57 protein-coding genes and 1 pseudogene (1 of these 58 only partly in view) are annotated in these 57183 nt (G+C 67.8%); 43 read left to right on the forward strand and 15 right to left on the reverse strand.

The window, feature by feature from the left end; translation table 11 throughout:
- Positions 1-116 precede the first annotated feature (116 nt).
- Positions 117-497, reverse strand: coding sequence for an MmcQ/YjbR family DNA-binding protein (locus H7J93_RS04245; protein WP_267305052.1), 381 nt, complete (start codon positions 495-497; stop codon positions 117-119).
- A gap of 52 nt (positions 498-549) precedes the next feature.
- Here H7J93_RS04245 and H7J93_RS04250 point away from each other — a divergent pair, with 52 nt between their 5' ends.
- Genes H7J93_RS04250 through H7J93_RS04265 form a run of 4 tightly spaced genes read left to right on the forward strand, consistent with a single transcriptional unit; the run spans position 550 to position 8495 of the window.
- A complete protein-coding gene (locus H7J93_RS04250) occupies positions 550-3867 on the forward strand; it encodes a transglutaminase family protein (protein ID WP_267305053.1) in 3318 nt (1105 codons plus the stop codon).
- A complete protein-coding gene (locus H7J93_RS04255; RefSeq protein ID WP_267305302.1) occupies positions 3867-6530 on the forward strand; it encodes a circularly permuted type 2 ATP-grasp protein in 2664 nt (887 codons plus the stop codon). The genes H7J93_RS04250 and H7J93_RS04255 overlap by 1 nt, the downstream gene beginning before the upstream one ends.
- Entirely contained in the window at positions 6527-7459 is a 933-nt protein-coding gene (locus tag H7J93_RS04260; protein ID WP_267305054.1) for a transglutaminase family protein, read from the forward strand. The genes H7J93_RS04255 and H7J93_RS04260 overlap by 4 nt, the downstream gene beginning before the upstream one ends.
- Complete coding sequence (locus H7J93_RS04265) at positions 7452-8495, forward strand: zinc-binding metallopeptidase family protein (protein ID WP_267305055.1); 1044 nt, start codon at positions 7452-7454, stop codon at positions 8493-8495. The genes H7J93_RS04260 and H7J93_RS04265 overlap by 8 nt, the downstream gene beginning before the upstream one ends.
- Positions 8496-8505: 10 nt before the next feature.
- On the opposite strand, the gene H7J93_RS04270 is transcribed toward H7J93_RS04265, so the two are convergent.
- Genes H7J93_RS04270 through H7J93_RS04285 form a run of 4 tightly spaced genes read right to left on the reverse strand, consistent with a single transcriptional unit; the run spans position 8506 to position 11154 of the window.
- Positions 8506-9285, reverse strand: coding sequence for an SDR family NAD(P)-dependent oxidoreductase (locus H7J93_RS04270; protein WP_267305056.1), 780 nt, complete (start codon positions 9283-9285; stop codon positions 8506-8508).
- On the reverse strand, positions 9282-9761 hold the full coding sequence (locus tag H7J93_RS04275; RefSeq protein ID WP_267305057.1) for a nuclear transport factor 2 family protein: 480 nt from the start codon (positions 9759-9761) through the stop codon (positions 9282-9284). Before H7J93_RS04275 ends, H7J93_RS04270 begins: the two co-directional genes overlap by 4 nt.
- 15 nt (positions 9762-9776) lie before the next feature.
- On the reverse strand, positions 9777-10568 hold the full coding sequence (locus H7J93_RS04280) for an SDR family NAD(P)-dependent oxidoreductase (protein WP_267305058.1): 792 nt from the start codon (positions 10566-10568) through the stop codon (positions 9777-9779).
- Between the two features lie 4 nt (positions 10569-10572).
- Positions 10573-11154, reverse strand: coding sequence for a hypothetical protein (locus H7J93_RS04285; RefSeq protein ID WP_267305059.1), 582 nt, complete (start codon positions 11152-11154; stop codon positions 10573-10575).
- Positions 11155-11177: 23 nt separating this feature from the next.
- Between H7J93_RS04285 and H7J93_RS04290 the strand changes: the two genes are divergently transcribed.
- From H7J93_RS04290 to H7J93_RS04305, 4 genes are all read left to right on the forward strand, one after another.
- Positions 11178-12014: a DUF3097 domain-containing protein gene (locus tag H7J93_RS04290; protein ID WP_267305060.1), complete on the forward strand. Its 837-nt coding sequence runs from the start codon at positions 11178-11180 to the stop codon at positions 12012-12014.
- Positions 12015-12034: 20 nt separating this feature from the next.
- Positions 12035-13363: a replication-associated recombination protein A gene (locus H7J93_RS04295; protein WP_267305061.1), complete on the forward strand. Its 1329-nt coding sequence runs from the start codon at positions 12035-12037 to the stop codon at positions 13361-13363.
- Positions 13364-13505: 142 nt separating this feature from the next.
- Entirely contained in the window at positions 13506-13868 is a 363-nt protein-coding gene (locus H7J93_RS04300; protein ID WP_267305062.1) for an ArsR/SmtB family transcription factor, read from the forward strand.
- Positions 13865-14338, forward strand: a complete 474-nt coding sequence (locus H7J93_RS04305) for an SRPBCC family protein (RefSeq protein WP_267305063.1) — start codon at positions 13865-13867, stop codon at positions 14336-14338. Before H7J93_RS04300 ends, H7J93_RS04305 begins: the two co-directional genes overlap by 4 nt.
- Positions 14339-14395: 57 nt before the next feature.
- Here the strand turns inward: H7J93_RS04305 and H7J93_RS04310 are convergent, their stop codons facing one another.
- Entirely contained in the window at positions 14396-14704 is a 309-nt protein-coding gene (locus H7J93_RS04310) for a GlsB/YeaQ/YmgE family stress response membrane protein (protein ID WP_267305064.1), read from the reverse strand.
- A 123-nt stretch (positions 14705-14827) separates the two neighbouring features.
- Here H7J93_RS04310 and H7J93_RS04315 point away from each other — a divergent pair, with 123 nt between their 5' ends.
- The 5 genes from H7J93_RS04315 to H7J93_RS04335 all read left to right on the forward strand — a co-directional run bounded on the left by H7J93_RS04315 (position 14828) and on the right by H7J93_RS04335 (position 20630).
- On the forward strand, positions 14828-15217 hold the full coding sequence (locus H7J93_RS04315; protein WP_267305303.1) for a secondary thiamine-phosphate synthase enzyme YjbQ: 390 nt from the start codon (positions 14828-14830) through the stop codon (positions 15215-15217).
- A 123-nt stretch (positions 15218-15340) separates the two neighbouring features.
- Complete coding sequence (gene alaS, locus H7J93_RS04320) at positions 15341-18031, forward strand: alanine--tRNA ligase (protein WP_267305065.1); 2691 nt, start codon at positions 15341-15343, stop codon at positions 18029-18031.
- A 4-nt stretch (positions 18032-18035) separates the two neighbouring features.
- Positions 18036-18572 (forward strand): Holliday junction resolvase RuvX, encoded by a 537-nt coding sequence (gene ruvX, locus H7J93_RS04325; RefSeq protein WP_267305066.1) that lies wholly within the window; start codon positions 18036-18038, stop codon positions 18570-18572.
- Entirely contained in the window at positions 18565-19836 is a 1272-nt protein-coding gene (locus H7J93_RS04330; RefSeq protein ID WP_267305067.1) for an endolytic transglycosylase MltG, read from the forward strand. Before ruvX ends, H7J93_RS04330 begins: the two co-directional genes overlap by 8 nt.
- Positions 19837-19838: 2 nt before the next feature.
- A complete protein-coding gene (locus H7J93_RS04335) occupies positions 19839-20630 on the forward strand; it encodes a shikimate dehydrogenase (protein ID WP_267305068.1) in 792 nt (263 codons plus the stop codon).
- Here the strand turns inward: H7J93_RS04335 and H7J93_RS04340 are convergent.
- Positions 20575-21477, reverse strand: coding sequence for an EamA family transporter (locus tag H7J93_RS04340; protein ID WP_267305069.1), 903 nt, complete (start codon positions 21475-21477; stop codon positions 20575-20577). The genes H7J93_RS04335 and H7J93_RS04340 overlap by 56 nt on opposite strands.
- A 68-nt stretch (positions 21478-21545) precedes the next feature.
- On the opposite strand from H7J93_RS04340, the gene H7J93_RS04345 reads away from it, so the two are divergent.
- The 8 genes and pseudogenes from H7J93_RS04345 (at position 21546) to aroQ (ending at position 26968) form a co-directional block, all read left to right on the forward strand.
- Positions 21546-21977, forward strand: coding sequence for a prepilin peptidase (locus tag H7J93_RS04345; RefSeq protein WP_267305070.1), 432 nt, complete (start codon positions 21546-21548; stop codon positions 21975-21977).
- Between the two features lie 44 nt (positions 21978-22021).
- Positions 22022-22456, forward strand: coding sequence for a nuclear transport factor 2 family protein (locus H7J93_RS04350; RefSeq protein WP_267305071.1), 435 nt, complete (start codon positions 22022-22024; stop codon positions 22454-22456).
- Complete coding sequence (locus H7J93_RS04355; protein WP_267305072.1) at positions 22401-22892, forward strand: DUF3237 domain-containing protein; 492 nt, start codon at positions 22401-22403, stop codon at positions 22890-22892. The genes H7J93_RS04350 and H7J93_RS04355 overlap by 56 nt, the downstream gene beginning before the upstream one ends.
- Positions 22893-22923: 31 nt before the next feature.
- Positions 22924-23556 (forward strand): TetR/AcrR family transcriptional regulator, encoded by a 633-nt coding sequence (locus tag H7J93_RS04360; protein ID WP_267305073.1) that lies wholly within the window; start codon positions 22924-22926, stop codon positions 23554-23556.
- Between the two features lie 47 nt (positions 23557-23603).
- Complete coding sequence (gene aroC, locus H7J93_RS04365) at positions 23604-24815, forward strand: chorismate synthase (RefSeq protein ID WP_267305074.1); 1212 nt, start codon at positions 23604-23606, stop codon at positions 24813-24815.
- Positions 24815-25321: pseudogene (locus tag H7J93_RS04370) on the forward strand (shikimate kinase); the annotation flags it as partial. The gene aroC and the pseudogene H7J93_RS04370, both read left to right, overlap by 1 nt.
- 130 nt (positions 25322-25451) lie before the next feature.
- On the forward strand, positions 25452-26534 hold the full coding sequence (aroB, locus tag H7J93_RS04375; RefSeq protein WP_267305075.1) for a 3-dehydroquinate synthase: 1083 nt from the start codon (positions 25452-25454) through the stop codon (positions 26532-26534).
- A 2-nt stretch (positions 26535-26536) separates the two neighbouring features.
- Complete coding sequence (gene aroQ / locus H7J93_RS04380; protein ID WP_267305076.1) at positions 26537-26968, forward strand: type II 3-dehydroquinate dehydratase; 432 nt, start codon at positions 26537-26539, stop codon at positions 26966-26968.
- Here the strand turns inward: aroQ and H7J93_RS04385 are convergent.
- Both H7J93_RS04385 and H7J93_RS04390 read right to left on the reverse strand, forming a co-directional pair.
- Complete coding sequence (locus H7J93_RS04385) at positions 26904-27839, reverse strand: hypothetical protein (protein WP_267305077.1); 936 nt, start codon at positions 27837-27839, stop codon at positions 26904-26906. The two genes, aroQ and H7J93_RS04385, sit on opposite strands and share 65 nt — an antisense overlap.
- 42 nt (positions 27840-27881) lie before the next feature.
- Positions 27882-28433, reverse strand: a complete 552-nt coding sequence (locus H7J93_RS04390) for a B-4DMT family transporter (protein ID WP_267305078.1) — start codon at positions 28431-28433, stop codon at positions 27882-27884.
- A gap of 33 nt (positions 28434-28466) precedes the next feature.
- On the opposite strand from H7J93_RS04390, the gene H7J93_RS04395 reads away from it, so the two are divergent.
- From H7J93_RS04395 to H7J93_RS04410, 4 genes are read left to right on the forward strand one after another with little or no spacing between them, the layout of a single operon-like run.
- A complete protein-coding gene (locus tag H7J93_RS04395; protein WP_267305079.1) occupies positions 28467-29561 on the forward strand; it encodes a M24 family metallopeptidase in 1095 nt (364 codons plus the stop codon).
- Between the two features lie 18 nt (positions 29562-29579).
- Positions 29580-30143 carry an elongation factor P gene (efp, locus tag H7J93_RS04400; protein WP_267305080.1) on the forward strand — a complete coding sequence of 188 codons (564 nt, stop codon included), beginning with the start codon at positions 29580-29582 and terminating at the stop codon, positions 30141-30143.
- Complete coding sequence (nusB, locus tag H7J93_RS04405; protein WP_267305081.1) at positions 30136-30645, forward strand: transcription antitermination factor NusB; 510 nt, start codon at positions 30136-30138, stop codon at positions 30643-30645. The genes efp and nusB overlap by 8 nt, the downstream gene beginning before the upstream one ends.
- A complete protein-coding gene (locus H7J93_RS04410; RefSeq protein ID WP_267305082.1) occupies positions 30645-31199 on the forward strand; it encodes a hypothetical protein in 555 nt (184 codons plus the stop codon). The genes nusB and H7J93_RS04410 overlap by 1 nt, the downstream gene beginning before the upstream one ends.
- A 1-nt stretch (position 31200) precedes the next feature.
- Here H7J93_RS04410 and H7J93_RS04415 read toward each other — a convergent pair whose 3' ends face one another.
- Together H7J93_RS04415 and H7J93_RS04420 are read right to left on the reverse strand one after the other, a co-directional pair.
- A complete protein-coding gene (locus H7J93_RS04415; protein WP_267305083.1) occupies positions 31201-32418 on the reverse strand; it encodes an FAD-dependent monooxygenase in 1218 nt (405 codons plus the stop codon).
- Positions 32419-32434: 16 nt separating this feature from the next.
- A complete protein-coding gene (locus H7J93_RS04420) occupies positions 32435-33640 on the reverse strand; it encodes a serine hydrolase domain-containing protein (protein ID WP_267305084.1) in 1206 nt (401 codons plus the stop codon).
- Between the two features lie 134 nt (positions 33641-33774).
- Between H7J93_RS04420 and pyrR the strand changes: the two genes are divergently transcribed.
- From pyrR to pyrF, 7 genes are read left to right on the forward strand one after another with little or no spacing between them, the layout of a single operon-like run.
- Positions 33775-34347: a bifunctional pyr operon transcriptional regulator/uracil phosphoribosyltransferase PyrR gene (gene pyrR / locus H7J93_RS04425; RefSeq protein ID WP_267305085.1), complete on the forward strand. Its 573-nt coding sequence runs from the start codon at positions 33775-33777 to the stop codon at positions 34345-34347.
- The gene (locus H7J93_RS04430; protein WP_267305086.1) at positions 34344-35291 is read left to right on the forward strand and encodes an aspartate carbamoyltransferase catalytic subunit; all 948 of its coding nucleotides are present in this window, start codon (positions 34344-34346) and stop codon (positions 35289-35291) included. The genes pyrR and H7J93_RS04430 overlap by 4 nt, the downstream gene beginning before the upstream one ends.
- Complete coding sequence (locus H7J93_RS04435; protein WP_267305087.1) at positions 35288-36580, forward strand: dihydroorotase; 1293 nt, start codon at positions 35288-35290, stop codon at positions 36578-36580. Before H7J93_RS04430 ends, H7J93_RS04435 begins: the two co-directional genes overlap by 4 nt.
- The gene (locus tag H7J93_RS04440) at positions 36577-37074 is read left to right on the forward strand and encodes a PH-like domain-containing protein (protein ID WP_267305088.1); all 498 of its coding nucleotides are present in this window, start codon (positions 36577-36579) and stop codon (positions 37072-37074) included. Before H7J93_RS04435 ends, H7J93_RS04440 begins: the two co-directional genes overlap by 4 nt.
- Entirely contained in the window at positions 37071-38189 is a 1119-nt protein-coding gene (gene carA / locus H7J93_RS04445; protein WP_267305089.1) for a glutamine-hydrolyzing carbamoyl-phosphate synthase small subunit, read from the forward strand. The genes H7J93_RS04440 and carA overlap by 4 nt, the downstream gene beginning before the upstream one ends.
- On the forward strand, positions 38189-41527 hold the full coding sequence (gene carB, locus H7J93_RS04450) for a carbamoyl-phosphate synthase large subunit (RefSeq protein WP_267305090.1): 3339 nt from the start codon (positions 38189-38191) through the stop codon (positions 41525-41527). Before carA ends, carB begins: the two co-directional genes overlap by 1 nt.
- On the forward strand, positions 41524-42336 hold the full coding sequence (gene pyrF / locus H7J93_RS04455; RefSeq protein ID WP_267305091.1) for an orotidine-5'-phosphate decarboxylase: 813 nt from the start codon (positions 41524-41526) through the stop codon (positions 42334-42336). The genes carB and pyrF overlap by 4 nt, the downstream gene beginning before the upstream one ends.
- Before the next feature lie 3 nt (positions 42337-42339).
- Here the strand turns inward: pyrF and H7J93_RS04460 are convergent, their stop codons facing one another.
- A complete protein-coding gene (locus tag H7J93_RS04460) occupies positions 42340-43404 on the reverse strand; it encodes a DUF2330 domain-containing protein (protein ID WP_267305092.1) in 1065 nt (354 codons plus the stop codon).
- A 567-nt stretch (positions 43405-43971) separates the two neighbouring features.
- Between H7J93_RS04460 and mihF the strand changes: the two genes are divergently transcribed.
- The 5 genes from mihF (at position 43972) to metK (ending at position 47895) form a co-directional block, all read left to right on the forward strand.
- Positions 43972-44286, forward strand: coding sequence for an integration host factor, actinobacterial type (mihF, locus tag H7J93_RS04465; RefSeq protein WP_014213586.1), 315 nt, complete (start codon positions 43972-43974; stop codon positions 44284-44286).
- A 15-nt stretch (positions 44287-44301) separates the two neighbouring features.
- The gene (gene gmk, locus H7J93_RS04470; RefSeq protein ID WP_267305093.1) at positions 44302-44877 is read left to right on the forward strand and encodes a guanylate kinase; all 576 of its coding nucleotides are present in this window, start codon (positions 44302-44304) and stop codon (positions 44875-44877) included.
- Positions 44878-44960: 83 nt separating this feature from the next.
- On the forward strand, positions 44961-45275 hold the full coding sequence (gene rpoZ, locus H7J93_RS04475; RefSeq protein ID WP_267305094.1) for a DNA-directed RNA polymerase subunit omega: 315 nt from the start codon (positions 44961-44963) through the stop codon (positions 45273-45275).
- Between the two features lie 44 nt (positions 45276-45319).
- Complete coding sequence (gene coaBC, locus H7J93_RS04480; RefSeq protein ID WP_267305095.1) at positions 45320-46573, forward strand: bifunctional phosphopantothenoylcysteine decarboxylase/phosphopantothenate--cysteine ligase CoaBC; 1254 nt, start codon at positions 45320-45322, stop codon at positions 46571-46573.
- Between the two features lie 113 nt (positions 46574-46686).
- A complete protein-coding gene (gene metK / locus H7J93_RS04485; protein ID WP_267305096.1) occupies positions 46687-47895 on the forward strand; it encodes a methionine adenosyltransferase in 1209 nt (402 codons plus the stop codon).
- Between the two features lie 60 nt (positions 47896-47955).
- Here the strand turns inward: metK and H7J93_RS04490 are convergent, their stop codons facing one another.
- The 3 genes from H7J93_RS04490 to H7J93_RS04500 form a co-directional block, all read right to left on the reverse strand.
- On the reverse strand, positions 47956-49437 hold the full coding sequence (locus H7J93_RS04490; protein WP_267305097.1) for a flavin-containing monooxygenase: 1482 nt from the start codon (positions 49435-49437) through the stop codon (positions 47956-47958).
- A gap of 130 nt (positions 49438-49567) precedes the next feature.
- A complete protein-coding gene (locus H7J93_RS04495; RefSeq protein WP_267305098.1) occupies positions 49568-49972 on the reverse strand; it encodes an ester cyclase in 405 nt (134 codons plus the stop codon).
- Positions 49969-50919: an alpha/beta hydrolase gene (locus H7J93_RS04500; RefSeq protein ID WP_267305099.1), complete on the reverse strand. Its 951-nt coding sequence runs from the start codon at positions 50917-50919 to the stop codon at positions 49969-49971. The genes H7J93_RS04495 and H7J93_RS04500 overlap by 4 nt, the downstream gene beginning before the upstream one ends.
- Between H7J93_RS04500 and H7J93_RS04505 the strand changes: the two genes are divergently transcribed.
- The 6 genes in view from H7J93_RS04505 to H7J93_RS04530 are tightly spaced (at most 54 nt apart) and all read left to right on the forward strand, a layout consistent with a single transcriptional unit that may run on beyond the window.
- On the forward strand, positions 50918-51646 hold the full coding sequence (locus H7J93_RS04505) for a lysoplasmalogenase (protein ID WP_267305100.1): 729 nt from the start codon (positions 50918-50920) through the stop codon (positions 51644-51646). The genes H7J93_RS04500 and H7J93_RS04505 overlap by 2 nt on opposite strands.
- A gap of 54 nt (positions 51647-51700) precedes the next feature.
- Positions 51701-53647 carry a primosomal protein N' gene (locus H7J93_RS04510; RefSeq protein WP_267305304.1) on the forward strand — a complete coding sequence of 649 codons (1947 nt, stop codon included), beginning with the start codon at positions 51701-51703 and terminating at the stop codon, positions 53645-53647.
- A gap of 37 nt (positions 53648-53684) precedes the next feature.
- Positions 53685-55505, forward strand: a complete 1821-nt coding sequence (locus H7J93_RS04515) for a DUF2207 domain-containing protein (protein WP_267305101.1) — start codon at positions 53685-53687, stop codon at positions 55503-55505.
- Entirely contained in the window at positions 55499-56035 is a 537-nt protein-coding gene (locus H7J93_RS04520) for a LemA family protein (protein ID WP_267305102.1), read from the forward strand. The genes H7J93_RS04515 and H7J93_RS04520 overlap by 7 nt, the downstream gene beginning before the upstream one ends.
- A gap of 19 nt (positions 56036-56054) precedes the next feature.
- Positions 56055-56984 carry a methionyl-tRNA formyltransferase gene (fmt, locus tag H7J93_RS04525; protein ID WP_267305103.1) on the forward strand — a complete coding sequence of 310 codons (930 nt, stop codon included), beginning with the start codon at positions 56055-56057 and terminating at the stop codon, positions 56982-56984.
- A protein-coding gene (locus H7J93_RS04530) for an RsmB/NOP family class I SAM-dependent RNA methyltransferase (RefSeq protein WP_267305104.1) crosses the window boundary here: on the forward strand, positions 56981-57183 show its start. 1189 nt of this gene lie beyond the right edge of the window; only the first 203 of its 1392 coding nucleotides appear in the window; it begins with the start codon at positions 56981-56983; the stop codon falls past the right edge of the window. The genes fmt and H7J93_RS04530 overlap by 4 nt, the downstream gene beginning before the upstream one ends.

Below are 57183 nucleotides of genomic sequence, written 5' to 3' on the forward strand. Positions count from 1 at the left end.
CGGAGCGTGTCAGGAGAGGTCCACGTGCCACAACACACGGACCCCAAACAGGAATCAGTTACAGATCCCTTCCTGACACCTCCGGAGGCATTTGAGAAGGACCAACTCGATCTATATCAGCGCTCCTCGGCGAGGTAGGCCTTCACGAGGGTCTTCGGTGCCTGCGCGAGCCAGGCTTCGGTGATGAGCTCGGTGAGTTCGGGCACCGAGATCTCGGCCAGCCGGACGAGCAATATGGGATAGCCGTCGAAGTGCGGTGTGGTGAAGTACACATCGGGGGCGTCGGCAATGAGCGCAAACTTCACTCCTTCGTCCGGGACATGTGCCGCGAGGATGTCGCCGTCGGGTGCCTCATCGCCCAGCGCGGCATGGTCGGCCTTGCGTAACGGCCGCTCCCAGGCCATGAGTTTCTTGCGGACCCGCCATGACCTCGGTGCCGTCTCTGACGCCTCAGGTAACTTGACGGCGATGCGCTCGACGTCCGCCCAGGTGGCCACGGACTCGATTGTGCGCCATGCATACCCGGCCACCGTGTGATGGGATCGTGCGATGGGCATCAAGGTGGCGCTGGAGCACCGCACCAGCTACACATTCGACCGACTGGTGCAGCTGCACCCCCACGTCGTTCGGCTTCGCCCTGCCCCGCATTCCCGGACCCCGATCGAGGCCTACTCGTTCGCCGTCGAACCGGCTGACCACTTCATCAACTGGCAGCAGGACGCCTTCGGCAACTTCCTCGCCCGGCTGGTTTTCCCGAACCGGGCACGGAGCCTGACGATCACCGTCGGCCTGATCGCCGACATGAAGGTGATCAACCCGTTCGACTTCTTCATCGAGGAGTACGCCGAGAAGTTCGGCTTCACCTACCCGAAGTCGCTCGCCGAAGACCTCAAGCCTTACCTGCGCCCGGTCGACGAGAACGGCGAGGGCAGCGGGCCCGGTGACCTCGTCAAGGCGTGGGTGGCCAACTTCTCCGTCCCGCCGGAGACCCGCACCATCGACTTCCTCGTCGCCCTCAACCGCGCCATCAACGCCGACGTGGGCTACAGCCTGCGAATGGAACCCGGCGTGCAGACGCCCGACTACACCCTGCGCACCGGAATCGGCTCGTGCCGCGACTCGGCCTGGTTGCTGGTGTCGATCCTGCGCCAGCTGGGGCTGGCCGCCCGCTTCGTGTCCGGCTACCTCGTCCAGCTCACCTCCGACGTCGAGGCGCTCGACGGACCCTCTGGCCCGGCCGCCGACTTCACCGACCTGCACGCATGGACCGAGGTGTACATCCCCGGCGCGGGCTGGATCGGCCTCGATCCGACGTCGGGCCTGTTCGCCGGTGAGGGCCACATCCCGCTGTCGGCGACCCCGCATCCGGAGTCCGCGGCACCCATCACCGGCGCCACCGAGCCGTGTGAGACGACGCTGGACTTCACCAACACCGTCACCCGGATCCACGAGGATCCCCGGGTCACGCTGCCCTACACCGAGGCCGCCTGGGGTGCCATCTGTGACCTGGGTGCCCGCATCGACGCACGGTTGGCCGCTGGCGATGTGCGCCTGACGATGGGCGGCGAGCCCACGTTCGTCTCGATCGACAACCAGGTCGACCCCGAGTGGACCACCGACGCCGACGGGCCGCACAAACGCCAACTGGCATCCGCGCTCGCGGCCCGCTTGAAGAAGGCGTGGGCGCCGCAGGGCGTGATTCACCGCAACCAGGGCAAGTGGTATCCGGGGGAACCGTTGCCGCGCTGGCAGATCGGACTGTTCTGGCGCACCGACGGCGGGCCGTTGTGGCGCGACGACTCAATGTTGGCCGACCCGTGGCCGTCGACGCCGGAGACCATCGAGGTCGCGCCCGACGCGGGACTGCAGTTCCTCGGCGCCCTCGCCGACGACCTCGGCCTGCCTGCGTCGCAGGTTCGACCCGCCTACGAGGATGCGTTGAGCCGCCTGGCCGAAGCGACCCGTCTGCCGCAGGGCGAACCCGTCAGCGCGGCAGACGATTTGGAGACCGACACCCCCGACGCGCGTGCTGCATTGATGGCGCGGTTGGACGAGTCCGTCACCGAACCCGCCGCGTATGTGTTGCCGTTGCACCGCACCGACGACGGGTCGGGATGGGCGAGCGCCGACTGGCGACTGCGGCGCGGACGGATTGTCCTGCTGGAGGGCGACTCCCCGGCCGGGCTGCGGCTGCCGCTGAAATCGATCAGCTGGCAACCGCCGGAGCCGACGCACGGGGCCGATCCGTTGACCCACCGCGGGACGCTGCCCGACGAACCCGGCGCCGACGATGCGGAGGTCGTGGAGGCCGACGCTATGCCGACCACCGCGGTCGTGGCCGAGATCCGCGACGGGCTGCTCTACATCTACCTGCCGCCGACCGAGGACGCCGAGCACTTCGTCGACCTGATTCACCGAGTGGAGGCCGCGGCGGCCAAGATTTCCTGCCCGGTGGTCCTCGAAGGCTACGGACCGCCGCCCGATCCACGGATCACGTCGATGACCGTCACCCCCGACCCCGGGGTCATCGAGGTCAACGTCGCGCCCACGGGAAGCTTCGCCGAACAGCGGAAGCAGCTGGAAACCCTTTACAGCGAGGCCCGGCTCGCCCGGCTGTCGACCGAATCCTTCGACGTCGACGGCACTCACGGCGGCACCGGCGGCGGTAACCACATCACCCTCGGCGGCATCACCCCCGCGGATTCGCCGCTGCTGCGCCGTCCCGACCTGCTGGTGTCGATGCTGACGTACTGGCAGCGCCACCCGGCGCTGTCCTACCTGTTCTCGGGGCGGTTCATCGGCACGACGTCGCAGGCACCCCGGGTCGACGAGGGCCGCGCCGAGGCGCTGTACGAGCTCGAGATCGCGTTCGCCGAGATCGCGCGGCTGTCGGCGGGCGAGGGCGGGCCTCGCCCGTGGATCGTCGACCGGGCGTTGCGGCACCTGCTGACCGACATCACCGGAAACACCCACCGGGCCGAATTCTGCATCGACAAGCTGTACAGCCCCGATGGTCCCCGCGGCCGGCTGGGACTGCTGGAGCTGCGCGGGTTCGAGATGCCGCCGCACTACCAGATGGCGATGGTGCAGTCACTGCTGGTGCGGTCGCTGGTCGCATGGTTCTGGGACGAGCCGCTGCGGGCGCCGCTCATCCGCCACGGTGCGAACTTGCACGGTCGATATCTGTTGCCGCACTTCCTGATTCACGATATCGCCGACGTCGCCGCCGATCTGCGGGCGCACGGCATCGATTTCGAGACCAGCTGGCTGGACCCGTTCACCGAGTTCCGGTTCCCACGCATCGGTACAGCGGTGTTCGACGGTGTCGAGATCGAGCTACGCGGGGCGATCGAACCGTGGAATGTGTTGGGGGAGGAGTCGACCGCGGGCGGGACGGCGCGCTATGTCGACTCGTCGGTCGAGCGCATCCAGGTCCGGCTCATCGGCGCCGACCGGCAGCGCTACATCGTCACCGCCAACGGCTATCCCGTGCCCTTGTTGGCCACCGACAATCCCGACGTTCAGGTGGGCGGGGTGAGATACCGGGCGTGGCAGCCCCCGAGCGCGTTGCATCCCACCATCACCGTCGACGGCCCGCTGCGCTTCGAGTTGGTCGACATCGCTTCGGGCATGTCGCGCGGCGGCTGTACGTACCACGTCTCACATCCCGGTGGGCGGTCCTACGACACCCCACCCGTCAACGCCGTAGAGGCCGAATCGCGACGCGGCCGCCGTTTCGAGACCACCGGTTTCACCCCGGGCAAGGTAGACATGTCCGATATCCGGGAGAAGCAGGCGCGGCAATCCACTGACGTGGGCGCGCCGGGGATCTTGGATCTGCGCCGGGTGCGTACCGTTCTGCAGTGATGGTCCTACCCGCAGCGAGTCCTCAGGACATCGACAACCTGCTGTCCCGGTATCGCACCGCGCGAGCCCAGCAGGCGCTGTTCGACGTCCGCGGTGGGGCAGGTACGGGCTACGACGAATTCGTCGACGCCGCAGGCAATATCCGGCCGGCCTGGCAGGAGCTGGCCGAGTGTGTCGGCGAGCGCGGCCGCGGCGGCCTGGACCACCTGCGGTCGACGGTGCGCAGCCTGGTCGACAACGACGGCATCACCTACGTCCAGGTCGACCGCCACGGTGACGCCGTCACCAACGGCAGCGGGGCCGCGGAGCCCGGCCCGTGGCACCTCGATGCGCTGCCGCTGGTGATCTCCTCGGCTGACTGGGACATCCTGGAAGCCGGTCTGCTGCAACGCTCCCGGCTGCTCGACGCGATACTGACCGACCTCTACGGCCCGCGGATGTCGGTGACCAGCGGCGTGCTGCCCGCGCCGCTACTCTTCGCCCATCCCGGCTACATCCGCGCTGCGCGCGGTATCGAGGTGCCCGGCCGGCACCAGCTTTTCATGCACGGCTGCGACATCAGCCGCACCCGCGACGGCAGCTTCCAGGTCAACGCCGACTGGACCCAGGCGCCGTCAGGGGCGGGTTATGCGCTCGCCGACCGCCGGGTGGTGGCGCACGCCATCCCCGACCTGTACGAACGCATCGGTCCCCGGCCGGCATCGCCATGGGCACAGGCGCTTCGGCTCGCGCTGATCGACGCCGCGCCCGAGTCCGCGGAGGAACCGGTCGTGGTGGTTCTCAGCCCCGGTATCCACTCGGAGACGGCCTTCGACCAGGCCTACATCGCCAGCGTGCTGGGCTTCCCGCTGGTGGAGAGCGCCGACCTGGTGGTGCGTGACGGCAAGCTGTGGATGCGGTCGATGGGCACGCTCAAGCGCGTCGACGTCGTGCTGCGCAGGGTGGACGCCGATTACGCGGATCCTCTTGACCTGCGGGCGGATTCGCGCCTCGGCGTCGTCGGGCTCGTCGAGGCGCTACGGCGCGGCGCGGTGACGGTGGTGAACACGCTGGGCAGCGGAATTCTGGAAAGCCCTGGGGTGCTTCGCTTTCTGCCCGAACTCGCCGAGCGGCTGCTGGGGGAGACGCCGCTGCTGCGCACCGCGCCGATGTACTGGGGCGGCATCAACACCGAACGGTCGCATCTGTTGAGTAACCTGGGGTCGCTGCTGATCCGTCCGGTCACGGGCGGCGACACCATCGTCGGGCCGGCGTTGACCTCTGCGCAACGCAAGGAACTCGGCGTCCGTATCGAAGCGACGCCATGGCAGTGGGTCGGCCAGGAGTTGCCGGAGTTCTCGTCGGCGCCCAGCGACTATTACCCGGGCGGGCTGTCGGCGGCCAATGTGGGTATGCGGTTGTTCACCGTGTCGCAGCGAAGCGGTTACGCACCGATGATCGGCGGGCTGGGCTATCTCGTCGCGGCCGGAAGTGCCGGATTCCGGCTGAATAGTGTTGCCGCGAAGGATATCTGGGTACGCACGCCGACGAGGGTGACCGCCGAGCGCATCCCCACCGCGCCGCCGATGGAGCTGCCCGCCATCACATCGAGCCCCACCGGAGCGGTCAGCTCTCCGCGTGTGCTGTCGGATCTGTTCTGGATGGGCCGCTACGCCGAGCGCGCGGAGAGCATGGCCAGGCTGCTCACCGTGACTCGCGAGCGCCATCACGAGTTCCGTTACCGCAGAGAGTTGGCGGGCAGCGAATGTGTGCCGGTGCTGCTCACCGCGCTCGGCTCGATCACCGGAACCGGATCGGGCGACGGTGATCACGACGATCTGGTGGCCACCGCGCCGACCACGCTGTGGTCGCTGACCGCCGATCGGCACCGCTCGGGCTCGCTCGCCCAGTCCGTCGAACGTCTCAGCCTCGCCGCCCGCGCCGTGCGCGACCAGATGTCCAACGACACCTGGATGGTGCTCGCGGCGGTCGAGCGCGCGCTGCTGCACCCCGAGGACCAGCCTTCTGTCCGGTCGACTGACGAGCCGCCGCAGTCCAAGGCCGAGGGTGACGCCTACCTGTCGTCCACAAGTAACCTCACGCTGGCGGGCATGCTCGCGCTGTCGGGGGTGGCCGCCGAGTCCATGGTCCACGACGTCGGCTGGACGATGATGGACATCGGCAAACGCATCGAACGTGGGTTGGGGTTGACGGCGTTGCTGCGTGCGACCCTCACCACCGTCCGCAGTCCCGGCGCCGAGCAAACCATCACGGAGTCCACGCTGGTGGTGTGTGAGTCGTCGGTCATCTACCGCCGGCGCAATCCCGGCACGGTTAGTGTTGCTGCCGTGGCCGACCTGGTTCTGTTCGACGCGGAGAACCCGCGGTCGCTGGCCTACCAGCTCGAGCGGCTCCGCACCGGGCTGAAGGCGCTGCCGGGGTCGTCGGGCTCGTCACGGCCCGAACGGCTGGTCGACGAGATCATCACCCGACTGCGCCGCGTCGAACCTGCCGACCTCGAGGAGACCACGCCGGAAGGCCACCGTGCCGAGCTCAGCGCGTTGCTCGACGATGTTCACTCCGAGCTGCGCGAGCTGTCCGTGGTCATCACCGCGACGCATCTGTCGCTGCCGGGCGGCATGCAGCCGCTGTGGGGACCCGACGAGCGCCGAGTGATGCCGTGACGGCCTTCCCCGACGGGCCGACGCCCTCGGTATCGAGCCGGTGCTACCAGGTGGCGCACCGCACGGTCTACCACTACTCGGATGTCGTGACCAGCAGTTACGGCCGCGGTTTCCTCACCCCGCGCGATTCCGCGCGTCAGCGCTGCCTGTCCCACGAGTTGATCATCGAACCGGAGGCTGCCGACAGCTCGACCAGCCGCGACGTCTACGGCAACATCAGCTCGTATTTCCATGTCACCGAGCGCCACCGGACCCTGTCGATCACCAGCAGGTCGGTGGTCGAAGTCGACCCGCCACCCGCGGACCTCTACGAGGGCGGCTCGGCGCGGGCACCGTGGGAGATCGCCAGGCCGGTCGGCACCGACGGCGCCCTGGCCACAGAGTTCACCCTGGATCTGCGACCGCCCGAGATCACCGACGAGGTACGTGAGTACGCCGCACCGAGCTTCGTTCCGGAGCGCCCACTGATCGAGGTGCTGCGCGATCTGTCGTCGCGCATCTTCAACGACTTCACCTACCGGTCCGGCTCTACGACGGTGTCTACTCAGGTGAGCGAGGTTTTGGCCGCGCGAGAGGGGGTATGTCAGGACTTCGCGCGGCTGGCGATCGCCTGCCTGCGTGCCAATGGGTTGGCTGCCAGCTACGTGTCCGGGTACTTGGCGACCGACCCGCCGCCCGGAAAGGAACGAATGGTGGGCATCGACGCCACCCACGCGTGGGCATCGGTATGGACGCCGCAGAACCAGTGGCTCGGTTTCGATCCCACCAACGACCAGATGGTCGACGAACGCTACATCACCGTCGGATTCGGCCGCGACTACGCCGATGTGCCGCCGCTGCGCGGCATCATCTACACCGACTCCGAGAGCAGTGTGATCGATGTCGCGGTCGACGTCGCACCGTATGAGGGTGGCGTTTTAAATGCGTGACTTCACCTGCCCGAACTGCGGTCAGCGGTTGGCGTTCGAGAACTCGCTTTGCCTGTCGTGCGGAAGTTCGTTGGGGTTCTCGCTAGAAGATATGGCGCTGTTGGTCATCGCACCCGACGACGAAAGCGACCATGCGGGTGCGGTGCCGTCCAGCGATTACCAGCTGTGCGCGAATCTATACGCCGCCCAGTGCAACTGGCTGGTCAAACGATCCCCGACGCGCCAGCTGTGCACGTCGTGCGCACTGACGCGGACGCGGCCCAACGACGCCGACACCAAGGCCATGGCGGCGTTCGCCGAAGCCGAGAAGGCCAAGCGCCGACTCATCGCCCAGCTGCACGAAATGAAGCTGCCCATCATCGGTCGTGACGAGGACCCTCAGTTCGGTCTCGCATTCGACCTGCTGTCCAGCGAGAACGAGAAGGTGTTCACCGGCCACGAGAACGGCGTGATCACACTCGATCTCGCCGAGGGCGACGACGTGCACCGCGAGCAGCTGCGGGTGTCGATGGAGGAGCCTTATCGCACGCTGCTCGGTCATTTCCGGCACGAGATCGGGCATTACTACTACTACCGGCTGGTCGACCCGTCACCGGACTACAAGGCCCGGTTCCACGAGCTGTACGGCGACGCCGACGCCGACTACCAGGCCGCGCTGGACCGGCACTACAGCGAGGGGCCTCCGACCGAATGGCAGAAGGACTACGTCTCCTCCTACGCCACGATGCACCCCGCCGAGGACTGGGCCGAGACGTTCGCGCATTACCTTCACATCCGCGACACCTTGGACACCGCCGCGGCGTTCGGTCTGGCTCCGGCCAGCGCCACGTTCGAGCGGCGGGTGTTGGGCCCCAGCGGATTCGACACGACCATCGATATCTGGCTTCCGCTGACCTGGGCGCTGAACATGATCAACCGGTCGATGGGCAAGGACGATCTCTACCCGTTCGTGCTGCCGGCGAAGGTGCTGGACAAGATGCGCCTGGTGCACACGATCATCGACGAGATCGTCTCGGACCCCGCGAAAGCCAGGTGAGCAGCGCAGGCTAGTCGGCGTCGAGGTCGGGCGCCCACGGCGTGCCGTTGATGTGCCCTCCACCGTCGACGAACAGCGTGTTGCCGGTCAGGTACCGCGACCCGTCGCCCGCCAGGAACACCGCCACCGGCGCGATGTCTTCGTAGGGATCGCCCATGCGGCCCATCGGATTGGCCGCATCAGCCATCGCTTCCAGCTCGGGGTAGTCGCCGATGGCGCGGAAGAACGCCTGGCTCTTGGCCGCCGGGCAGATCGCGTTGACGGTGACTCCTGATGGCGCCCACTCGCGTGCCGCGGTACGGGTGAGCGCGCGCAACGCTTCCTTGGCCGCGTTGTACTCCAGCGTGCCCATGTGGGCGTTGACGCCGTTGAGGCTGCACATGTTGATGACGCGACCCCAGCCCTTGTCCTTCATGTGCGGGAAGGCGGCCCGCATCGCCCAGTACGGACCGTAGTAGCCGACGGCGATGCCCTGCGCCAGTTGTTCATCGGTCTTCGACTCGACCCTGCCGATCGCCCCGCCGCCCCATGCGTTGTTGACCACGATGTCGATCGACCCATACGTCGACACCGCCGTCTGCACCGCCGACTCGACCTGTGCGCGATCGGAGACGTCCACGCGGACAAACGTGCCGCCGACCGCATCGGCGACGGATTGGCCTGCCGCCGTGTCGATCTCCGCGATCACCACCTGTGCGCCCTCGTCGGCGAAGCGCCGCGCGATGCCCTCGCCGATGCCGGCCCCCGCCCCGGTCACCAACGCCACCTTGCCGTCCAGTTGGCCGCTCATGCGCCGGCCACCCCTGACGCCAACAGCGCGCGCGCCTCGGGCTTGCCATCCAGAGTGCGCGTGGTGCGCTCGACGATCTGCCAGCGGTCGTCGATGTACTTCAGCCGAAAGTGGTTGGCGCCTGCACGCGCGACGACGAACCCGTCGCCGCGGTGCACCAACAGGATCGATTCGCACACCGCCACGGCGTCCGACCCGTTCACGGTCACCACGGCCGGGCCGAGAAAGTGGCTGGCGCCCCGGCCGATCAGACCCTGGTGGGCGTCGGAACGCACCATCGCGGCCACGTCGTCGCGGCTGCGCATGGGCCAGCCCTCGACGTCGTAGCTGCCGTCGGTCGCCCACAGTTGCGCGGCGGCGTCCGCCTCGCCCGCGTCGACAAGAGGGCCGTAGGACGCGATGATCCGCTCGATCGCGCGCTCAGCCTCTATGCGCTCCAGGCGGCGCTCCAGCTCGGTTAGTCGCTCGTCGGTCATCGGAAGTCCTTTTGGCTAGCGGGATCCCATCAACTTCTCCATGAACTTGTGCGTGCCGAGCACCACCTTGGCGCGGTCGGGATCGTTGCGCCGCGCGACGTCGTCGCCGTTGCCGCCCGCGATGTGGACGGGGCCGTGGGGGAGCCGTTCGAGACCCTCGCGCGCGACGTCCTCAGGCTGGGCGACCCGCATACCCGGCACGTCGAAGTTCAGGCCGACGCGCTCCATCGCGGGGGTGCGGGTCACGCCCAGCACGAGCTCGAGCACGTCGACGTCGTAGTCACGCAGTTCGAGCCACAGGCTTTCGGCGAAGATGCGGCCGAATGCCTTGACGCCGCCGTACACCGTGTGCCGCATCGAGCCGAGGTAGCCCGCCATCGAGCCGACCATCAGGATGCCGCCGCGTCGGCGCTCGCGCATCGGCCTGCCGAAGTGCTGTACGAGCGCCAGCATCGTGTTGATGTTCAGGTCGATCACCCTGCCGAACTCGCTCAACTCACCGTCGAGGAAGTGCTCGCTGCAGGTGTTGGCGCCTGCGTTGTAGATCAACAGGCCGACCTCGAGGTCTGCTGTGGCGTCGGCAATCTGATCCACGGCATCGCCAGACACCAGATCCAGTGCGAGAGTACGGACTTCGACACCGAGCGCGCGGCACGAGTCCGCGGTATCGGTCAGCGGTCCCGGCTTGCGGGCGATCAGCACGAGGTTGATCCGGGCGGTGGCCAACTGCCGCGCGAACTCCGCGCCGACACCCTCCGACCCGCCGGCCACCACTGCCCACGGCCCGTATTTGGATAGATCCGTCACCGTTTCATCCTCGCTCAGACTTTCGTAGGAACGCCCGCCCGCGTGGGGACAGGCGGTAGCCGACGTCAAGGCTGATCGTCAGCCCGAGGGACTTGAGCTGTCGAACTCGCCTCTTGAACCGCGGCACATCCAGTCCGATGCGCTCCGCCAGATCCGGTGCGCGCACCGCCTCGTTGGCACCGATCATCGTCAGGTACTGCCTCGTCCACGGTTCGGTGGCGTCATCCCACCGGTTCAGTCGCGCGGCGATCGCGTCCACGTCGGCGGCCGACAGGCGGTCATCGGCGGCGAGTTCGGGACGTTCGTCGGGGCCCAGGTAGGACACCGCGATCGCATACGTGTGCCGCGCCGGTCTGCGGTCGAGATCCTTCTGCGCGGTTGCGGCGTCCGGATAGCCGGCGGCGCTTGCCTGCGCGGCGGTGACTCGGTGATCGCCGGGGTACTCGGTGACGTCGTCGATGCGGATGGTGCCCGCCGAGGTGCGTTGCGTGCCGCCCGCCTTGGCCCTCGGCGCGTCCCACCGGCGAAGCACGAGTGTGATGCTGCCGTTAGCGATTCCCTCGGCCGTGTCGCGGTTCAGCAGCACGGTGCTGACCCTACGATCACCCGGTGGCTGACCGCTATGGCTCCGATGTTCTCGCATCCAATCCGCATCGCAAGGCTCCGCGTTCCGTCGAAGTGCCTGCAGAGATCGGGATGGTCATCGAGGACGCCCAAACAGGCTTCGTCGGCGCCGTCGTGCGCATCGAATACGGCCGGATGGAACTCGAGGACCGCCACGGCCGCAGGAAGCCGTTCCCCGTCGGCCCCGGCTACCTCATCGACGGCCGGCCGGTCAACCTGACCCCGCCGAAACGGGCCGCGCCGATAGCGTCGCGCACCGCGTCCGGTTCGGTGGCGGTGCCCGGCGCCCGCGCGAAGGTCGCGTTACCGAGCCGCATCTACGTCGAGGGCCGTCACGACGCCGAACTCGTCGAACAGGTCTGGGGCGACGACCTGCGCATCGAGGGCGTCGTCGTCGAATACCTCGGCGGCGTCGACGATCTCACCGCGATCGTCGAGGAGTTCGGCCCGGAGCCCGGTCGGCGGCTGGGCGTGCTCGTCGACCATCTGGTCGCCGGTTCGAAGGAGGCGCGCATCGCCGAAGCGGTGCGCCGGGGGCCCGGCGGCGAGCACACGCTGGTGGTCGGTCATCCGTTCATCGACATCTGGCAGGCGGTCAAACCCGGCCGGATCGGGCTGCAGGCCTGGCCCGTCATCCCCAAGGGCATGGACTGGAAGAAGGGCGTGTGCCGCAAGCTGGGGTGGCCGCACACCGAGCAGGCCGACATCGCCAGAGCGTGGCAGCGGATCAGGAGCCGGGTGCGCGACTGGAACGACCTCGAGCCGGCGCTGATCGGGCGGGTCGAGGAACTGATCGACTTCGTGACGGCGCCGGCGTCATAGCGCCGTGGTAAAGAGGGTGCGTGGCCGACGGTCTGTTTGACGTCCCCGGCGACGAACTGTCGTCGGGGGTGGCACCCGTCGGCGCGTCGACCCCGCTGGCCGTACGGATGCGGCCCGCCACCCTCGACGAGGTCGTCGGACAGGACCACTTGCTGCAGCCTGGTTCGCCGATGCGCCGCATGGTCGAGGGTTCCGGCGCGGCGTCGGTCATCCTGTACGGCCCGCCCGGGACCGGCAAGACGACGCTGGCGTCGCTGATCTCGCAGGCGACGGGCCGCCGGTTCGAGGCGCTGTCGGCGCTGTCGGCCGGCGTGAAAGAGGTCCGCGCCGTCATCGACGTAGCCAGGCGCGCGGCCGCCCACGGCGAGCAGACCGTGTTGTTCATCGACGAGGTGCACCGGTTCTCCAAGACGCAACAGGACGCCCTGCTGTCCGCCGTCGAGAACCGCGTGGTGCTCCTGGTGGCGGCCACTACCGAGAACCCGTCGTTCTCGGTCGTCGCACCCCTGCTGTCGCGATCGCTGATCCTGCAGTTGCAGCCGCTGGACGCCGACGCCGTGCGCACTGTGGTGCGTAGGGCGATCGACGACGAGCGCGGGCTCGGCGGCAAGGTCAAGGTCACCGAGGACGCGATCGAGCTGCTTGTGCAGCTGTCAGCAGGCGACGCCCGGCGGGCGTTGACGGCACTCGAGGTCGCGGCCGAGGCGGGGGAGGACGTGACCGTCGAGGTCATCGAGCAGTCGCTGGACAAGGCCGCCGTGCGCTACGACCGCGACGGCGATCAGCACTACGACGTGATCAGTGCGTTCATCAAGTCGGTCCGCGGCTCCGACGTCGACGCCGCACTGCACTACCTGTCCCGGATGCTGGTCGCGGGGGAGGACCCGCGTTTCGTCGCCAGGCGGCTGATGATCCTGGCCAGCGAGGACATCGGCATGGCGGATCCGTCGGCGCTGCAGACGGCCGTCGCCGCGGCGCAGACCGTGCAACTGATCGGTATGCCCGAAGCGCAGCTCACGCTCGCCCATGCCACGGTGCATTTGGCGACGGCACCGAAGTCGAATGCGGTCACCACGGCGCTGGGGTCCGCGATGGCCGATATCAGGGCAGGCAAGGCGGGGTTGGTGCCCGCCCATCTGCGCGACGGCCACTACTCGGGCGCCGAGAAGCTGGGCAATGCGATCGGCTACAAGTACGCGCACGATCACCCCGATGGTGTTGTGCCCCAGCAGTATCCGCCCGACGAGCTCGTCGGCGTCGACTACTATCACCCGACCACGCACGGCGCGGAACGTGAGATCGCGACCCGATTGGACAAGCTGCGCGCGATCATTCGCCGGAAACGCTGACGACGCTATCCACGATCTGCAGGCCGCTACTCCCACTTTCGCTGCAATTCGTCGAAAGCGATGTGATCCACCCCTTGACACCCCTGGCCAACCCTCCTACGGTTGTAATCAACCAGAGTATTGATCAAATAAAAGGTTGATAATGGGGAGTGGTGACGATGAGGATGCGCGACTCGACCGCGCCTTCCTGGCGCTCGCGGACCCGGTTCGACGCGCCATCGTGGCGCGGCTTTCCAGGGGTCCGGCCACTGTCAACGAGCTCGCCGCACCGTTCGACATCACCAAACAGGCGGTGTCCAAGCACATTCAGGTGCTCGAGCACGCGGGTCTGGTCACGCGAACCCGCGACGCACAGCGACGGCCCGTCCATCTCGACGCCGCCGCGCTGGAAAGGCTGACCGCATGGATCGACCGGTATCGGCTTGACGCCGAACGCAGTTACCGCCGGCTGGATGTCCTACTGGCCGACCTGACCGACACATCGGAGAAGGGGCAACAGAAATGACGAACGCATTGGACCTCAAGGCCCCGGTGGACACCCTGGCCATGGAATTCACCCGGGAATTCGACGCACCCGTCGAGGCGCTGTTCCGCGCGCACGCCGAGCCCGAGCTGGTGAAGCAGTGGCTGGGTCCGCACGGCCTCGAGATGAACATCAGCGAGTGGAACTTCAAAAGCCATGGCGGATACCGCTATACCCACTCCAACGAGGAGGGGACGTTCGGTTTCAACGGCACCTTCCACACCGTGCGCGACAACGAGTTCATCCTCCAGACCTTCGAATTCGAGGGCGCACCGGACATGGTGAACATCGAGTACTTGTGGTTCGAGGACCTCGGCAACGGCCGTTCCCGGCTGCGGGGCCGTTCGATCTGCCCCAACACCGATGCCCGCGACGCCCTGCTCTCTTCGGGCATGGAAGGCGGCATGACCGAGGGCTACGAGAAGCTCGACGTGCTCCTCAAAAGCCTCTAGACAGGGGCGATCCCGGCCGCAGGGGTCTCAGCCGGGATCGCCATCGGGGGTATGAGGTCAGCGCAACAGCCCTGAGCGCCTGCGGCCCATGAGTCCGGTGCGCCTGCGTCCCATCAGGGCCGCCACCAGGGCGACGCCCAACGCGGCGACGACGACCTGAACCAGTAACTCCATCCAGTCCACGCCATTTGTCGCGGTGGGGATTCCGATCGCCCTGGCGAGCGCGGTACCGATGAACGCGGCCACGATGCCGACGAGGACCGTCAGCACCATGCCGATGGGTTGCTTGCCCGGCACCACCAGGCGGCCGAGGACGCCGACCACGATGCCGATGAGAATTGCGGTGATAACGCTGGTGATGGTCACGATGCCTCCAAGGTCTTGGGGTGGATCACCCTTGTGATGCAGGACATACCCTCGGCCCGGACGCAATAAACGCACGCGTCAATCAATGCGGACGCTCGTAGGCTCGGTGAGGTGGACACCGACGTGCTCGATATCGACACCGCCCGCCGCCGCATCGTCGACCTCACCGACGCAGTGCGCTCCTTCTGCAGTGGCCACGACGACGGCCTGTGCAATGTGTTCGTCCCGCACGCCACCGCCGGTGTGGCGATCATCGAGACCGGCGCCGGATCCGACGACGACCTGCTCGACACGCTCGAACGCCTGCTGCCCCGCGACGACCGCTACCGGCACTCCCACGGATCGCCGGGCCACGGTGCCGATCATGTGATGCCCGCGCTGATCGCCCCGTCGGTGACGGTGCCCGTTCAAGGCGGGAAACCGCTGCTTGGGACCTGGCAGAGCGTGGTGCTGGTCGATCTCAACCGCGATAACCCGCAGCGCAAGGTGCGGCTGAGCTTCATTTCCGGGTAACCGGCACCGGACGGCCCGCCGGTTCGTTGGGCTTTCAGGTGCGACAACCGCGACCGGTACTGTAGTGCGGTCGAATAGTCGCAGGTAATTGCAGACCACTCCCAGTGCAAGGAACAGTAGATCGTGCAGACACATGAGATCAGGAAGCGTTTCCTTGATCACTACGTGAAGGCGGGTCACACCGAGGTGCCCAGCGCCTCGGTGATCCTGGACGACCCCAATCTGCTGTTCGTCAACGCCGGCATGGTGCAGTTCGTGCCCTACTTCCTCGGGCAGCGCACACCGCCATGGAAGCGCGCCGTCAGTGTCCAGAAGTGCATCCGCACTCCGGACATCGACGAGGTCGGCATCACTACCCGCCACAACACCTTCTTCCAGATGGCGGGCAACTTCAGCTTCGGCGACTACTTCAAGAAGGGCGCCATCGAATACGCCTGGAGCCTGCTGACCAACTCCATCGAGGAGGGCGGCTACGGTCTGGACCCCGAAAGGCTATGGGCGACGGTCTATCTCGACGACGACGAAGCGATCGGCCTGTGGCAGGAAGTCGCCGGGATGCCGATGGAACGCATACAGCGCCGAGGCATGGCCGACAACTACTGGTCGATGGGCATCCCCGGGCCGTGCGGGCCGTCCTCGGAGATCTACTACGACCGCGGGCCCGAGTACGGCGTCGACGGCGGGCCGGTCGCCAACGAGGACCGCTACATCGAGATCTGGAACCTCGTGTTCATGCAGAACGAGCGCGGCGAAGGCACCTCGAAGGAGAACTTCGAGATCCTCGGCCCGCTGCCCCGCAAGAACATCGACACCGGCATGGGCATCGAGCGGGTGGCCTGCATCCTGCAGGGCGTCGACAACGTCTACGAGACCGATCTGCTGCGGCCGGTCATCGACCTGGTGGCGTCCGTCGCGCCGCGCGGATACGCCCAGGGCAACCACGAGGACGACGTCCGTTACCGCATCATCGCTGATCACAGCCGGTCTTCGGCGATCATCATCGGCGACGGCGTCAGTCCCGGTAACGAGGGCCGCGGCTATGTCCTGCGCCGGTTGCTGCGCCGGATCATCCGCTCGGCCAAGCTGCTGGGCGTCGAGGAACCGATCATGAGCCGGCTGATGGCGACGGTGCGCGACACCATGGGGCCGTCGTACCCGGAACTGGTCGACGACTTCGAGCGCATCGAACGCATCGCGGTCGCCGAGGAGACCGCGTTCAACCGCACCCTCGCCTCGGGTTCGCGGCTGTTCGAGGAGGCCGCGGGCGCGACCAAAGCGGCGGGCGCCAAGGTGCTGTCCGGGAGCGACGCGTTCACCCTGCACGACACGTACGGCTTCCCGCTGGAGCTGACGCTGGAGATGGCGGCCGAGGCAGGCCTGTCCGTCGACGAAGAGGGCTTCCGCAGTTTGATGGCCGAGCAACGGCAGCGCGCCAAGGCCGATGCGGCCGCCCGTAAGCAGGCGCACTCCGATCTGTCGGCCTACCGCGAACTCGTCGACACCGCACCCACCGAGTTCACGGGTTTCGACGAATTGACCTCCGAGGCGCGGATTCTCGGCATCTTCGTCGACGGCAAGCGGGTACCGGTCATCGGCCACGGAGCCCAGGACGCCGACCGCATCGAGATCGTCCTCGACCGCAGTCCGTTCTATGCCGAGTCCGGCGGACAGATCGCCGACGAGGGCTCGATCTCCGGCACCGGCGCATCCGCGGCGGCCAAGGCGGCGGTGACCGATGTGCAGAAGATCGCGAAAACCCTGTGGGCACACCGTGTCAACGTCGAGTCCGGCGAGTTCGTCGAGGGCGACACCGTGGTGGCCGCGGTGGATCCGAAGTGGCGCCACGGCGCGACCCAGGGACATTCGGGTACCCACATGGTGCACGCCGCGCTGCGGCAGGTGTTGGGCCCCAACGCCGTTCAGGCGGGTTCGCTGAACCGTCCCGGATACCTGCGGTTCGACTTCAACTGGCAGGGCTCCCTCACGGAGGACCAGCGCACCCAGATCGAAGAGGTCACCAACGAGGCGGTCGAGGCCGACTTCGAGGTGCACAGCTTCACCACCGAGCTGGAGAAGGCCAAGGCGATGGGTGCGATGGCGCTCTTCGGCGAGGCCTATCCCGACGAGGTGCGGGTGGTCGAGATCGGCGGCCCGTTCTCCCTGGAACTCTGTGGTGGCACCCACGTGCGCAGTTCGGCGCAGATCGGACCCGTCACGATTCTCGGCGAATCGTCGATCGGCTCCGGCGTGCGACGGGTGGAGGCCTACGTCGGCCTGGACTCGTTCCGTCACCTGGCCAAGGAACGCGCTCTGATGGCCGGGCTGGCGTCGACGCTGAAGGTGCCGTCCGAGGAGGTGCCCGCTCGCGTCGCCAACCTCGTCGAACGGTTGCGCGCCGCCGAGAAGGAACTCGACCGGATGCGGTTGGCGAATGCGCGCGCCGCGGCCGCTAATGCCGCCGCAGGCGCCGAACGGGTCGGTAAGGTCCACCTCGTGGCGCAGCGGATGGCCGGCGGGATGTCGGCGGCGGATCTGCGCACGCTCGTCGGCGATATCAAGGGCAGGCTGGGCAGTGAACCCGCCGTCGTCGCGTTGATCGCCGAAGGCGAGGGTGACGCGGTTCCGTACGTCGTCGCCGTCAATGCGGCGGCGCAGGACCTCGGCCTGAGCGCCAACGAGCTGGTGAAGAAATTGGGAGCGCCGGTGAACGGCCGCGGGGGCGGCAAGGCTGACCTGGCACAGGGCTCCGGAAAAGGGGCGGCGGGGATCGACGCGGCGTTGGCCGCGCTGCGCGCCGAACTGGACCGGAGCTGACCGCGTGACCAAAACCGACGACCGTCTGCCGGATCGGCCGGGTCCAACGCTGGCTCCGCCCGATCCCGGCCGCGGCCGACGGTTGGGCATCGACGCGGGCAGCGTCCGCATCGGGGTGGCGGTCAGCGACCCGGACGGAATACTGGCGACGCCGGTGGAAACGGTCGCCCGCGACCGCAGGAAAGGTTCGGACAAACACCTGCGTCGTTTGGCGGCGTTGGTCGACGAATACGGGATCGTGGAAGCCGTCGTCGGCCTGCCGCGGACCTTGGCCGACCGGTCGGGCTCAGCCGCGCAGGACGCGATCGCGCTCGCCGATGAATTGGCGGCGCGCATCGCGCCGGTACCGGTGCGACTGGCCGATGAGCGGCTGACCACCGTCGCGGCCCAGCGGTCGCTGCGAGAGGCCGGAATACGCGCAAAGGGGCAGCGATCGATGATCGACCAGGCGGCCGCGGTCGGCATCCTGCAGAACTGGCTGGACCAACGCCGTGCGGTGGCCGCGCACGGCGACGCCGAGGGCGTGGTCTCCGATGTCTGACGACTGGGGCCGAGAGCGCGTGGAGTCCGACTGGCGCCGCGAACGGGTGGAGCCCATGGCCGTCGGCCCACCCCGGCATCGAAGGAGTCGAGCGGACCGGATACGGGAGGCGCGCAACCGTCGTCGGCGCCGCTTGGCCGGCGGTTTGGCGCTCGGCATCCTGGTCGTGGTCGTGATCGGGGCGGTCTTCCTCGGATCGAAACTGTGGCACAGCATGTTCGGCGCGGGTAACGACTTCACCGGTGACGGCGTCGCCGATGTGGTGATCCAGATCCATGACGGCGATTCCACGACCGCGATCGGACAGACCCTTCAGGAACAGAACGTGGTCGCCACCTCGGGCGCCTTCGTCGACGCCGCGCAGGGCAACGCCGCGATCTCGTCGATCCAGCCCGGCTTCTACAAGGTGCGCACCGAGATCCCGGCCGCCAACGCCGTTGAGCGGCTTGCCGATCCGCAGAACCGCGTCGGCAAGCTGGTGATCCCCGAAGGTCGCCAGCTCGACGACGTCCAGGACGTCAACACCGACGCCGTCACCGACGGCATCCTCACCCTGATCTCCAAGGCGACGTGTGTGGACCTCGACGGTGAGCGCAAGTGCGTCGCCGCGGATGCGCTCAAGGAGGCGGCGGGCACGGCTGACCCGTCGGCTCTTTCGGTTCCGGAATGGGCGCTCGGACCGGTCAAGGCGATGGGCACCGACCACCGCAGGCTGGAGGGACTCATCGCCCCGGGGTCGTGGAACATCGACCCGTCGGCCACGCCGCAGGAAATCTTGTCGACGCTGATCGGCGCCAGCGCAACCCAATACGCGCAGGGCGGGTTGCTCGACACCGCGCAGGCGATGAACATGTCGCCCTATCAGATCCTGACCGTCGGGTCGCTCGTGCAGCGCGAGGCCACACCCGAGGACTTCGCCAAGGTGGCGCGGGTGATCTACAACCGTCTCGGTGAGAAGCGCACGCTCGAGTTCGACTCGACGGTGAACTATCCGCTCGACCGCATCGAAGTGGCGACCACCGACGCCGACCGCGCGCAGCGCACGCCGTGGAACACCTATGTGCGGCCGGGACTCCCGGCCACGCCGATCTGCTCGCCCGGACAGCCGGCGCTTGCGGCGGCGGAACAGCCGGAGCCGGGGGACTGGCTGTACTTCGTGACGATCGACAAGCAGGGCACCACCCTGTTCACGCGGGACTACGAGCAGCATCTGGCGAACATCGAGCTCGCGATGCACAACGGTGTCCTCGATTCCGGACGGTAGCGATGGCTGCGGGTCCGCGTAAGGCCGCGGTTCTCGGCTCTCCCATCGCCCATTCGCGTTCCCCGCAGCTGCACCTCGCCGCGTATCGCGCGCTGGGTCTGGACGACTGGACCTACGAACGGATCGAGTGCACAGCCGAGCAGTTACCCGTCGTGGTGGGCCGATTCGGGCCCGAATGGGTCGGCGTATCGGTGACGATGCCGGGCAAGTTCGCGGCCCTGCAATTCGCCGACGAACGCACCGCCCGCGCCGAGCTGGTGGGCTCGGCCAACACGTTGGTGCGGACCGCCACGGGGTGGCGCGCCGACAACACCGACGTCGACGGCGTCATCGGGGCGTTGGGCCGGGTGTCGGGCAGGGCCGCGGTGCTGGGGTCGGGCGGTACCGCTCCCGCCGCCGTCGTCGGGCTGGCAGAGCTTGGCGTGCAGGACATTTCGATCGTCGCGCGCAACAGGGACAAGGCCGAGCCGCTGGTGGCGCTCGCGGCGCGAGTCGGTGCGCAGGCCCGCTGGATCGAGCTGGGCTCACCGCTGGCCGACATCGACGTGGTCGTGAGCACCATCCCCGCCGACGTCGCGGCCGCCCATGTCGCCACGCTGGCCGCGACACCTGTCCTACTCGACGCGATTTATGACCCGTGGCCCACGCCGCTGGCGGCGACCGTCGAATCCGCGGGCGGCCGGGTGATCAGCGGTCTGGAGATGCTGTTGAACCAGGCCTTCGCCCAGGTCGAGCAGTTCACGGGGCTGCCTGCACCCAAGGAAGCGATGAGGGCGGCGATCGCCGACCGCTAGTCGAGCGCACCGCGCCGATGCTCGCCACCGTCACCAACACGATTGCGACGTACCCGGTGACCGCGAGGTGCTGACCGAGGACCACCCAGCCGGCGAGCGCGGCGATCACCGGCGACAGACACGTCACCACCGCGAAGGTTTCCGGCGGCAGATGTCGCAGTGAGATCAGCTCGAGTGAGTACGGGATCACCGAGGACATCATGCCCACCGTGACCCCGAGCCCCAACACCTCCCACCGCAACGCGGCGTGCGGATCGACGGACATCACCGCAAACGGTGCGGTGGCGAGGGCACCCAACATCGTGGCGATGGCCAGCGCATCGAGGCTCGGAAAACTGGCCGCCGCGCGCGACGAGGCGATGATGTAACCCGCCCATCCGAGCGCGGCGCCCGCGGCGAACAGCAGACCGATCAGGTCCGGGCGGCCGAACCTCACTCCGGTGAGGCTGAGCAGGGCAACGCCGGCCAATGCGAGTCCGGCCCACAACCATGCGCTGGCGCGCTTGCTTACCACCACCGAAAGTGTCAGCGGGCCAAGCACTTCCACCGTGACAGCGACCCCGAGCGGAATCCGCGTCAGCGCGAAGTAGAAGCACACGTTCATCGCGGTCAGGGTGAACGCGAGAGCCGATACGGACAACCACGCGCTCGACGTCAGGCCCCGAACGCGAGGCCGGACGAAAGCGCCGAGGAGCACTCCGGCGAGCAGAAATCGTGCGAACACCGCGCCGACTGCCCCCAAGGCCGCGAACAGGCCGACCGCGAACGCGGCGCCCACTTCCTGGCTCACCGCGGCAGCCGCCACCAGCAGCGCGGGTCCGACAGGCGATCGGGCGGCGGCGAGCACGTTCTCGACTATGCCGCACTGCGAAAGTGGTGCCGACGGCCACCGATCAGCGGACTTAATCTCGACGTGTGGGGGCGGGGGCGGCCGGTGTCTGCGTGCTGGCCTGGTTCGTCGGGTTGAGTTGGTACGACGTGCGGGAGCGCCGGCTGCCCAACTGGCTGACGATCCCCGGCGCGGCCGCGATCCTGGTGGGTGCGGCAGTTTCCGGCCACGGCGTGTCCGCCGCGGTCGGCGCCGTAACGCTGTTCGCGATCTATCTCGCGCTGTCCCTGATGGCTCCCGCGGCCATGGGTGGCGGCGACGTCAAGCTCGCGATCGGGATCGGCGCGCTGACCGGGGCGTTCGGCGTCGACGTCTGGTCACTGGCCGCGTTGGGTGCGCCGCTGCTGACCGCGGTGGTAGCGGTGATCGCCGGGCTCGGCAGCGCAGCACGCACCGTGCCGCACGGCCCTTCGATGTGCGTGACAGCGGCGGCGGCGTCCGCGCTGGCGATCCTCTGATTCGGCTATTGCATACCGACAGTAGGTTAATGCATACTCGGGGTATGCAAATGACCGAGCAGGACCTCAAATCACTTTCCGAGCGTTATTTCGCGGCGTGGGCTGCGCACGATCCGGACGCGATCGTGGCGCTGCATACGCCGGACACTCGATTTTGGACACACATGGGCGGTGAGCCCGTCGTCGGACGTGATGCCGTGCGCGCTGCCTTCGCTGAAATCTTTACGCAGTTCCCCGATTTCACCTGGGAGACCTACCGCGTGCTCTACGGCGAGAATCACTGGATTCTCGACTGGGCGCTCATCTCCGGCGATATCCGGTTCGACTGTCTCGACGTCGTGAGCATCTCGCCGGACGGGCTGTCGCACGTAAGGACACCTTCATCGACGCGACGCAACTGCAGGCGGCGTTGGGGGTGGTCGCGTGACCACCGCGACTCCGGTGGATCAGCTTCCGCTCGTCGATGCGTTGCCGGTTGAGCACCTCTTCGATATGCACGTCGATCTTGCTTCCGCACAACCGATCACGACTCCGGTCGGCACGAGGATGACGTTCGTCACGACCGGCGGCGTCATCGACGGGCCGAAGCTGACCGGCGAGATCCTGCCCGGCGGGGGAGACTGGCTGCTCGTCGGAGAAGACGGCGCGGGCCGCGTGGATGTGCGCGCGACCCTGCAGACCCACGACGGTGTGCTCATCCACTACGAGGCACGCGGCATCATCAAGATTCCTGCCGACGGCATCGCGCGGCTCGCCGCGGGCGAGGTGCTGCCGTTCGAGGAGACGTACGTGCGGACCACTCCGACCTTCGAGACCTCCGACGAGCGCTACGCGTGGCTGTCCGATCTCGTGGCGGTCGGCTATAACATCCTGTCGCCCAACCACATCGACTACCGCATCTATCGGCTGCTGTGAACTCGCCTTGATGTTCGGCTATGGTCGGCCCGTGGCGACACGGGTGGCCAGACGATCCCAGGCGGAGCGCACCGAGGCGACGACGACCGCACTCGTCGACGCCGCACGCGAACTGTTCGCCCGCGACGGCTACGACGCGACCTCTCTCGACGCGGTGGCGGCGCGCGCAGGCGTGACGAAGGGCGCCGTCTACCACCACTTCGACGGTAAGCGGCAACTGTTCGAGGCCGTCTTCAGCCGTGAGATCGAGCGCATGATCACGCCTCTCGCGGCGGCCTACACCCGTAAGAAGGACCCGTGGGACGCGTTCAAGGCGGCCACGCGCGCGTTCCTCGAGGAGTGCCTGGACCCGGGAGTGCAGCGGATCGTCCTGCTCGATGCGAACGCCGCGATCGGCTGGGAGGGCGTGCGCCGGCTCGAGGCGCCGCTGCTGGAGATGATGGAGCTGGCGATCTCACGCGCGGTCGAAGCCGGACGCATCGCTCGGAGACCGCCTGGCCCGCTCGCGCACTTCCTGTTCGGCGCGACCTGCGAGGTGGCGATGGTCGTCGCTCGCGCCGACGACCAGAAGGCGGCGCAACGGCAGGCGGTCGCCGAGATCGTGCGGGTTCTGGACAGCCTCACCAGCGATTTGTGTGCAAAACCGAGCGCTCAGCGCTCCTAGACGCACACAAATCGGTCCTGTGAGCGCGACATGGGAAGATGGGACGCGTGTTGCGATGGACTACAGCTGGTGAATCCCACGGCCGCGCCCTGGTGGCGGTGGTCGAAGGCATGATCGCCGGCGTCCACGTCACCTCCGAGGACATCGCCGGCCAGCTGGCCCGACGCCGCCTGGGCTATGGCCGCGGCGCCCGGATGAAGTTCGAGCAGGACCAGGTCACGATGCTGGCCGGGGTCCGCCACGGCGTCACGCTCGGCGGGCCGATCGCGATCGAGGTCGGCAACACCGAATGGCCGAAGTGGGAGACGGTGATGGCGCCGGATCCCGTCGACCCGGCCGTGCTCGCCGAGAGCGCCCGCAATGCGCCGCTGACGAGGCCGCGGCCCGGCCACGCCGACTATGCGGGCATGCTCAAGTACGGCTTCGACGACGCACGACCGGTGCTCGAGCGGGCCAGCGCCCGCGAGACCGCGGCCCGCGTCGCCGCGGGCACCTTCGCCAGGGCGCTGCTGCGCGAGGCGCTCGGCGTCGAGGTGCTGTCGCATGTCATCTCCATCGGCGCCTCCAAGCCCTACGATGGGCCGCCGCCGCAGTTCTCCGATCTGGCGGCCATCGACGAGAGTCCCGTGCGCGCGTTCGACGAGGCCGCCGCGCAGTCGATGATCGCCGAGATCGAGGCTGCCAAGAAGGACGGCGACACCCTCGGCGGGATCGTCGAGGTGGTGGTCCACGGATTGCCCGTCGGGCTCGGCTCGTTCACGAGTGGCGACAACCGCCTCGACAGCCAACTGGCGGGCGCGGTGATGGGCATCCAGGCGATCAAGGGTGTCGAGATCGGCGACGGGTTCGAGACGGCTCGCCGCCGCGGCAGCGTCGCCCATGACGAGATGTATCCCGGCGCCGACGGCGTGATGCGCTCGACGAACCGGGCCGGCGGTCTCGAAGGTGGGATGACCAACGGTCAGCCGCTGCGCGTGCGGGCGGCGATGAAGCCGATCTCGACGGTGCCGCGGGCGTTGGCCACGGTCGACATGGCCACCGGCGAGGAGGCCGTCGCGATCCATCAGCGTTCCGACGTCTGCGCGGTGCCCGCCGCCGGCGTGGTCGTCGAGACCATGGTCGCGCTGGTCCTGGCGCGCGCGACCCTGGAGAAGTTCGGCGGCGACTCGCTGTCGGAGACCCGCGCCAACGTCGACAACTACCTGCGGGCGGTCGCAGAGCGCGAACCGTCGTCGCAGCCCGTTCAGGCGTCGCGCTGATGGCACCCAAGGCCGTGCTGATCGGCTTGCCCGGGTCGGGCAAGTCGACCATCGGCCGTCGGCTGGCCAAGGCGCTGGACCTCACGCTGCTGGACACCGACGCCGCGATCGAGGAGACGACGGGCCGCACCATCGCGGACATCTTCGCCACCGATGGCGAAGCGGAGTTCCGCCGCATCGAGGAAGAGGTCATCCGGTCGGCGCTGGAAACCCATGACGGGGTGCTGTCGCTGGGCGGGGGAGCGGTCACCACGCCGGGAGTCCGTGAGGCTCTCACCGGGCACACGGTCATCTATCTGGAGATCAACGCCGCGGAGGGCGTGCGCCGCACCAGCGGCCCCACCGTGCGCCCGCTGCTGGTGGGCGGAGACCGCAGCGAGAAGTTCAAAGCTCTGATGACCCAACGCGTCCCGCTGTACCGGCGGGTCGCCACCATGCGGGTCAACACCAACCGGCGCAATCCCGGCGCGGTCGTGCGCTACATCGTCGACCGGCTGGAGAACCCCGAAACGCCGCGCTCGCAACGGCGCAGGCGTCGACCCCCGTGGCGCCGGACCCCCACGACGCTGACCGCGGCACCGAACACCGACGCGCCCCCGTCGCCCGCGGAACTGGCGGCCAAGAAAGCGGGTCCCCATGGCTGAACCGGTAACCGTTGAGGTCCTTGTGGATCCGCCGTATCCGGTGATCATCGGCACCGGATTGCTCTCCGAGCTGGAACGCAGCCTCGCCGGCAGGCACAAAGTCGCCATCCTGCATCAGCCGGCGCTCGCGCAGACCGCCGAGGCCATTCGGAACACCCTGGCGGACAAGGGTATCGACGCACATCGCATCGAGATTCCGGACGCCGAGAAGGGCAAGGATCTTCCGGTCGTCGGCTTCATCTGGGAAGTCTTGGGCCGCATCGGTGTTGGCCGCAAGGATGCGATCGTCAGCCTCGGCGGCGGGGCCGCCACCGACGTCGCCGGTTTCGCCGCCGCGACGTGGCTGCGCGGCATCGACATCGTGCACGTGCCCACCACCCTGCTGGGCATGGTCGACGCCGCGGTCGGCGGAAAGACCGGGATCAACACCGACGCGGGCAAGAACCTCGTCGGTGCGTTCCATCAGCCGGCCGCCGTGCTCGTCGACATCGCGACGCTGGAGACGTTGCCGCGCAACGAACTTGTCGCAGGAATGGCCGAGATCGTGAAGGCGGGTTTCATCGCCGACCCAGTCATCCTCGACCTGATCGAAGCCGATCCCGAGGCCGCGGTGGACCCGAAGGACACCGTGCTGCCCGAGCTGATCCGGCGCTCGATCGCCGTCAAGGCAGAGGTCGTCGCGGCCGACGAGAAAGAGTCGCAGCTGCGCGAGATCCTCAACTACGGCCACACCCTCGCCCACGCGATCGAGCGCAGGGAGCGCTACGAATGGCGCCATGGCGCAGCGGTGTCCGTCGGGTTGGTGTTCGCCGCCGAGCTCGGCCGACTGGCGGGCCGGCTGGATGATGACACCGCGGACCGTCATCGCAGTGTTCTTACGGCACTTGGGCTTCCGGTCGAATATGACGCCGACGCGCTGCCGCAGTTGCTGGAGTACATGGCGGGCGACAAGAAGACCCGCGCCGGGGTGCTGCGTTTCGTGGTGCTCGACGGCCTGGGCAAGCCCGGACGCCTCGAGGGACCGGATCCGTCGCTGCTGGCGGCGGCGTACTCGGTGATCGGAAAGGTGACCTAGCGATGACGACCGTGCTGGTTCTCAACGGGCCCAACCTCGGCCGGCTCGGCAAGCGTGAGCCGGAGGTCTACGGCAGCACGACCTACGAGGATCTGGTGGCGCTGATCGAAAGCGAAGCCGAGGACCTCGGTCTCACCGCGGTGGTGCGGCAGAGCGACAGCGAAGCGGAACTGCTGAACTTCATCCACGCCGCCGCCGACGCAGGCGATCCCGTCATCCTCAACGCCGGTGCGCTGACCCACACCTCGATCGCACTGCGCGACGCATGCGCCGAACTGACCGGCCCGCTGATCGAGGTGCACATCTCGAATGTGCACAAGCGCGAGGAGTTTCGGCACCACTCCTACATCAGCGCGGTGGCGTCCGGAGTCATCGTCGGCCTCGGCGTGCAGGGCTACGTCCTGGCCCTGCGCTACCTCGCCAGCCTCGGATAGAGATGCGCTCGTCGGTGCTCGCCACCGAGTAGCAGATCGCGGTCGACACGACCGTCGGCAGCACAAAGGTGAGGATCAGGACGAACACGACGAGCCCGAGGTTCGGATCGATCAGCCACGGCTTGGGGAATCGGGCCAGACTCATCGCCAGCCAGGACGCGACGATCGCGAGGCCGAGGGTGCTCACGGTGGCGACCTTGATGGACCGTAGCGCCAGCCGCGTCGGCTCGTCCGGGTCGGCCAGTGACTTGCGCAGGGTCCTCGTTCGCACGTACACCAGGACGAAATTCACGAAGATGATCACCGCGGCGCTCGTGACGATCAGGCCGGTGACCCATATCTCGGGGCGACGGCCGTACATGAAATGCAAGTAGTCGACCGATGTTTCGGACAGAATCAGCGTGGCCGCCATCGTCGCGGCGAACGTCAGCCAGCCCCCGAGGTCGGCGAGGAAGCTGTAGGCGCCGGCGTCCTCGGCCTCCTCTTCCGAAATCTTCCTGACGGCGTGACTGGCGAGCATCCAGCCCAGGCCCCCGAACAACGCGACCGCGCCCGCGGCGAGCATCCCCGTCGACACGGCGCCCTGAGTCCACGCGATCGCGCAGATCCCTCGCCGGTCGCCGTCGGAGGGCACCTGGGTGCCGGTGATCAAGCTGAACAGGAAGCTGTCCAGCATGAGGATCAGCACCGCGGAGGAGAACAGCGCAAGCGTGTGCACGCTTTCGCGGCTGTTCCTGTCCATCAGTAGGGCGATCGCAGTGATCAGAAACCCGCCGAGGACACCGGCGAACTGGGAATGTGACGCCGCTGATGTCAGCGCGCTCCACTGGTCGGACGTACAGAATTCGTCGGGGTTCATGTCGGGATTCATGAGGCCCGATGCTCAGGTGCGCGACGTCAGGAGGCGGCGGATCTAGTTTTCGCGGTTGCCTTCGGTCGTCTCGTACTCGACCGTCTGGTCGCCGTCTGACTGCCGGACGGCGGCGAACACATCCGTGTCGGCTCGCTCGTCGTCATACGCATGGCCGTGGTGGGGGACCTCGGGCGCCTTACGGTCGACCAGATAGCGGCCGAGCGCGACGCCCGCGAGAGCCATCAGGAACGTCAGCAGCGCGGTGAACGCGGCGAACGTCGTCAGCTCGTTGATCAGGCCCTCGACGTAGAGGCTCTTGTAGAAGAGGTGGATGAACCAGGCGACGGCGCCGCTGACGATGCCGGCGAACAGACCGGCCAGCAGCCATGTCATCGCCAGGTCGCCGCGGCGGTCGGGATCCGGGTTGGCGCGAGCGTCGGCGCGGCCGTCGGCCAGTCCCCACAAAAAGACCGCGATGGCGTAGAGCGCCACGAGAATGATGCTGATCAGCCCGGCCCTGGTCTCCCAGGTGTTGATCAACGCCCCCTGCAGCAGTCGCACGATGACCATCAGGGCCGCGAACACCAGTCCGCGCAGCAACCACTTACTCATGGGGCCTCACCTTAGCGAGTAGGTTCATCAACCGTGACTATTTCACAGCGTCGGGAGCGGCTCCGTCAGCGGCTTGTCGACGCCGATCTCGATGCGATGTTGGTGTCGGACCTGGTCAACGTCCGATATCTCTCGGGGTTCACGGGGTCGAACGCTGCGCTGCTGATCCGCGCGGAGGACCCGACACCCGTGCTCGCCACCGACGGGCGGTACCGCACCCAGGCCGCGCAGCAGGCACCCGACGCCGAGCTCGTCATCGAGCGGGCCTGCGGACCGCATCTGGTCGCCCGCGCGGCGGCAGACGGCGTTCTGCGGTTGGGCTTCGAGAGCAACGTGGTGACCGTCGACGCCTTCAGCGCGCTGACCAAGGCCGCCGGTGATCGGACCGAACTGGTCCGCGCCTCCGGCACGGTGGAGGCGTTGCGTGAGGTCAAGGACGCCGGCGAGATCGCGCTGCTGCGGTTGGCCTGCGAGGCCGCCGACGCGGCCCTGCACGACCTGGTGGAGCGAGGCGGGCTGCGGCCGGGACGTACCGAAAAAGAGGTGGGCCGCGAACTCGAGGCGCTGATGCTCGATCACGGTGCCGACGGCGTCTCGTTCGAGACGATCGTGGCGGCCGGGCCCAACTCGGCGATTCCCCACCATCGACCCACCGATGCGGTGTTGGCCGCCGGGGACTTCGTCAAGATCGACTTCGGCGCGCTGGTGTGCGGCTACCACTCCGATATGACGCGCACATTCGTGCTCTCGCCTGCCGCGCAGTGGCAGATCGACATCTATGACCTGGTGGCGACCGCTCAGCGCGCGGGCAGGGAGGCGTTGGCGCCCGGGGCCTCGCTCAAGGACGTCGACGCGGCGTCGCGACAGATCATCGCCGACGCGGGATATGCCGAGAACTTCAGTCACGGCCTGGGGCACGGTGTCGGTTTGCAGATTCATGAAGCGCCGGGAATCAGCGCGTCATCCGCCGGTACACTGCTTGCTGGCTCTGCGGTGACCGTGGAACCCGGTGTCTATCTGCCAGACCGCGGCGGTGTCCGAATCGAGGACACGCTGGTCGTCGGTAGTGACTCGCACCCGAACCCTGACTTACTCACCCGGTTCCCCAAGGAACTGGCGATCCTCTGAACAGGAGAACAACCGACCGTGGCATCGACCGCCGACTTCAAGAACGGGCTCGTCCTTCAGATTGACGGCCAACTGTGGCAGATCGTGGAATTCCAGCACGTCAAGCCCGGTAAAGGCCCGGCCTTCGTTCGGACCAAGCTCAAGAACGTGATCTCGGGCAAGGTCGTCGACAAGACCTACAACGCGGGCGTCAAGGTCGAGACCGCGACCGTCGACCGCCGCGATGCCACCTATCTGTACCGCGACGGCTCCGACTTCGTGTTCATGGACTCCGAGGATTACGAGCAGCATGCGCTGCCGGAGTCGTTGGTGGGCGACGCCGCCAAGTTCCTGCTCGAGAGCCTGCCGGTGCAGATCGCGTTCCACAACGGCACGCCGCTGTACCTGGAGTTGCCGGTCACCGTCGAGCTCGAGGTCACTCACACCGAGCCCGGCCTGCAGGGCGACCGTTCCAACGCAGGCACCAAGCCGGCCACCGTGGAGACCGGCGCCGAGATTCAGGTGCCGTTGTTCATCAACACCGGCGACAAGCTGAAGGTCGATTCGCGCGATGGCAGCTACCTGGGAAGGGTGAATGCCTAATCCCCGGGGCGACGGGAAGAACCGTCGGCCCGACAAGGGCCGTCACCAGGCCCGCAAGCGGGCCGTCGACCTGCTCTTCGAGGCCGAGGCACGCGGGCTCACCGCCGCCGAGGTAGCGCACGCACGAAATGAGCTGGCGCAGAAGCAGTCCGACGTATCGCCGCTGAATCCGTACACGGTGACGGTCGCGCAGGGGGTGACCGATCACATCGCGCACATCGATGATCTGATTTCGGCTCACCTTCAGGGCTGGACACTGGACCGGCTGCCTGCCGTCGACCGGGCGGTCCTGCGGGTGGCGGTGTGGGAACTGTTGCACGCTGACGACGTTCCCGAACCCGTCGCTGTCGACGAAGCCGTCGAATTGGCCAAACAGTTGTCCACCGACGACTCACCTGGTTTCGTCAACGGCGTGCTGGGCCAGGTGATGTTGGTGACCCCGCAGATTCGGGCTGCCGCCCAAGCGGTGCGGGGGGCCGGTGATTCAGGCGCGGACACCTGATGGGAGTGCCGCAGGATTGGGCCCCGTACTCGAACCTCGACGAGGCGGCCAAGGTCTACTTGCGCGATCCCGAGCTGGCGCTGGACCAATTGCGTTCAGTGATCGGCTTTCCCGAAATCAAGTCGTTCGTCATGTCGCGGGGCACCAGCGAGGGCTCCTGGGGCGACTCCGACGAGAATCCGCTGTGGCAGGAGATCGTGCTCACCGACGGCCACCGGCTGATCATCTGGCGCGCTGACGACGAGACCTCGACCGTCGACGACCGTGAGCGCCGGGTACTGAACGCCGCGGTCCGCACCATCCTGTTGTCGACGATCACCGACCACGTGCTCACCACCGAATACGAGGTATTCGACGACGGCACCCGCCGGCTCTCCGAGGTCCGGCTGCGGATGTACACCCAACTCATCACGCGGTCTCGCCAGAAGTCGGTCACCGAGACCGACATCTTCTGCGAGTCGTTTCGCTACTACAAGTCCGTCGACAACGGCGGTCTGGCGCAAATGCAGCGGCTGCTGCAGTTCGGTCGCGTGCTCTCGCGCAGTATGCAGTGACTCACCGGTCGGCTGACGCGTAGTCCGGCAAGTCGATCGAGTCTGCAGTCTTGAACCAGAGCCTGGCGGCCACCGGCCGGAACGGCCAGCGCTGCATCCACTTCATCACGAACGCGTTGGCCGCGATATCGGACGCCGTCTTGGGGGCGTACCGGTCGATGGAGTTGGGCAGATCCTGGCATTTGTCGACATACGGCCGCATGACCGTCTCGTACCGCGCCAGCTTCTTCGAAAGCTGTTCGGCTTCAAACGAATCCGCGGGTCCGAGCTCACCGGCGAGAATGTAGGCGCCGACTAGCGCCAGGCTGGTTCCCATCCCGGACAGCGGCGACGCGCAGTAACCCGCGTCACCCACCAGCGTGACGCATCCCGACGACCAGGTCGGCATGTGCACCTGGGCGAAGGAGTCGAAGTAGAAGTCGTCGGCCTCCTTCGCCGCGGCCAGCAGGGCGTCGCATTCCCACCCCGCGCCCGCGAAACGTTCGGCGAGGATTTGGCGCTGTTCGTCGAGGTTGTGCCGGTCGTAGACGATGGGTTCGGATTGAAACGCCAAGCCCGCCTTGGCGATCGAAGGATCATGCGACGGCCGCATCGAGGCATTCAGGCCGCCGGGCGCCTGATAGAGCAGATACCAGCCGTCCAGGCCGACGGTGTCAGGAGCCGAGAACCAGGCGTTGTAACCGCCGATGGGCTTGACGAACTGCTCCTCGGGTCCGAAGACCAACCGCCGCACGCCCGAGTGCGGGCCGTCGGCGCCGACGACGAGGTCGGCCTGCAGCACGGTGCCGTCGGCGAGCGTGACCTCGGCGCCGTCTCCGTTCTGCGTCACATTCGAAACGCTGGTTCCGAAGCGGTATTCGGTGGTGTCCTTGGTGGTTTGGTACAGCACGTCGACGAGATCGCCGCGCAGAATCTCCAGTTTGGACACCAGACCGTTGCCGTCGAACGCTGTCACCGGCATCTCGGCGCGCCTGCTGCCGTCGGAGCGGACCCATGCCGCGCCGCGTTGTTCCAGGGCCCGGTCGCGCATCTGGTCGATCAGGCCCATGCGCTCGACGACGTCGCCGCCGGCGCCGCGCAGGTCGACCGTCTGTCCGCCGGGCCGGATGCCGGGTCCGATCTCCACCACGATGACCCGGTATCCGTTGCGCGACAGCCAGAACGCCAACGTGGGCCCGGCAATTCCGGCGCCGCTGATCACCACCGTCCGTTGTGTCATGGCGTCACCGTAGCGGCTAGATGTCGAGAGCCTGGTAGGTTCGCCGGACGAATTTGGGCTGGGCGCTTTGCAGTTTCGCCAGCGAGGTGTTGCCCGCGATGGCCGCTGCCGCGTCGACGCTCAGGTCGGGGAGGTTCTGGATCAGGTAGATGAGAATGAGATCGGCGCTCGGATCCGCCTGCCACCAGGTGCCGTACGCGCCCGGCCAGCCGAAGGTGCCGACACCGCCGGGACCGAACAGTTGCCGCGATTTGGCCGGGTCGGTGACGACCGAGAGGTTGAGTCCGAAACCCCTGCCGACCCAGAACGGTGCCCCGAGAAACTGGTGCCGCTTCTGTTCGTCGGTCAATCGATCGGTGCGCATCTGTCGCACGGACTGTTCCGACAGCACGCGCACACCGTCGAGAGTGCCGCCCGCCAGCAGCATCCGGGCGAATTTGAGGTAGTCGTCGACGGTCGACCACAGCCCGCCGCCGCCCATGCAGAACGGGGGATCGGTGATCGGGGCGGGGCCCATCACGTCGTGCTGGAGCGTCATGTCCGCGTCGAGTTTGTACATCGTCGCGGCGCGACGCCGCCCTGCGACGCCGACCGAGAAGCCGGTGTCGGTCATTCCCAGCGGATCGAAGATCCGCTCGGACAGCACGTCGGCCAACGACTTGCCCTCGATCCGGGACAGCGCGATGCCGAGCACATCGGTGGAGTGGCTGTAGGTGAGGCGGTCACCGGGCTGGTGCACCAGCGGCAGTGTCGCCAGTTCCGCGAGCCAGCGGTCCTGGTCCTGTCGCACGGACATCCGGCCGTACGCCTTACTCAGCGGACCGGCGATGAAGAAGGGGTAGGCCAGACCGGCGCGGTGGGTCATCAGATCCTCGATCGTGATCTGGCGCTGGGCCGGCGTCGTCTTGTCGAGCGGGCCGAGCGGATCGACGAGGACCCGCATGTCCGACAGCTCGGGCAGCCACGCCGCCACGGGGTCGGTCAAGGCGAGCTTGCCTTCCTCCACCATGCTCATCGCGGCGGCGATGGTGACGGGTTTGGTCATGGAGGCGATGCGGAAGATGGTTTCGCGGTCCATCGGCACGCCCGCGTCGACGTCCCGGTATCCGAGTTCGTTGACCTGCAGGACCTCGCCGCCCCGGTACACCAGGGTGACGGCGCCTGCGAGCAGTCCGTGGTCGATGGCCTCTTGGATGGACGCGTGGTTTCCGTCGAGCTTCATCGGCGTCAGCGTACTGAAGCGCGAGGTCGATCGGTGTCGCGTGTAGCGGGTCCCGCGCCTGGTGCTAAGCTCGCCGCAGTTTCGACGTCCTTTAAAGAGCCGTCCAGAGAGGCGGAGAAGGAGGTCAGGGTCACTTGGGCGCGCCTGGCACCGACCGGGAACTGATGTCCGCAGCGGACGTCAGCCGGACCATCTCCCGCATTGCCCATCAGATCATCGAGAAGACCGCCCTCGACGGTCCTGATGCCCCGCGCGTGATCCTGCTCGGCATCCCCACCCGCGGCGTCACGCTGGCCGCCCGGCTCGCGGAGAAGATCAAGGAGTTCTCCGGCGTCACGGTTGCGCGGGGCGCACTGGACATCACGCTGTACCGCGACGATCTCGACAGCAAGCCACCGCGGCCGCTGGAGGACACCTCGATCCCTGAGGGCGGCATCGACGGCGCCCTCGTGATCCTGGTCGACGACGTGCTCTACACCGGTCGCTCCGTCCGCTCGGCGCTCGACGCGTTGCGGGACATCGGCAGGCCGCGCGCCGTCCAACTCGCCGTCCTGGTCGACCGCGGCCACCGCGAGTTGCCGCTGCGGGCGGATTACGTCGGCAAGAACGTGCCGACGTCGCGCAGTGAGAACGTCAAGGTGCGGCTCACCGAGGACGACGAAATCGAGGGGATCTGGATCGCACCGCAGGGAGGCCCGCCACGATGAAGCACCTGCTCTCGGCAGCCGATCTGTCGCGCGAAGACGCGGTGGCGATCCTCGACAACGCCGACCGGTTCAGCCAGGCGCTGCTGGGCCGTGAGGTCAAGAAGCTCCCGACGCTGCGCGGCCGCACCATCATCACGATGTTCTACGAGAACTCCACCCGTACCCGGGTGTCGTTCGAGGTGGCGGGCAAGTGGATGAGCGCGGACGTCATCAACGTCAGCGCCTCGGGATCCTCTGTCTCCAAGGGTGAGTCGCTTCGCGACACCGCGCTCACCCTGCGCGCCGCGGGCGCCGACGCGCTGATCATCCGTCACCCCGCGTCGGGGGCGGCTCAGCAGCTTGCGGAATGGACGGTCACCGAACACGGCGGCCCCGCGGTCATCAACGCCGGCGACGGCACCCACGAGCACCCGACGCAGGCGCTGCTCGATGCGCTCACCATCCGCCAGCGGCTCGGCGACATCGAGGGCAAGCGCGTGGTCATCGTCGGCGACGTCCTGCACAGCCGTGTCGCGCGCTCCAACGTGCTGTTGCTCCACACGCTCGGTGCCGAGGTGGTGCTCGTCGCTCCGCCCACCCTGCTTCCGGTTGGGGTGGCCGACTGGCCGGTCACCGTCTCGCACGACCTCGACGCGGAACTGCCCATCGCCGACGCGGTGCTGATGCTGCGCGTGCAGGCCGAGCGGATGAACGGCGGGTTCTTCCCGTCCCCGCGCGAGTACTCGGTGCTCTACGGACTCTCGGAGAAACGGCAGGCCATGCTTCCCGGCAATGCGGTGGTGCTGCACCCCGGCCCGATGGTGCGCGGGATGGAGATCGCGTTCTCGGTCGCCGATTCCTCCCAATCAGCTGTGCTGCAACAGGTTTCCAACGGTGTGCATGTCCGAATGGCGGTTCTGTTCCACCTGCTGGTGGGCACTGAGCAGGAAGCGATCAGCGCATGACCGTCTTGATCCGCGGGGTGCGGCTCTACGGCGAGGGGGACCGCGTCGACGTCCTGGTGTCGGACGGGCAGATCGCCGACATCGGAGCAGGCCTCGCCGTGCCGGAGGACGCCGATGTGGTCGACGCCACCGGTCAAATCCTGCTGCCCGGTTTCGTCGACCTGCACACCCACCTGCGCGAACCCGGCCGCGAATACGCCGAGGACATCGAAACCGGCTCGGCTGCAGCGGCTTTGGGCGGATACACCGCGGTGTTCGCGATGGCCAACACCAATCCGGTCGCCGACAGCCCGGTTGTCACCGACCACGTCTGGCACCGCGGCCAGCAGGTCGGCCTCGTCGACGTCCATCCGGTCGGCGCCGTGACGATGGGGCTGGCCGGTACTCAGCTCACCGAGATGGGCATGATGGCCGCGGGCGCCGGCCAGGTCCGGATGTTCTCCGACGACGGCATCTGCGTGCACGATCCGCTGATCATGCGCCGCGCGCTCGAATACGCCACCGGCCTCGGGGTGCTCATCGCCCAGCACGCCGAGGAGCCACGGTTGACCGTCGGCGCCGTCGCCCATGAGGGACCCAACGCCGCGCGGCTGGGACTGGCGGGCTGGCCCCGCGCCGCCGAGGAATCCATCGTCGCCAGGGACGCGCTCCTGGCCCGCGACGCCGGAGCCCGCGTGCACATCTGCCACGCGTCCACTGCGGGCACCGTCGAGATCGTCAGATGGGCCAAGGAGCAAGGCATTTCGATCACCGCCGAGGTGACGCCGCACCATCTCCTGCTCGACGACGGACGGCTGGCCACCTACGACGGCCGCAACCGGGTGAACCCGCCGCTTCGTGAGGCGTCCGACGCCGAGGCGCTGCGCCAGGCACTCGCCGACGGCGTCGTCGACTGTGTGGCCACCGACCATGCTCCGCACGCCGAGCACGAGAAGTTCTGCGAGTTCTCCCTTGCCAGGCCGGGCATGCTGGGCTTGCAGACCGCACTGTCCGTCGTCGTGGAGACGATGGTGCGGCCCGGCCTGCTGACCTGGCGCGACGTGGCACGGGTGATGAGCGAGAAGCCCGCAGAGATCGTGGGACTGCCGGATCAGGGCCGTCCACTGGAGATCGGTGAGCCGGCCAACCTCACCGTCGTGGATCCCGACGCCACCTGGACGGTCGAGGGTTCGGCGCTGGCGAGCCGATCCGACAACACCCCCTACGAGTCGATGACGTTGCCCGCGACGGTGACGCTGACGTTGTTGCGCGGCAAGGTCACCGCCCGCGACGGTAAGAGCCCGGCATGAACACCGGAACCCTGGTCGGGTCGCTGATCATGGCGGTGGTGGTGGTCGTGCTCATCGCTGTCATCATCCAGGCGATGCTGCGCGGCTGGCGTCGCCGCGCGGAGCGTCAGGCCGAACTGATCGGCGCCCTGCCGCCCCTGCCCGACACCGTGGGACCGGCGATCATCCACGCCACCAAAGGCCTCTACGTCGGCAGCACGCTCGTGCCCAATTGGAACGATCGCGTCGCGGTCGGCGATCTCGGGTTCCGCCACAAGGCAGTCCTGACCCGTTACCCCGAAGGAATCATGTTGCAGCGCAATGGCGCAGGGCCGATCTGGATACCCGACGAATCGATCACCAGCATCCGAACGGAACGCGGCATCGCCGGCAAGGCGCTGACGCACGAGGGCATCCTGGCGATCAGGTGGCGCCTACCCTCGGGCACCGAGATCGACACGGGCTTCCGCGCCGACAATCGCGCCGCATACGAGCCCTGGCTGGAGGTGGCGTGAGCAAGGCAGTGCTGGTCCTCGAAGACGGCCGCATCTTCACCGGGACCGAGTTCGGGGCCGTCGGCCAGACGCTCGGCGAGGCGGTCTTCTCCACCGGCATGTCCGGTTACCAGGAGACGCTGACCGATCCGAGCTATCACGGCCAGATCGTGGTGGCCACCGCGCCGCAGATCGGCAACACCGGCTGGAATCAAGAGGACGCCGAGAGTCGCGGCGACAAAATCTGGGTGGCGGGCTACGCGGTGCGCGACCCGTCGCCACGGGCGTCGAACTGGCGCGCGACGGGGACTCTCGAGGACGAGCTCGTGCGGCAGGGCATCGTGGGGATCGCCGGGATCGACACCCGCGCCGTGGTGCGCCACCTGCGCAACGTCGGCTCGATGAAGGCCGGCGTCTTCTCCGGACCCGCCCTGGCGCATGCCGACGAACTGCTGGCACGGGTTCGGGCCCAGTCGTCGATGCTGGGTGCCAACCTGGCGGGCGAGGTAAGCACCGACTCCGGCTACATCGTCGAACCCGATGGGCCGCAACGCTTCACGGTCGCGGCCATCGACCTCGGCATCAAGACCAACACGCCACGCAACTTCGCCCGCCGCGGTATCCGCAGCCACGTCCTGCCGTCGTCGGTCACCTTCGATCAGATCGCCGACATCAAGCCCGACGGGGTGTTCCTGTCGAACGGTCCAGGCGATCCCGCCACCGCGGACCACATCGTCGGGGTGACGCGCGAAGTCCTCGGCGCGGGGATTCCGCTGTTCGGGATCTGCTTCGGCAACCAGATCCTCGGCCGCGCGCTGGGCCGGTCGACCTACAAGATGGTGTTCGGCCACCGCGGGATCAACGTGCCCGTCATCGACCACGCCACCGGACGCGTCGCGGTGACCGCGCAGAATCACGGCTTCGCACTCGAGGGCGAAGCCGGTGAGCGGTTCGACACCCCGTTCGGAACCGCGATCGTCAGTCACACCTGCGCCAACGACGGCGTCGTCGAGGGCATCAAACTGGTTGATGGGAGAGCCTTTTCGGTGCAGTACCACCCCGAGGCCGCCGCGGGCCCGCACGATGCGAACTACCTGTTCGACCAGTTCATCGACCTGATGGACGGGGGTCGCTGATGCCACGCCGCACTGATCTCAACCACGTGCTGGTGATCGGGTCCGGTCCGATCATCATCGGCCAGGCATGCGAGTTCGACTATTCGGGGACGCAGGCCTGCCGCGTGCTGCGCGCCGAGGGCCTCGAGGTGAGCCTCGTGAACTCGAACCCGGCGACGATCATGACCGACCCGGAGTTCGCCGACCACACCTACATCGAACCGATCACGCCGGAGTTCGTCGAACGCGTCATCGCACAACAGGCCGAGCGCGGCAACAAGATCGACGCGCTGCTGGCCACACTCGGCGGCCAGACCGCGCTGAACACCGCCGTCGCGCTGTACGAGAACGGGGCACTCGAGCGCTACGGCGTCGAGCTCATCGGTGCGGACTTCGAGGCGATTCAGCGGGGTGAGGACCGGCAGAAGTTCAAGGACATCGTCAGCAAGGTCGGCGGCGAATCCGCGCGGTCTCGCGTGTGTTTCACGATGGACGAGGTGCGCGCGACCGTCGCCGATCTGGGCCTGCCGGTGGTCGTGCGGCCGTCGTTCACAATGGGCGGCCTCGGCTCCGGTATGGCCTACTCGGCCGAGGACGTGGAGCGGATGGCCGGGGATGGACTCGCGGCTTCCCCGTCCGCGAATGTGCTGATCGAGGAATCGATCTTCGGCTGGAAGGAATTCGAGCTCGAGCTGATGCGCGACGGCCACGACAACGTGGTGGTGGTGTGCTCGATCGAGAACGTCGACCCGATGGGTGTGCACACCGGTGATTCGGTCACCGTCGCCCCGGCGATGACGCTGACCGACCGTGAGTACCAGAAGATGCGCAGCCTGGGTATCGACATCCTGCGGGAGGTCGGCGTCGACACCGGCGGCTGCAACATCCAGTTCGCCGTCAACCCGGTCGACGGCCGGCTCATCGTCATCGAGATGAACCCGCGGGTGTCGCGCTCGAGCGCGTTGGCCTCCAAGGCCACCGGTTTCCCGATCGCCAAGATCGCCGCCAAGCTGGCCATCGGCTACACGCTCGACGAGATCGTCAACGACATCACCAAGGAGACGCCGGCCTGCTTCGAGCCGACGCTGGACTATGTCGTGGTGAAAGCGCCGCGGTTCGCCTTCGAGAAGTTCCCCGGCGCCGATCCCACCCTGACGACGACGATGAAGTCCGTCGGCGAGGCGATGTCGTTGGGCCGCAACTTCATCGAGGCGCTCGGCAAGGTGATGCGCTCGCTGGAAACCAGTCGCGCCGGGTTCTGGACCAAACCCGATCCGGACGTCACCGTGGACGAGCTGCTCGAGCGGCTCGAGACGCCCACCGACGGGCGGCTGTACGACATCGAACTGGCGCTGCGCAAGGGTGCGAGCGTCGAGCGGGTCTCCGAGGCCTCCGGTGTCGATCCGTGGTTCGTCGAACAGATCGCCGGGCTGGTCACGCTGCGCGCCGAGCTGCTGGACGCCCCGGTGCTCGACGAAGCGCTGCTGCGGCGCAGCAAGTACCACGGCCTGTCCGACCGCCAAATCGCCGCCCTGCGCCCGGAACTGGCCGGCGAGATCGGGGTCCGCGCGCTGCGCACCCGACTGGGTATCCACCCGGTGTACAAGACCGTCGACACCTGTGCGGCCGAGTTCGAGGCCAAGACGCCCTACCACTACAGCAGCTACGAACTCGACCCCGCGGCGGAGACCGAGGTCGCGCCGCAGACCGAGAAGCCCAAGGTGCTGATCCTGGGTTCGGGGCCCAACCGCATCGGCCAGGGCATCGAGTTCGACTACAGCTGCGTGCACGCCGCCACCACGTTGAGCGACGCCGGTTTCGAGACGGTCATGGTCAACTGCAACCCGGAGACCGTCTCCACCGACTACGACACCGCTGACCGGCTGTACTTCGAACCGCTGACGTTCGAGGATGTGCTCGAGGTGTACTACGCCGAATCCGCTTCCGGTGCAGGCGGTCCGGGCGTCGTCGGGGTCATCGTCCAACTCGGCGGCCAGACCCCGCTGGGACTCGCCGAGCGGTTGGAGCAGGCGGGTGTGCCGATCGTCGGCACCAGCCCCAAGGCGATCGACCTGGCCGAGGACCGCGGGGCGTTCGGCGAGGTCCTCAACAACGCCGGCCTGCCCGCGCCGCGGTTCGGCACCGCGACGAGCTTCGAGCAGGCCCGCCGGATCGCCGCCGACATCGGGTATCCGGTGCTGGTCCGCCCGTCCTATGTGCTGGGTGGCCGGGGGATGGAAATCGTCTACGACGAGGAGACGCTGCAGGGCTACATCACCAGGGCCACCGAACTGACCCCCGAACATCCGGTGCTCGTGGACCGATTCCTCGAGGACGCCATCGAGATCGACGTCGACGCGCTGTGCGACGGCACCGAGGTGTACATCGGCGGCATCATGGAGCACATCGAGGAGGCCGGCATCCACTCCGGCGACTCGGCATGCGCATTGCCGCCGGTGACCCTGGGCCGCAGCGATATCGAGTCCGTCCGGCGTGCGACCGAGGCGATCGCGCACGGTATCGGGGTGGTGGGTCTACTCAACGTGCAGTACGCGTTGAAGGACGACGTGCTCTACGTGCTGGAGGCCAACCCGCGCGCCAGTCGCACCGTGCCGTTCGTCTCGAAGGCGACGGCTGTGCCGCTCGCAAAGGCCTGCGCGCGAGTCATGTTGGGCGCCAGCATCGCCCAGCTGCGCGAAGAGGGCATCCTGGCGCAGACCGGCGATGGCGCGGCGACCGCGCGCAACGCCCCGGTGGCCGTCAAGGAAGCGGTGCTGCCGTTCCATCGCTTCCGCAAGTCCGACGGGGCGCAGATCGATTCGCTGCTCGGCCCCGAAATGAAATCGACGGGCGAGGTCATGGGTATCGACCACGACTTCGGCAGCGCCTTCGCCAAGAGCCAGACCGCGGCCTACGGATCACTGCCCGCCGAGGGCACCGTCTTCGTCTCGGTGGCCAACCGGGACAAGCGCTCGCTGGTGTTCCCGGTGAAACGGCTCGCCGATCTGGGATTCCGGGTGCTGGCCACGGCGGGCACGGCGGAGATGTTGCGGCGCAACGGTATTCCATGCGACGAGGTTCGCAAGCACTTCGAGGAACCAGGAGACGGCCGGCCTGCCTCCTCCGCAGTGGACCTGATCCATTCCGGCGAAGTCGACATGGTCATAAACACCCCGTACGGCAACTCGGGTCCGCGCATCGACGGCTACGAGATCCGTTCGGCCGCAGTGTCGATGAACATCCCGTGCGTCACGACGGTGCAGGGCGCCTCGGCCGCAGTGCAGGGCATCGAGGCGGGAATCCGAGGGGACATCGGCGTGATGTCGCTGCAAGAGCTGCACAGCGTGCTGGGGCCGTGACCGGTTTCGGTACACGCCTGGCCGAGGCGGTCGAATCCCGTGGCCCGCTGTGCCCCGGTATCGATCCCCATCCCGAGCTGCTGAGCGCCTGGGGGTTGACCGTCGACGCCGATGGGTTGGCCCGGTTCTGCGAAACCTGCGTCGAGGCGTTCTCCGGCTTCGCCATCGTCAAACCGCAGGTGGCGTTCTTTGAGGCCTACGGCGCAGCGGGATACACGGTGCTGGAACACACGATTCGGGCGCTGCGGGACGCCGGGGTGTTGGTGCTGGCCGACGCCAAGCGCGGTGACATCGGCTCGACGATGGCCGCCTACGCCCAGGCGTGGGCGGGTGATTCTCCGTTGGCCGCCGACGCCGTCACCGCATCGCCGTATCTGGGGTTCGGGTCGCTGCAACCGCTGCTCGACACCGCGCACGCCAACAACCGCGGTGTCTTCGTTCTCGCCGCCACGTCCAACCCGGAGGGCGGCACCGTCCAGCGCGCCGCGACCGGGGGGCGGACCGTCGCGCAGGCGATCGTCGACGCGGCCGCCGCGGTCAACCGTGACCACCCGCCCGGCGCGGTCGGCGTCGTCGTCGGCGCGACGCTCGCGGAGCCGCCGGATGTCAGCGGCCTCGGCGGACCGGTTCTGGTTCCCGGTGTCGGGGCGCAGGGCGGTCGTCCAGAGGCGCTCGGAGGCCTCGGTGGCGCCCACCGCGGGCAGATCTTGCCCGCGGTGTCGCGTGAGGTGTTGCGCGCCGGACCAGGCGTCGATGCGGTGCGCGCAGCGGCGGAGAAGTTCCGCGACGCGGTCGCCTATCTGGTGTAGCCGCTACCGACGCGACGGTTTCTTGGGAAGAAGCCGCAGCAGCACCACGATCGCCACGATGCCGGCCGAGGCCAACGCGGCAAGCAGGATCCGCGCTGTCACTTCGCCCCGGTCGCGCGTGCGGTAGATGACCTGCTGGAAGGGCGTATCCGAGGCCGCCTGCTCGAATACGTAGTCACCCTCGATTGCCGACGGGTCGAGGATCGTGTTCTTCCAGCGCGTGAGGAATGCGCCATCGCCGACATAGTCGGCCAGCGCGGGGGAGTCGCCCGGTTCGAGGCGTCCGGCGAACTCCAGCGTCGGCTTGTCGGCGGCGACGGGAACCGCGGTCGGGTCCATCCGATGGTCGGCAAGCACGTACAGGTCGATGTACTGCGACACCGTCGCCGATCGCGACAGTCGCATCGGGTAGACGACGGTGTCGGAGGCGAACGACATGCGCAGCGGTTGAAGAGGTCCTGACAGCGAGCCGTCCGCTTCTGCCGGAATCAGTTGCACCGCAATGATTTCCCAGCCATCCTCGACGTACGGCGCCAGGTTCTCGTCGAGCCCGTCGGGATGGGGAAACCCGTTGTCCCGCAACCAATTCGCCAGCGCGGTGGGGTCATTGGCCGCCAGTCGAGTGACGTCGAACGGCCCCAGGCGTTGACGGCCGAGCACGTTGACCGCACCGCCGGGGGCACCTGCGGTCTCCGGTTCCGCCCCGGCCCAGACCAGCCACGGCAGAGTCGGCCACCACGAGTCGCGGTATTCGATGCGCGGCGCGGTCAGCTTGCCGAGCTCCTCGAACACCGCGGTGTCGCCGAGGGTGACATCGGCGGCCGACGGCACCGGCATCACCCACGCGGCCCGGTCCGAACTGCCCATCACCGACAGCGACATCAGGATGTCCTCGGTGGTGCCATCCCAGGCGATCAGTGCGCGCTCGTCGGCGATCGTCGAGCCGGGATTGTCGGGGACGTAGGCGCCGCAGCCGCAGGCCCAAGCCGGGCTCGCGATGCTGAACAGCACCGCCCCGGTCAACACGGCGAGCACCAGGGCGATCGACTGACAGGCGCGAGCGACCACGAGCACCTCCTCGCGGGAAATCCTAGGTTCGCGCTGGCTGCGATCAGATGCTTTGACCGCCGATGAAACCGCGGCAATTGAACACATGCGTCTCGCCAATAACTTTTGTCACACCAGCCCCGTCTGGCACGGCGAAAACAGGCCGCGACCTGGGCGTTTTTTGAATTCAACGGGACATCGAGGCGCGCAGTGTCTCGTCTACTGGCGTGCTCGGCGGCTGCGACACGCCCGACACGCGGTGACCAGGAAAAATCTTAGTTTTTGAGCTTTCGACGCCCTCCAGGTGTGGTCCAGGCCACATGGAAAGCCGCTTCATGAGCCGTGCGCCGGGGCTCGAAATGCCTTGATATGCAGGTAAATCCGGCGGCGGCCGAGCCGAAAGCGCGGCCGACGAGCCTGCTGTGAAGCGTCGGCGCGGAGCGCGCCTCCGCCTTACACGCTGGGCTTTTGACCCCGGAACCAGGGGGTGGGGTTCGCTTTCATCAGGTTGCGTGGGTACGGTCGTCGTCGCTGGCTGTTCTGCATCAGCCCAGACAAAATATTGAATGGTGAGAGACGGAGGAACCCGTGGCCCTTCCCCAGTTGACCGACGAACAGCGCGCGGCAGCGTTGGAGAAGGCTGCTGCCGCTCGTCGAGCGCGAGCTGAGCTCAAGGATCGGCTCAAGCGTGGCGGCACCAACCTCAAGCAGGTCCTCAAGGACGCCGAGTCCGACGAGGTCCTGGGCAAGATGAAGGTTTCTGCCCTGCTGGAAGCCCTGCCCAAGGTCGGCAAGGTCAAGGCGCAGGAGATCATGACCGAACTCGAGATCGCCCCCACCCGCCGCCTGCGCGGTCTGGGCGATCGCCAGCGCAAAGCGCTGCTGGAAAAGTTCGACCAGTAATCCCGGGCGCGTAAGTTGAGCGCCGGCCGGGGGGCCGGCCGGGTATTGGTGCTGTCCGGCCCCTCAGCCGTCGGGAAATCGAGCGTGGTCCGCTGCCTGCGTGAACGCATTCCCGACCTGCACTTCAGCGTGTCCGTCACCACCCGGGCCCCGCGTCCGGGCGAGGTCGACGGCGTCGACTATTCGTTTGTCAACCCCGAGCGGTTCCAAGAGCTGATCGATCGCGGCGCCCTCCTGGAGTGGGCCGAGATCCATGGCGGCCTGCACCGCTCCGGCACTCCCGCTGACCCCATCCGCGAGGCCACCCAGGCCGGTCGGCCCGTACTCATCGAGGTGGATCTGGCCGGGGCCCGCGCCGTCAAGAAGTCCATGCCGGAAGCCCTCACGGTGTTCCTCGCGCCGCCCAGCTGGGAGGCGTTGGAGAGCCGGCTGATCGGGCGCGGCACCGAAAGCCCAGAGGCGATGGCCCGTCGGCTTGCCACAGCGCGCGACGAACTGGCAGCTCAGGGCGACTTCGACGTCGTCGTCGTGAACAGCGAATTGGAGTCTGCGTGCTCCGAATTGGTATCCTTGCTGGTGGCCCACGGATAAACCCAGCGCCGGGGACGGTGCGATCAGGCCAAGATCTATCTCAGAGCCACCACATTTCACGCAAACCGCAGGAGATCTTCTACGTGAGCACCCCTCATGCCGACACCCAGCTGAGCGCTGTCGACGACCTCGAGTCCGGCGCCGGCGCCTACGACACGCCGCTGGGTATCACCAATCCGCCCATCGACGAGCTGCTCGACCGGGCGTCCAGCAAGTACGCGCTGGTGATCTACGCGGCCAAGCGCGCGCGGCAGATCAACGACTACTACAACCAACTCGGCGACGGCATCCTCGAGTACGTCGGCCCGCTGGTGGAGCCCGGCCTGCAGGAGAAGCCGCTGTCCATCGCGCTGCGCGAGATCCACGCAGACCTTCTCGAACACACCGAAGGCGAGTAGCGGAGGAGACCCGGTCGCGATGAGCCTCGAGGGCGAAAGCTGAAGTGACCGAACGCAAGCGGATCGTCGTCGGCGTCGCCGGCGGCATCGCCGCGTACAAGGCGGCCACCGTCGTCCGTCAGCTGACCGAGGCCGGCCATTCCGTTCGGGTCGTCCCCACCGAATCGGCTCTGCGATTCGTCGGCGCCGCCACATTCGAAGCGCTCTCCGGCAACCCGGTCCACACCGGCGTCTGGGATGACGTCCACGAGGTGCCCCATGTCCGGATCGGGCAGGAGGCCGACCTCGTCGTGGTGGCCCCCGCGACCGCTGACCTGTTGGCACGGGCCGTCGCTGGCCGGGCCGATGACCTGCTGACCGCCACCCTGCTCACCGCCCGATGTCCGGTGCTCTTCGCGCCCGCGATGCACACCGAGATGTGGTTTCACCCAGCCACCGTCGAGAACGTGGCCACGCTGCGCCGCCGGGGCGTGGTGGTACTGGAGCCGGCCTCGGGGCGGCTCACCGGGGCAGACAGCGGCGCGGGCCGGCTACCCGAGGCCGAAGAGATCTCCACGCTCGCCCACCTGCTGCTGGAACGCGGCGACGCACTGCCATATGACCTGGCCGGAGTTCGGGCCCTGGTCACCGCGGGTGGCACCCGCGAGCCGATCGACCCGGTGCGGTTCATCGGCAACCGGAGTTCGGGTAAACAGGGCTACGCGATGGCCAGGGTGATGGCCCAGCGTGGGGCGGACGTCACGCTGATCGCGGGAAACACCGCAGGACTCGTCGATCCGGCAGGGGTCGACGTGGTCCACATCGGCTCGGCCGCTCAACTCAAGGACGCCGTCTCGAAGCACGCGCCCGACGCGCATGTGCTGGTCATGGCCGCCGCGGTCGCCGATTTCCGGCCCACCCAGTTCCAGAGCAGCAAGATCAAGAAGTCCGCCGATCCCAACGCCGCGACACCGATCATCGAACTCAGCCGCACCGATGACGTGCTGGCGGGTACCGTGCGGGCACGCCGGGACGGCCAGCTGCCCAATATGCGCGCCATCGTCGGGTTCGCCGCCGAGACAGGCGATGCGAACGGAGACGTCCTCTTCCACGCCCGGGCCAAATTGCAGCGCAAGGGCTGCGATTTGCTCGTGGTCAACGCCGTCGGCGAGAATCGGGCGTTCGAAGTGGACAACAACGACGGATGGCTGCTTGCGGCCGACGGCGCCGAGTCTGCCCTTGAGCACGGTTCGAAAACTCTGATGGCCAGCCGTATCGTTGACGCGATCGCGGCGATCCTGCAGAGCGGCGGAGTGTAACGCGAATTACATGCCCGGCCGCGTGAAAGGGTTGTGCGAATCGGACGCACACGCTTGGGTGCACCTGGGCACGCATATAATTTGACTACCTAAGTTTTGAGAGGATCAACACCGTGAGTGAAGCTCGGCTGTTTACCAGTGAGTCGGTGACCGAGGGCCATCCCGACAAGATCTGCGACGCCATCAGCGACTCGGTGCTCGACGCGTTGCTCGCGGACGATCCCAAATCCCGCGTCGCGGTGGAAACGCTGGTCACCACCGGACAGGTGCACGTGGTCGGCGAGGTGACCACGCAGGCCAAGGAGGCGTTCGCCGACATCACCAACACCGTGCGCGATCGCATCCTCGAGATCGGCTACGACTCCTCGGAGAAGGGCTTCGACGGCGAGACCTGCGGCGTGAACATCGGCATCGGCAAGCAGTCGCCCGATATCGCGCAGGGTGTCGACACCGCCCACGAAACGCGGGTCGAGGGTGCAGGCGACCCGCTCGACGCGCAGGGCGCCGGCGACCAGGGCCTGATGTTCGGCTACGCCATCAAGGACACGCCCGAACTGATGCCGTTGCCGATCGCGTTGGCGCACCGGCTGTCCCGCCGGCTCACCGAGGTCCGCAAGAACGGGGTGCTGGGCTACCTGCGCCCCGACGGGAAGACCCAGGTCACCGTGCAGTACGACGGCACCACCCCGGTGCGGCTCGACACCGTGGTGCTCTCGACCCAGCACGCCGCAGGAATCGACCTGGAGGCGACCCTGACACCCGACATCCGGGAAAAGGTCGTCAACACCGTGCTGGCCGACCTGAACCACGACACGCTCGATACGTCGGACTTCCGCCTGCTGGTCAACCCGACCGGCAAGTTCGTGCTCGGCGGGCCGATGGGCGACGCCGGCCTGACCGGCCGCAAGATCATCGTCGACACCTACGGCGGATGGGCCCGTCACGGCGGCGGCGCGTTCTCTGGCAAGGATCCGTCCAAGGTCGACCGTTCCGCGGCGTATGCGATGCGCTGGGTGGCAAAGAACGTGGTCGCCGCCGGCCTGGCGGAGCGCGTCGAGGTGCAGGTCGCGTACGCGATCGGCAAGGCGGCCCCGGTCGGGCTGTTCGTCGAGACCTTCGGCAGCGAGACCGTCGACCCGGCGCGCATCGAGAAGGCGATCACCTCGGTGTTCGACCTGCGGCCCGGCGCGATCGTCCGCGACCTCGACCTGCTGCGGCCCATCTACGCGCAGACCGCGGCCTACGGCCACTTCGGCCGCACGGACGTCGAACTGCCGTGGGAGCAGCTGAACAAGGTCGACGAGTTGAAGGCCGCCGTCTAGTTTCCCTTGCGATTTGTGTGCGTTCAGGAGCGGTGAGCGCGCCGAAACGCACACAAATCGCTATGGCGTGAACGCGTAATCGTCGATCGGGAATCGGCGGGCTCGCCAGTATGTGTGCAGCGTGGTGGCCGGCCGTAGCGGCACATCGCCGTTTTTGTCGAAGTAGTAGCTCCTGGCGTCCTTGCAGGTGTCCTGCCAGAAGATCTGCCGGTGCCGCTTGCGCATCATCTCGGCGAAGTAGCGGTCGTTGGCCTCCTGCTTGACCTCGACGCGGCGTGCACCCCTGCGGCGCGCGTGTCTGAGGCAGCGCACGATGTGGTGCGTCTGCGCCTCGATCAACGCGAAGTAGGAGTTGCCGACGTAGCCGTAGGGGCCGAACACCGTGAAGAAGTTGGGGAAGCCAGGCACGGAGACACCTTCGTAGGACTGCAGCCGCCGCTCACTGAAGTACTCGCTCCACGACCGGCCGCCCGACCCGGTCACCGGATAGGTCGGATTGTCCTCGACGTCCATCACCTTGAAACCCGTTGCGAGGATGAGCACGTCGACGTCGCGGGTCTCGCCGTCGGTGGTCGCCACCCCCGAACCGGTGATCTTGTCGATCGGCTCGGTCACCAATTCGACGTTGTCGCGGTTGAACGTCGACAGATACGTGTTGTGGAAGCCGGGGCGCTTACAGCCGACCGCGTAGCGCGGGGTCAGCTTGTCGCGCACCTCCGGATCGTGGACCTCCTTGCGCAGGTACGACTCACCGAACTTCGCCATGTTCTTGGCCATCGGATTCAGGGTGAAGTACTGCGCGGGCAGGGTGAACGTGAGCTCGACGTAGATCTGACTGAGCACGCGCTGCACCGCGTGGCCACCGGGCAATCGCATCAGGCGCCGCGCCATCGGCGACAACGGCATATCGGGTTTGGGCAGACACCAGATCGGGGTGCGCTGAAAAACACTGAGCCGCTCCACAATTGGCGCGATCTCGGGTATGACCTGCACCGCGGACGCGCCCGTGCCGATGATGGCCACCCGCTTACCGGTCAGGTCCTGCTCGTGGTCCCACCGCGCGGTGTGCATTGTGATGCCCGCGAACGAGTCGACGCCGTCGATGTCGGGATAGTTCGGCGTGATCAGCACACCGCTGGCGTTGACGAGGAATCGCGCGGTGACCGACTCGCCGGTGTCGAGCTCGACGCGCCACAGGCTGTCGTCATCGTCGAAGTTCGCGCCAAGCACCTTGGTGTTGAAGCGGATCTTCGGGCGCAGGCCGTACTTGTCGACGCAGTGCTCGGCATAGGCCTTCAGCTCCTGCCCAGGTGCGTAGGTGCGCGTCCAATTCGGGCTTTTCTCAAACGAGAACTGGTAGGAGAACGACGGAATGTCCACGGCGATACCGGGATAGGTGTTCCAGTACCAGGTGCCGCCGGGGCCGGCGCCCGCCTCGACGACGAGGTAGTCACCCATCCCGGACTTGTCCAACTTGATCGCGGTGCCGATTCCGGAGAATCCGGCGCCGACGATGACGGTGTCGTAGTCGGGTGCTGTCATGGCGGGCACTCCTCCCGTCGTTGGGCGATGACGTGCACGCGCGCGGTCAGTACCGTGCGGCCGGCGCGGCTATGACCCCACGCTAAACGGCCGGCTCGTGGTCCGGTAGTCCCGAGCCGTGCCCCGCCTATCAGACACTCAGGCGCTGGAATTGCTCCAACGCGGCCCGCTCGACGTGGTTGCTCAGCAGCTTTCCGTCCTCGCGTACCGCCCATACCGCCGTGCCCGTCAACTCGATCGGCTGCTGGTCGGGCGCGGTGCCCGCGAAGCCGTTGTTGCGGCCGGTGAGCAGCCACCTCGAGGCGACCCTGCTGCCGTCGGCGTTCTGAAACGATTCGATGACCTCCAGATGGAGATCGTCGATCGTCGCGAGGAATCCGTCGATCCACTCCTTGAAGTTCTCGCGACCGGTGACCGTCTGGCCGCCGGTGACGATCACGAAATCGTCGACCACGAACCGGTCCGCCGCCGACGGGTCGTGGGCGTTCCACACCTCGTCCCAGAAGCGGTGCACGACGTCGACGGAATCGCTCATGTGGAGTGCAACGCCGCGCGCAGGGCGTTCATGCCCCGCTCGACGGCCTCGGTGGCCGCTGGCACCACGCCGTCATAGCCGGCGTAGCCGTGAATGAGCGTCTCGGCATTGTGCAGCTCGACGGGCACACCAGCGGCGGAGAGCAATTCGGCGTATCGCACACCGTCGTCGCGCAGCGGATCGTGGCCCGCGACCGCGATATAGGCGGGCGGTAAGCCGGTCAGGTCGTCGGCACGCGCGGGTGCCAGCGTCGCGGGAATCTCGGTCATATCGAGATCGCCGATGTACCAACGGGTGCAGCCCTTGCAGCCCTCGACGTCGAGGACCGGCGCGTTGGCATTCTCCGTGAACGAGGGCAGCGACGTATCAAAGGTCGTCGCGGGATACCACAACAGCTGGAACACAATTCGCGGGCCGCCGGCATCGCGTGCCAGCTGAGACACCACCGCGGCCAGGTTGCCGCCCGCGGAGTCGCCTGCGACCGCCAACCGATCGGGGTCCCCACCCAGCTCCGCGGCGTGCTCGGCCACCCATTGCGTTGCCGCCCAGGCGTCGTCGACGGCAGCGGGGTAGGGGTGCTCGGGGGCCAGCCGGTAGTCGATCGACGCGACGATCGCGTCCGCGCCGACCACGTGTCGCCGCGCGATGCCGTCGTAGGTGTCCAGGTCGCCGACAGACCATCCGCCACCGTGGATGAACAGCACGACAGGCAATGGGGTGTCGCTGTCGGCGGCGGGACGGTACACCCGGGCCGGAATCGGACCGCCGGGTCCGTCGATGGCGATGTCCTCGCTGCGCACCTCGGTATGCACCTCGGGACGAGGAATGTCGCGGAACCGCCTGCGCGCCTCCTCGACGCCTCCGTCGGTTGTCAACTGAAACGGGACGGCTTCTATTACCTTCAGCAGAATGGCGTCGACGGCCGGCTTTTCCTCAGCGATGGACATGGGGACACGGTACGCACACCCGCGAACCAGGCTTCTGTGGGTCGCGGCCGCGGTCGTCGGCGCCTGTTACGGCATATTCCTGATCGTCACGGCACTCCGTCTGCCGTCCGGCGCCGAGCTGACCGGCCAGTTCGCGCTGCAGCCAGCGGTCAAGGCCGCGGCGGCGGTGCTGCTCGCCGTCGCCGCGTTGACGCATCCGATCGCCCGCGAGCGGCGCTGGCTCGTTGCGGCGCTCATCTTCTCGGCCGCGGGCGACTACCTGCTGGCGATGCCGTGGTGGGAGCCGTCGTTCGTGCTGGGTCTCGGTGCATTCCTGGTGGCGCATCTGTGCTTTTTGGCCGCGCTCATTCCGTTGGTGCAACGGTCGACGCCCCGGCTGGCGGCCGCAGCGGTCATCGTCGCCGCCTGCATCGCTCTGCTCGTGTGGTTCTGGCCGCGGCTGATCGCCGACGGGATGGCGATACCGGTCACGCTCTACATCGCGGTCCTCGGCGCGATGGTGTGCGCGGCGCTGATGGCCCGGCTGCCCACCCCGTGGACCGCACTCGGTGCCGTGTGTTTCGCGGTGTCCGACTCCATGATCGGCATCTCGAAGTTCGTGTTGGGTAACGAGGTGCTCGCGGTGCCGATCTGGTGGGCCTATGCGACGTCACTGGTGCTCATCACCGCCGGCTTCTTCTTCGGCCGCGCTGCATCGCCGTCAGTGCAGTCTGCTACCACTTCGTAGGTGGTCACCGACCGGCAGCAGGCCGAGCACGAGCCGATTGCGCGCGTGCTCCCGATGCTGACAGTGCCGCACCTCGACCGCGAGTTCGACTATCTCGTGTCCGCGGATCAGTCCGACGACGCGCAGCCCGGCGTGCGGGTGCGGGTGCGGTTCCACGGTCGGTTGGTGGATGCCTTCGTACTCGAAAGACGCTCGGACACAGACCATGTCGGAAAGCTCGGGTGGCTGGACCGCGTCGTGTCGGCGGAGCCGGTGCTCACGCCCGACGTGCGCAGGCTGGCCGACGCCGTCGCTGCGCGCTACGCGGGCACCCGCGCCGACGTCCTGCGGCTGGCCATCCCGCCACGGCATGCCAACGTCGAGAAGCAGCCGCCGCCCGAGCAGACGCCGCCGGCGGCAGCTCCCGTCGACACTTCGGCGTGGCTGGCCTACCGGGGCGGGGAGCAGTACGTCGCCGCCCTGTGCGACGGGCGCGCCGCGCGAGCGGTGTGGCAGGCGTTGCCGGGGGAGCGATGGGCGCACCGCCTCGCTGAGCTGGCCGCCGTGACGGCCGACTCCGGCCGGTCCGCGTTGGTGATAGTGCCGGATCAACGCGATGTCGACGCCGTGCGCGCCGCCGCCATCGAGCGATACGACGAGTCTCATGTGGTGGCGTTGTCCGCCGGTCTCGGTCCCGCGCAGCGCTACCGGCGATGGCTGGCGGTGCTGCGAGGCGCCGCCCGCATCGTGATCGGCACCCGCAGCGCGGCGTTCGCCCCGGTGGCCAATCTCGGCCTGGTGATGGTGTGGGACGACGGCGACGACACGCTCGCCGAGCCACGCGCGCCCTACCCGCACGCCAGGGAGGTGGCGATGCTGCGCGCCCACCAGGTGCGCTGTGCCGCCCTCGTCGGTGGCTTCGCCCGCACCGCTGAGGCGCAGGCGCTGGTCCGTTCCGGCTGGGCGCACGACCTGGTTGCCACCCGGCAGGAGGTGCGCGCGCGGTCGCCCCGCATCGTCGCGCTCGACGACAGCGGATTCGAGCAGGAACGCGACCCAGCGGCGCGCTCCGCGCGGCTGCCGTCGATGGCGCTGCAGGCCGCCCGCACGGCGCTGGGGTCCGGTCGGCCCGTGCTCGTCCAGGTGCCCCGCCGCGGCTACGTTCCCGCGCTGGCGTGCGGCCGCTGCCGCAACATCGCGCGCTGCCGCCATTGCACCGGTCCGCTGTCGCTGCCCGCACGGGACACCGCGGGGGCGGTGTGCCGCTGGTGTGGCCGCGAAGAGCCCGCGCTGCGGTGCACCCGCTGTGGCTCCGACGCCGTCCGCGCCGTCGTCATCGGGGCCAGGCGAACCGCTGAGGAACTGGGCCGCGCGTTCCCCGGCGTGCCTGTGGTGACATCGGGCGGCGACGCGATGGTCGCCGCGGTGCCGGCAGAAGCCGCCGTCGTGGTGTCGACACCGGGCGCCGAACCGGCCGCCGCGGGCGGATACGGCGCCGCGCTGTTGCTGGACACCTGGGCGCTGCTCGGACGCCAGGATCTGCGGGCCTCCGAGGATGCACTGCGCCGCTGGATGGCCGCCGCCGCGCTGGTCTGCAGCCGCACCGACGGCGGGGTGGTGGCCGTCGTCGCCGATTCGGCGATCCCCACCGTGCAGTCGCTGATCCGCTGGGACCCCGCGGGCCATGCCGATGCCGAACTCGATTCGCGCGCCGAGGTCGGGTTGCCTCCTGCGGTGCACATGGCGGCCATCGACGGCTCGCCCGACGCCGTGCACGCCATGGTCGAAACCGCGGACCTCCCTGTCGGTGCAGAGCCCCTAGGGCCCGTCGACTTGCCGCCCGGTGTGCGTCGACCGCCGGGTACGGCGCCGGAAAAACCGGTCGTGCGGATGCTGGTGCGGGTGCCGCGCGACGCCGGACTACCCCTCGCGGCGGCGCTGCGACGCGCGGCGGGCGTCCTGAGCGCGCGACGCGATAACGAGCCAGTTCGTGTGCAAATCGACCCGTTGCACATAGGGTAATCCGGGCACCTATCGGCGCATCGGACAGGAGGTCGGCGTGCGGCGGTTCTTCTCGATGCTGTTTCCGTTGGCGCTCATCGCCATTGGCGTGCTGTGGCCGGTGGTGTTCCGGCCCGGTTCGGATGCGTCAGAGGTTTCTGACCCAGTGGTTTTCAGTCATTACGAGGTCGACTTGATCGTCAGCGCGGGCGGTCGCCTCGATGCGGTGGAGACGATCACGGCCGAATTTCCGAGCGGACGGCACGGGCTCTTCAAGTACTGGGCGGTCGACAATCCGAACGATCCCGGCGTGCGACAGATACCGGAGGTGACCTCGATCCTGCTCGACGGGAAACCGGCGCCCTACCAGATGCTTTGGGAGGGCGGCGAACGATTCCGGGTGGCAAAGATCGGCGATCCGGACGAGTACCTGAGCTACGGCACGCACGTCTTCGAGATCCGCTACAACATCGACGGGGTGCTCGACCCCGGAAGCACCGGCGCCGGAAAGACGTTCGCCGCGTCGACCGGGCAGGCCACCGATTCTCCGTCGGTCTTCTTCTGGAACGTCATCGCGCAGGCGTGGAACAACGAGATCGAGCGCGCCGACGTCACGGTCACCCTGCCCGGCACGGTCGACCGCGCCGAGTGCTCGGTGGGCTTCGGCGTCGGCAGGGCCTGCGAGGACCTGAGCATCAATGGAAACAGGGTTACGCTGTCGGCGACGAATCTGCCGCCGCGAACACCGGTGACGGTGCGCGCCGGCGTCGATGTGCCGACCCCGCCGAGGGACACGGTGCCGTGGTCCTACGTGTGGGACCGGGTTCTCGGACAGTCGGTGTCAGGCGTGCTGTGGGTGCTCGCGCTCACCGTCGCGGGTGCGATCGGCGGAATCCTGTACTACCGCACCACCGTTGAACCGTCACCGGGATTCCCCTTGCAGTACGCGCCGCCGCCGGGTCTGGGGCCCGTGCAGACCGAGTACATCCGCACTGAGAGCGTTCCGAAGAAGGGTCTGACCGCCACGCTGTTCTACCTCGCCGAACGCGGACTGATCGACATGCGGCAGGTCAGCGAGAAGCGCTGGAAGATCCGCAGCAACGTCACGGAGTGGGGGCCATGGGCCGATGTCGACCCAGTCAGCAATGCCGTCGCGTCGGCGCTCAACGTGCAAGGCCCGGGCAGAGACTTCGATGCCAAGCCGACCGCCAAGGCCGGCAAGAAGCTCAATCGAGCGAAGACGGATATGGCCGCGGCGGTGACCAAGTGGGCCTTCGGCGACGGGCTGATGGTCAAGCGCAAGAAGGAACTCTGGGTGCGCACCGCGAATGCGATCGCCTTCATCCTCATGCTGTTCGGCTTCTTCCGCTGGGGTTTTCCCACCACGATGTGGGCGCTGCCCTTCGCGGCGTTCTTCCTGTTCTCGGCGGCGTCATGGCGGGACGGTGTGGGCACCCGGCGAACCGAGACCGGCCGCGAATTGTGGTCGCGCGCGGGCGGATTCCACCGGATGCTGACCACCGACTCGGCCGAGGCCCGCTTTGATTTCGGTGCCCGCAAGGACCTTTACTCGGCCTACGTCCCGTTCGCAGTGGCGGCGGGGGCGGCCGCGCTGTGGGCGAAGAAGTACGAGGCCGCAACGGGCACCCCGCCGCCGCATCCGGATTGGTATCACTCGACGACCTCCCACACGGGAGCGGCCTTCGTCGGCAGTTCCGGCGGGCCGGACTTCGACAGCTTCGAGTCGGCATTGACATCGTCGATCGGCGCGTACACCGCATCGCAGGCGTCGTCCTCCAGCGGCGGCAGCAGTGGCAGCAGCTTCAGCAGCGGCGGTGGTGGGGGCGGCGGTGGCGGAGGAGGAGGCGGATCATGGTGAGATTGCTGCTCGTTATCGTGCTGGTGCTCGCGCTGGCGGCGCTGATCGTGTTCGTGCTGGGCTACAACAAGATTCGGTCAGCCGAGGTGCGGGTCGCCGAGGCGCTGTCGGGCATCGACGTCGAGCTGACGCGGCGGGCCTCGCTGATCCCCAGCCTGGTGCACACGGTGCAGACGTTCGCCTCGCACGAGAAGGGCATCCTCGATCACGTCACCAATGCCCGCGCCGCGCTGACGTCGGCCACCAGTGGCAAGTCGGTGGCGCAGCGCAGCGCCGCCGAGAAGGAGCTGGACAGCGCCTTGGTGCCGCTGCTGGCGCTCGGCCAGAACTATCCGCAGCTCAACTCATCGAACAATTTCCTCAATCTGCAGGACAATTTGGCCGATACCGAGAACAAGCTGGCGTTCGCCCGGCAGTACTACAACGATTCCGTGGCGACCCTGAACCGGCTGATCAGCTCCATCCCGTGGATGTTCGTCGCACCGATGACCGGCGTGCACGAGCACGAGTACTACCAGACCCCGAAATAAGCGCTTCTAGACTGGCGCGGTGCGCCTCGTCTTCGCCGGTACCCCCGAACCCGCCGTGCCCTCGCTGGCGCGGCTCGTCGAGTCGCCACGTCACGACGTCGTCGCCGTGCTGACCCGCCCTGATGCCGCCTCGGGCCGCCGAGGCAAGCCGTCGCCGTCACCCGTGGCCCGGTTCGCGCTCGAGCACGACATCCCGCTGCTGCGCCCGAGCAGGCCCAACTCCGAGGAGTTCGTCGCCGAGCTGGCCGCGCTGGCGCCCGAGTGCTGTGCCGTCGTCGCCTACGGCGCGCTGCTGAAAGAGCCACTGCTCGCCGTGCCGGAACGCGGTTGGATCAATCTGCATTTCTCACTCCTGCCCGCCTGGCGCGGTGCGGCGCCGGTGCAGGCGGCCATCGCCGCAGGTGACACGGTGACCGGTGCCACGACGTTCCAGATCGAGCCGGCACTCGATTCCGGGCCGGTGTACGGCGTGGTGACCGAGACCGTCCGGCCTACCGACACCGCAGGTGAACTCCTTGAGCGGCTGTCCATTTCGGGTGCACAGCTCTTGGCGACGACCCTCGACGGCATCGCCGACGGGACGCTGACACCCGTGCCGCAGCCTCCCGACGGGGTGACCATCGCACCGAAGATCACCGTCGAGGAGGCCCGGGTGCGGTGGGATCTGCCCGCCCACGTCGTCGAGCGCCGGATCCGCGCGGTCACGCCCAATCCCGGCGCGTGGACCATGATCGGCGATCTGCGCGTCAAGCTCGGGCCTGTGACCCTCGATGAGTCTGCGGACCCGCTGCCGCCCGGCGCGGTCCAGGTGGGGCGAAAAGACGTGCGCGTCGGCACCGGATCGCACCCGGTGGTGCTCGGCGTCGTCCAGGCCCCGGGAAAGAAGCCGATGAACGCCGCCGACTGGGCCCGCGGCGCTCGGCTCGACGGATCTGAGCGAGCCGAATGACCCCGAAGACCAACAAGCCACAGAAGAATCGGCGACCGCCGCGGCGCAAGCAACTCGACCCGGCCCGGCGCGCCGCGTTCGACGTCCTGCGCGCGGTCTCGGAGAAGGACGCGTACGCCAACCTTGCACTGCCCGCGGTGCTGCGCGATCGCGGAATCAGCGGCCGCGACGCCGCTTTCGCGACCGAGCTCACCTACGG

The organism is Mycobacterium barrassiae (assembly GCF_025822765.1).
Classification (GTDB): domain Bacteria; phylum Actinomycetota; class Actinomycetes; order Mycobacteriales; family Mycobacteriaceae; genus Mycobacterium; species Mycobacterium barrassiae.

What these genes read in the sequence shown, in the direction of transcription:
- H7J93_RS04255 (WP_267305302.1), top strand. Translation starts at nt 3,867, where the DNA reads ATGGTCCTACCCGCAGCGAGTCCTCAGGACATCGACAACCTGCTGTCC.
- H7J93_RS04510 (WP_267305304.1), top strand. Translation starts at nt 51,701, where the DNA reads ATGCTGACAGTGCCGCACCTCGACCGCGAGTTCGACTATCTCGTGTCC.
- H7J93_RS04335 (WP_267305068.1), top strand. Translation starts at nt 19,839, where the DNA reads ATGGCTGCGGGTCCGCGTAAGGCCGCGGTTCTCGGCTCTCCCATCGCC.
- H7J93_RS04430 (WP_267305086.1), top strand. Translation starts at nt 34,344, where the DNA reads ATGAAGCACCTGCTCTCGGCAGCCGATCTGTCGCGCGAAGACGCGGTG.
- H7J93_RS04435 (WP_267305087.1), top strand. Translation starts at nt 35,288, where the DNA reads ATGACCGTCTTGATCCGCGGGGTGCGGCTCTACGGCGAGGGGGACCGC.
- aroQ (WP_267305076.1), top strand. Translation starts at nt 26,537, where the DNA reads ATGACGACCGTGCTGGTTCTCAACGGGCCCAACCTCGGCCGGCTCGGC.
- H7J93_RS04500 (WP_267305099.1), bottom strand. Translation starts at nt 50,919, where the DNA reads ATGTCCATCGCTGAGGAAAAGCCGGCCGTCGACGCCATTCTGCTGAAG.
- H7J93_RS04385 (WP_267305077.1), bottom strand. Translation starts at nt 27,839, where the DNA reads ATGAATCCCGACATGAACCCCGACGAATTCTGTACGTCCGACCAGTGG.
- H7J93_RS04390 (WP_267305078.1), bottom strand. Translation starts at nt 28,433, where the DNA reads ATGAGTAAGTGGTTGCTGCGCGGACTGGTGTTCGCGGCCCTGATGGTC.
- aroB (WP_267305075.1), top strand. Translation starts at nt 25,452, where the DNA reads ATGGCTGAACCGGTAACCGTTGAGGTCCTTGTGGATCCGCCGTATCCG.
- nusB (WP_267305081.1), top strand. Translation starts at nt 30,136, where the DNA reads ATGCCTAATCCCCGGGGCGACGGGAAGAACCGTCGGCCCGACAAGGGC.
- H7J93_RS04420 (WP_267305084.1), bottom strand. Translation starts at nt 33,640, where the DNA reads ATGAAGCTCGACGGAAACCACGCGTCCATCCAAGAGGCCATCGACCAC.
- H7J93_RS04275 (WP_267305057.1), bottom strand. Translation starts at nt 9,761, where the DNA reads ATGACCGACGAGCGACTAACCGAGCTGGAGCGCCGCCTGGAGCGCATA.
- H7J93_RS04410 (WP_267305082.1), top strand. Translation starts at nt 30,645, where the DNA reads ATGGGAGTGCCGCAGGATTGGGCCCCGTACTCGAACCTCGACGAGGCG.
- H7J93_RS04415 (WP_267305083.1), bottom strand. Translation starts at nt 32,418, where the DNA reads ATGACACAACGGACGGTGGTGATCAGCGGCGCCGGAATTGCCGGGCCC.
- H7J93_RS04330 (WP_267305067.1), top strand. Translation starts at nt 18,565, where the DNA reads ATGTCTGACGACTGGGGCCGAGAGCGCGTGGAGTCCGACTGGCGCCGC.
- H7J93_RS04270 (WP_267305056.1), bottom strand. Translation starts at nt 9,285, where the DNA reads ATGAGCGGCCAACTGGACGGCAAGGTGGCGTTGGTGACCGGGGCGGGG.
- H7J93_RS04495 (WP_267305098.1), bottom strand. Translation starts at nt 49,972, where the DNA reads ATGAGCGATTCCGTCGACGTCGTGCACCGCTTCTGGGACGAGGTGTGG.
- H7J93_RS04520 (WP_267305102.1), top strand. Translation starts at nt 55,499, where the DNA reads ATGGTGAGATTGCTGCTCGTTATCGTGCTGGTGCTCGCGCTGGCGGCG.
- H7J93_RS04250 (WP_267305053.1), top strand. Translation starts at nt 550, where the DNA reads ATGGGCATCAAGGTGGCGCTGGAGCACCGCACCAGCTACACATTCGAC.
- H7J93_RS04350 (WP_267305071.1), top strand. Translation starts at nt 22,022, where the DNA reads ATGCAAATGACCGAGCAGGACCTCAAATCACTTTCCGAGCGTTATTTC.
- H7J93_RS04265 (WP_267305055.1), top strand. Translation starts at nt 7,452, where the DNA reads ATGCGTGACTTCACCTGCCCGAACTGCGGTCAGCGGTTGGCGTTCGAG.
- H7J93_RS04440 (WP_267305088.1), top strand. Translation starts at nt 36,577, where the DNA reads ATGAACACCGGAACCCTGGTCGGGTCGCTGATCATGGCGGTGGTGGTG.
- H7J93_RS04300 (WP_267305062.1), top strand. Translation starts at nt 13,506, where the DNA reads ATGGGGAGTGGTGACGATGAGGATGCGCGACTCGACCGCGCCTTCCTG.
- H7J93_RS04490 (WP_267305097.1), bottom strand. Translation starts at nt 49,437, where the DNA reads ATGACAGCACCCGACTACGACACCGTCATCGTCGGCGCCGGATTCTCC.
- carB (WP_267305090.1), top strand. Translation starts at nt 38,189, where the DNA reads ATGCCACGCCGCACTGATCTCAACCACGTGCTGGTGATCGGGTCCGGT.
- H7J93_RS04505 (WP_267305100.1), top strand. Translation starts at nt 50,918, where the DNA reads ATGGGGACACGGTACGCACACCCGCGAACCAGGCTTCTGTGGGTCGCG.
- H7J93_RS04305 (WP_267305063.1), top strand. Translation starts at nt 13,865, where the DNA reads ATGACGAACGCATTGGACCTCAAGGCCCCGGTGGACACCCTGGCCATG.